General features: G+C 47.0%; 59 protein-coding genes and 1 other RNA gene. 53 read left to right on the top strand and 7 right to left on the bottom strand.

Annotated features, from left to right (window positions below; all coding sequences use genetic code 11):
• Positions 1 to 236 precede the first annotated feature (236 nt).
• The 21 genes from AC4E8B_RS16550 to AC4E8B_RS16450 all read left to right on the top strand — a co-directional run bounded on the left by AC4E8B_RS16550 (position 237) and on the right by AC4E8B_RS16450 (position 19318).
• On the top strand, positions 237 to 1067 hold the full coding sequence (locus tag AC4E8B_RS16550) for a heptaprenyl diphosphate synthase component 1 (RefSeq protein WP_490214439.1): 831 nt from the start codon (positions 237 to 239) through the stop codon (positions 1065 to 1067).
• Between the two features lie 5 nt (positions 1068 to 1072).
• Positions 1073 to 1777 carry a demethylmenaquinone methyltransferase gene (locus AC4E8B_RS16545; RefSeq protein ID WP_490214438.1) on the top strand — a complete coding sequence of 235 codons (705 nt, stop codon included), beginning with the start codon at positions 1073 to 1075 and terminating at the stop codon, positions 1775 to 1777.
• A gap of 127 nt (positions 1778 to 1904) precedes the next feature.
• Positions 1905 to 2867 carry a heptaprenyl diphosphate synthase component II gene (gene hepT / locus AC4E8B_RS16540; protein ID WP_490214437.1) on the top strand — a complete coding sequence of 321 codons (963 nt, stop codon included), beginning with the start codon at positions 1905 to 1907 and terminating at the stop codon, positions 2865 to 2867.
• A gap of 92 nt (positions 2868 to 2959) precedes the next feature.
• A complete protein-coding gene (gene ndk, locus AC4E8B_RS16535) occupies positions 2960 to 3406 on the top strand; it encodes a nucleoside-diphosphate kinase (protein ID WP_094767149.1) in 447 nt (148 codons plus the stop codon).
• Positions 3407 to 3545: 139 nt separating this feature from the next.
• On the top strand, positions 3546 to 4319 hold the full coding sequence (locus tag AC4E8B_RS16530) for a CheR family methyltransferase (RefSeq protein WP_490214436.1): 774 nt from the start codon (positions 3546 to 3548) through the stop codon (positions 4317 to 4319).
• Between the two features lie 349 nt (positions 4320 to 4668).
• Positions 4669 to 5841 carry a chorismate synthase gene (gene aroC / locus AC4E8B_RS16525; protein ID WP_490214435.1) on the top strand — a complete coding sequence of 391 codons (1173 nt, stop codon included), beginning with the start codon at positions 4669 to 4671 and terminating at the stop codon, positions 5839 to 5841.
• Entirely contained in the window at positions 5841 to 6932 is a 1092-nt protein-coding gene (gene aroB, locus AC4E8B_RS16520) for a 3-dehydroquinate synthase (RefSeq protein ID WP_490214434.1), read from the top strand. The genes aroC and aroB overlap by 1 nt, the downstream gene beginning before the upstream one ends.
• Positions 6929 to 7294, top strand: coding sequence for a chorismate mutase (gene aroH / locus AC4E8B_RS16515; RefSeq protein ID WP_490214433.1), 366 nt, complete (start codon positions 6929 to 6931; stop codon positions 7292 to 7294). The genes aroB and aroH overlap by 4 nt, the downstream gene beginning before the upstream one ends.
• Before the next feature lie 101 nt (positions 7295 to 7395).
• A complete protein-coding gene (hisC, locus tag AC4E8B_RS16510; protein ID WP_490214432.1) occupies positions 7396 to 8496 on the top strand; it encodes a histidinol-phosphate transaminase in 1101 nt (366 codons plus the stop codon).
• Positions 8497 to 8561: 65 nt separating this feature from the next.
• Positions 8562 to 9668: a prephenate dehydrogenase gene (locus AC4E8B_RS16505; RefSeq protein WP_490214431.1), complete on the top strand. Its 1107-nt coding sequence runs from the start codon at positions 8562 to 8564 to the stop codon at positions 9666 to 9668.
• Positions 9669 to 9694: 26 nt separating this feature from the next.
• Entirely contained in the window at positions 9695 to 10984 is a 1290-nt protein-coding gene (gene aroA, locus AC4E8B_RS16500) for a 3-phosphoshikimate 1-carboxyvinyltransferase (RefSeq protein ID WP_490214430.1), read from the top strand.
• A gap of 219 nt (positions 10985 to 11203) precedes the next feature.
• On the top strand, positions 11204 to 12103 hold the full coding sequence (locus AC4E8B_RS16495) for a hypothetical protein (RefSeq protein ID WP_490214429.1): 900 nt from the start codon (positions 11204 to 11206) through the stop codon (positions 12101 to 12103).
• A 125-nt stretch (positions 12104 to 12228) separates the two neighbouring features.
• A complete protein-coding gene (locus AC4E8B_RS16490; RefSeq protein ID WP_490214428.1) occupies positions 12229 to 13494 on the top strand; it encodes a tetratricopeptide repeat protein in 1266 nt (421 codons plus the stop codon).
• A gap of 49 nt (positions 13495 to 13543) precedes the next feature.
• A complete protein-coding gene (locus AC4E8B_RS16485; protein ID WP_490219737.1) occupies positions 13544 to 14092 on the top strand; it encodes a ReoY family proteolytic degradation factor in 549 nt (182 codons plus the stop codon).
• A gap of 119 nt (positions 14093 to 14211) precedes the next feature.
• On the top strand, positions 14212 to 14679 hold the full coding sequence (locus AC4E8B_RS16480) for a YpiF family protein (RefSeq protein ID WP_490219735.1): 468 nt from the start codon (positions 14212 to 14214) through the stop codon (positions 14677 to 14679).
• A gap of 147 nt (positions 14680 to 14826) precedes the next feature.
• Positions 14827 to 15333, top strand: a complete 507-nt coding sequence (locus AC4E8B_RS16475) for a Rieske (2Fe-2S) protein (RefSeq protein WP_490214427.1) — start codon at positions 14827 to 14829, stop codon at positions 15331 to 15333.
• A 3-nt stretch (positions 15334 to 15336) separates the two neighbouring features.
• Positions 15337 to 16011 carry a menaquinol-cytochrome c reductase cytochrome b subunit gene (gene qcrB, locus AC4E8B_RS16470; RefSeq protein ID WP_009791280.1) on the top strand — a complete coding sequence of 225 codons (675 nt, stop codon included), beginning with the start codon at positions 15337 to 15339 and terminating at the stop codon, positions 16009 to 16011.
• Positions 16012 to 16055: 44 nt separating this feature from the next.
• Positions 16056 to 16823 (top strand): c-type cytochrome, encoded by a 768-nt coding sequence (locus AC4E8B_RS16465; protein WP_490214426.1) that lies wholly within the window; start codon positions 16056 to 16058, stop codon positions 16821 to 16823.
• A gap of 244 nt (positions 16824 to 17067) precedes the next feature.
• Positions 17068 to 17661 carry a lipoprotein heptaprenylglyceryl N-acetyltransferase LhaT gene (gene lhaT / locus AC4E8B_RS16460; RefSeq protein WP_490214425.1) on the top strand — a complete coding sequence of 198 codons (594 nt, stop codon included), beginning with the start codon at positions 17068 to 17070 and terminating at the stop codon, positions 17659 to 17661.
• 117 nt (positions 17662 to 17778) lie between these two features.
• Positions 17779 to 18576: a sporulation protein YpjB gene (gene ypjB, locus AC4E8B_RS16455; RefSeq protein ID WP_490214424.1), complete on the top strand. Its 798-nt coding sequence runs from the start codon at positions 17779 to 17781 to the stop codon at positions 18574 to 18576.
• Between the two features lie 64 nt (positions 18577 to 18640).
• Entirely contained in the window at positions 18641 to 19318 is a 678-nt protein-coding gene (locus tag AC4E8B_RS16450; RefSeq protein WP_490214423.1) for a zinc metallopeptidase, read from the top strand.
• A 103-nt stretch (positions 19319 to 19421) separates the two neighbouring features.
• Here the strand turns inward: AC4E8B_RS16450 and AC4E8B_RS16445 are convergent, their stop codons facing one another.
• Complete coding sequence (locus tag AC4E8B_RS16445; protein WP_490214422.1) at positions 19422 to 20327, bottom strand: YitT family protein; 906 nt, start codon at positions 20325 to 20327, stop codon at positions 19422 to 19424.
• Between the two features lie 201 nt (positions 20328 to 20528).
• On the opposite strand from AC4E8B_RS16445, the gene AC4E8B_RS16440 reads away from it, so the two are divergent.
• The 18 genes from AC4E8B_RS16440 to AC4E8B_RS16355 all read left to right on the top strand — a co-directional run bounded on the left by AC4E8B_RS16440 (position 20529) and on the right by AC4E8B_RS16355 (position 36790).
• Positions 20529 to 20864 carry a nucleotide pyrophosphohydrolase gene (locus AC4E8B_RS16440; RefSeq protein ID WP_490214421.1) on the top strand — a complete coding sequence of 112 codons (336 nt, stop codon included), beginning with the start codon at positions 20529 to 20531 and terminating at the stop codon, positions 20862 to 20864.
• Between the two features lie 11 nt (positions 20865 to 20875).
• Positions 20876 to 21676, top strand: coding sequence for a 4-hydroxy-tetrahydrodipicolinate reductase (gene dapB / locus AC4E8B_RS16435; protein WP_490214420.1), 801 nt, complete (start codon positions 20876 to 20878; stop codon positions 21674 to 21676).
• Between the two features lie 14 nt (positions 21677 to 21690).
• The gene (mgsA, locus tag AC4E8B_RS16430; RefSeq protein ID WP_490214419.1) at positions 21691 to 22107 is read left to right on the top strand and encodes a methylglyoxal synthase; all 417 of its coding nucleotides are present in this window, start codon (positions 21691 to 21693) and stop codon (positions 22105 to 22107) included.
• Positions 22104 to 22820 (top strand): bacillithiol biosynthesis deacetylase BshB1, encoded by a 717-nt coding sequence (gene bshB1 / locus AC4E8B_RS16425; RefSeq protein ID WP_490214418.1) that lies wholly within the window; start codon positions 22104 to 22106, stop codon positions 22818 to 22820. Before mgsA ends, bshB1 begins: the two co-directional genes overlap by 4 nt.
• On the top strand, positions 22817 to 23953 hold the full coding sequence (gene bshA / locus AC4E8B_RS16420; protein WP_490214417.1) for an N-acetyl-alpha-D-glucosaminyl L-malate synthase BshA: 1137 nt from the start codon (positions 22817 to 22819) through the stop codon (positions 23951 to 23953). Before bshB1 ends, bshA begins: the two co-directional genes overlap by 4 nt.
• Before the next feature lies 1 nt (position 23954).
• On the top strand, positions 23955 to 25145 hold the full coding sequence (locus AC4E8B_RS16415; protein ID WP_490214416.1) for a CCA tRNA nucleotidyltransferase: 1191 nt from the start codon (positions 23955 to 23957) through the stop codon (positions 25143 to 25145).
• Positions 25130 to 26113: a biotin--[acetyl-CoA-carboxylase] ligase gene (locus tag AC4E8B_RS16410; protein WP_490214415.1), complete on the top strand. Its 984-nt coding sequence runs from the start codon at positions 25130 to 25132 to the stop codon at positions 26111 to 26113. The genes AC4E8B_RS16415 and AC4E8B_RS16410 overlap by 16 nt, the downstream gene beginning before the upstream one ends.
• Before the next feature lie 285 nt (positions 26114 to 26398).
• On the top strand, positions 26399 to 27235 hold the full coding sequence (panB, locus tag AC4E8B_RS16405; protein ID WP_490214414.1) for a 3-methyl-2-oxobutanoate hydroxymethyltransferase: 837 nt from the start codon (positions 26399 to 26401) through the stop codon (positions 27233 to 27235).
• Positions 27232 to 28080 (top strand): pantoate--beta-alanine ligase, encoded by an 849-nt coding sequence (panC, locus tag AC4E8B_RS16400; RefSeq protein WP_490214413.1) that lies wholly within the window; start codon positions 27232 to 27234, stop codon positions 28078 to 28080. The genes panB and panC overlap by 4 nt, the downstream gene beginning before the upstream one ends.
• Positions 28081 to 28101: 21 nt before the next feature.
• Positions 28102 to 28485, top strand: coding sequence for an aspartate 1-decarboxylase (panD, locus tag AC4E8B_RS16395; RefSeq protein WP_490214412.1), 384 nt, complete (start codon positions 28102 to 28104; stop codon positions 28483 to 28485).
• Positions 28486 to 28753: 268 nt separating this feature from the next.
• On the top strand, positions 28754 to 31558 hold the full coding sequence (dinG, locus tag AC4E8B_RS16390) for an ATP-dependent DNA helicase DinG (RefSeq protein ID WP_490214411.1): 2805 nt from the start codon (positions 28754 to 28756) through the stop codon (positions 31556 to 31558).
• A 76-nt stretch (positions 31559 to 31634) separates the two neighbouring features.
• Complete coding sequence (locus AC4E8B_RS16385) at positions 31635 to 32483, top strand: ComEC/Rec2 family competence protein (RefSeq protein WP_490214410.1); 849 nt, start codon at positions 31635 to 31637, stop codon at positions 32481 to 32483.
• A 241-nt stretch (positions 32484 to 32724) separates the two neighbouring features.
• The gene (locus AC4E8B_RS16380; RefSeq protein ID WP_224901011.1) at positions 32725 to 32895 is read left to right on the top strand and encodes a YpmA family protein; all 171 of its coding nucleotides are present in this window, start codon (positions 32725 to 32727) and stop codon (positions 32893 to 32895) included.
• Between the two features lie 14 nt (positions 32896 to 32909).
• Complete coding sequence (locus AC4E8B_RS16375) at positions 32910 to 33383, top strand: cell wall elongation regulator TseB-like domain-containing protein (protein WP_490214409.1); 474 nt, start codon at positions 32910 to 32912, stop codon at positions 33381 to 33383.
• 31 nt (positions 33384 to 33414) lie between these two features.
• Complete coding sequence (locus AC4E8B_RS16370) at positions 33415 to 34599, top strand: pyridoxal phosphate-dependent aminotransferase (RefSeq protein ID WP_490219734.1); 1185 nt, start codon at positions 33415 to 33417, stop codon at positions 34597 to 34599.
• A gap of 166 nt (positions 34600 to 34765) precedes the next feature.
• A complete protein-coding gene (locus AC4E8B_RS16365; protein ID WP_490214408.1) occupies positions 34766 to 35470 on the top strand; it encodes a DnaD domain-containing protein in 705 nt (234 codons plus the stop codon).
• A gap of 145 nt (positions 35471 to 35615) precedes the next feature.
• Entirely contained in the window at positions 35616 to 36263 is a 648-nt protein-coding gene (nth, locus tag AC4E8B_RS16360) for an endonuclease III (RefSeq protein ID WP_490214407.1), read from the top strand.
• Positions 36263 to 36790: a YpoC family protein gene (locus AC4E8B_RS16355; protein ID WP_490214406.1), complete on the top strand. Its 528-nt coding sequence runs from the start codon at positions 36263 to 36265 to the stop codon at positions 36788 to 36790. The genes nth and AC4E8B_RS16355 overlap by 1 nt, the downstream gene beginning before the upstream one ends.
• Positions 36791 to 36837: 47 nt before the next feature.
• On the opposite strand, the gene AC4E8B_RS16350 is transcribed toward AC4E8B_RS16355, so the two are convergent.
• Both AC4E8B_RS16350 and recU read right to left on the bottom strand, forming a co-directional pair.
• Positions 36838 to 39588, bottom strand: a complete 2751-nt coding sequence (locus AC4E8B_RS16350) for a PBP1A family penicillin-binding protein (protein ID WP_490214405.1) — start codon at positions 39586 to 39588, stop codon at positions 36838 to 36840.
• Between the two features lie 34 nt (positions 39589 to 39622).
• The gene (gene recU, locus AC4E8B_RS16345) at positions 39623 to 40234 is read right to left on the bottom strand and encodes a Holliday junction resolvase RecU (RefSeq protein ID WP_490219732.1); all 612 of its coding nucleotides are present in this window, start codon (positions 40232 to 40234) and stop codon (positions 39623 to 39625) included.
• Positions 40235 to 40372: 138 nt separating this feature from the next.
• On the opposite strand from recU, the gene AC4E8B_RS16340 reads away from it, so the two are divergent.
• From AC4E8B_RS16340 to AC4E8B_RS16330, 3 genes are all read left to right on the top strand, one after another.
• Positions 40373 to 41359 (top strand): DUF2515 domain-containing protein, encoded by a 987-nt coding sequence (locus AC4E8B_RS16340; RefSeq protein WP_490214404.1) that lies wholly within the window; start codon positions 40373 to 40375, stop codon positions 41357 to 41359.
• 660 nt (positions 41360 to 42019) lie between these two features.
• Positions 42020 to 42286, top strand: a complete 267-nt coding sequence (locus AC4E8B_RS16335) for a hypothetical protein (RefSeq protein WP_490214403.1) — start codon at positions 42020 to 42022, stop codon at positions 42284 to 42286.
• Between the two features lie 91 nt (positions 42287 to 42377).
• Positions 42378 to 42749, top strand: a complete 372-nt coding sequence (locus AC4E8B_RS16330) for a YppE family protein (RefSeq protein WP_490214402.1) — start codon at positions 42378 to 42380, stop codon at positions 42747 to 42749.
• Positions 42750 to 42838: 89 nt separating this feature from the next.
• Here the strand turns inward: AC4E8B_RS16330 and AC4E8B_RS16325 are convergent, their stop codons facing one another.
• The gene (locus AC4E8B_RS16325; protein WP_490214401.1) at positions 42839 to 43045 is read right to left on the bottom strand and encodes a YppF family protein; all 207 of its coding nucleotides are present in this window, start codon (positions 43043 to 43045) and stop codon (positions 42839 to 42841) included.
• 189 nt (positions 43046 to 43234) lie between these two features.
• Here AC4E8B_RS16325 and AC4E8B_RS16320 point away from each other — a divergent pair, with 189 nt between their 5' ends.
• The 3 genes from AC4E8B_RS16320 to AC4E8B_RS16310 all read left to right on the top strand — a co-directional run bounded on the left by AC4E8B_RS16320 (position 43235) and on the right by AC4E8B_RS16310 (position 47188).
• Positions 43235 to 43783, top strand: a complete 549-nt coding sequence (locus AC4E8B_RS16320; RefSeq protein ID WP_490214400.1) for a YppG family protein — start codon at positions 43235 to 43237, stop codon at positions 43781 to 43783.
• Between the two features lie 152 nt (positions 43784 to 43935).
• The gene (locus AC4E8B_RS16315; RefSeq protein WP_490214399.1) at positions 43936 to 44799 is read left to right on the top strand and encodes an ABC transporter permease subunit; all 864 of its coding nucleotides are present in this window, start codon (positions 43936 to 43938) and stop codon (positions 44797 to 44799) included.
• A 10-nt stretch (positions 44800 to 44809) separates the two neighbouring features.
• On the top strand, positions 44810 to 47188 hold the full coding sequence (locus tag AC4E8B_RS16310; protein WP_490214398.1) for an ABC transporter permease subunit: 2379 nt from the start codon (positions 44810 to 44812) through the stop codon (positions 47186 to 47188).
• A gap of 110 nt (positions 47189 to 47298) precedes the next feature.
• Here AC4E8B_RS16310 and AC4E8B_RS16305 read toward each other — a convergent pair whose 3' ends face one another.
• From AC4E8B_RS16305 to AC4E8B_RS16295, 3 genes are all read right to left on the bottom strand, one after another.
• Positions 47299 to 47778 (bottom strand): Hsp20/alpha crystallin family protein, encoded by a 480-nt coding sequence (locus AC4E8B_RS16305; protein ID WP_490214397.1) that lies wholly within the window; start codon positions 47776 to 47778, stop codon positions 47299 to 47301.
• A gap of 307 nt (positions 47779 to 48085) precedes the next feature.
• Positions 48086 to 49003 carry a peptide ABC transporter permease gene (locus tag AC4E8B_RS16300; protein WP_490214396.1) on the bottom strand — a complete coding sequence of 306 codons (918 nt, stop codon included), beginning with the start codon at positions 49001 to 49003 and terminating at the stop codon, positions 48086 to 48088.
• 1 nt (position 49004) lies between these two features.
• Positions 49005 to 49901 (bottom strand): ABC transporter permease subunit, encoded by an 897-nt coding sequence (locus AC4E8B_RS16295; protein WP_490214395.1) that lies wholly within the window; start codon positions 49899 to 49901, stop codon positions 49005 to 49007.
• Between the two features lie 250 nt (positions 49902 to 50151).
• On the opposite strand from AC4E8B_RS16295, the gene AC4E8B_RS16290 reads away from it, so the two are divergent.
• The 8 genes from AC4E8B_RS16290 to AC4E8B_RS16255 all read left to right on the top strand — a co-directional run bounded on the left by AC4E8B_RS16290 (position 50152) and on the right by AC4E8B_RS16255 (position 57649).
• Complete coding sequence (locus AC4E8B_RS16290; RefSeq protein ID WP_490214394.1) at positions 50152 to 52455, top strand: DEAD/DEAH box helicase; 2304 nt, start codon at positions 50152 to 50154, stop codon at positions 52453 to 52455.
• Positions 52439 to 53728, top strand: coding sequence for a ribonuclease H-like domain-containing protein (locus AC4E8B_RS16285; RefSeq protein WP_490214393.1), 1290 nt, complete (start codon positions 52439 to 52441; stop codon positions 53726 to 53728). Before AC4E8B_RS16290 ends, AC4E8B_RS16285 begins: the two co-directional genes overlap by 17 nt.
• A gap of 449 nt (positions 53729 to 54177) precedes the next feature.
• Positions 54178 to 54519: a CotD family spore coat protein gene (locus AC4E8B_RS16280; RefSeq protein WP_490214392.1), complete on the top strand. Its 342-nt coding sequence runs from the start codon at positions 54178 to 54180 to the stop codon at positions 54517 to 54519.
• Between the two features lie 115 nt (positions 54520 to 54634).
• Entirely contained in the window at positions 54635 to 55198 is a 564-nt protein-coding gene (locus AC4E8B_RS16275; protein WP_490219730.1) for an SLOG family protein, read from the top strand.
• Positions 55199 to 55283: 85 nt separating this feature from the next.
• Positions 55284 to 55586, top strand: coding sequence for a cell division regulator GpsB (gene gpsB / locus AC4E8B_RS16270; protein WP_009791232.1), 303 nt, complete (start codon positions 55284 to 55286; stop codon positions 55584 to 55586).
• An 80-nt stretch (positions 55587 to 55666) separates the two neighbouring features.
• An RNA gene (gene rnpB, locus AC4E8B_RS16265) (RNase P RNA component class B) lies at positions 55667 to 56057 on the top strand.
• Between the two features lie 187 nt (positions 56058 to 56244).
• Positions 56245 to 57399, top strand: a complete 1155-nt coding sequence (locus AC4E8B_RS16260; protein ID WP_490214391.1) for a THUMP domain-containing class I SAM-dependent RNA methyltransferase — start codon at positions 56245 to 56247, stop codon at positions 57397 to 57399.
• Positions 57400 to 57481: 82 nt separating this feature from the next.
• On the top strand, positions 57482 to 57649 hold the full coding sequence (locus tag AC4E8B_RS16255) for a hypothetical protein (RefSeq protein WP_490214390.1): 168 nt from the start codon (positions 57482 to 57484) through the stop codon (positions 57647 to 57649).
• The last annotated feature ends 22 nt before the right edge of the window (positions 57650 to 57671 follow it).

The raw sequence follows: 57671 nt of genomic DNA, 5'->3' as shown, positions 1-57671 counted from the left end.
GGTTCAGAAAGCTCTTTAAGCCTGGCATTTTTGCTTCCGGCGGAACATAAGTTTCAATATAATCTGCCACGGCAACCCCTTTTATGATATAATTGTCTCTGTTTCATTGTGGACAATATTAAAATGGCCCCTAATGGCAAATGCTATATGGGCAGCGCCCAGACCAGCACCGGCCTTATATAAAAAGAATGCACAAGCATCATAGGAAATACATAAATGACCTTCGGGGAACAAGGGTGATCAGATTGCAGGATATTAAAATAAATATGGAATATGTCCGGAAGCAGATTGAGGGGAAGGTCCTCCACCCCTACCTGCTTGAATATATTGATGAGCCGGTTATCGATCGTGATAAGCTGCTCCTTCTTGTCTCCATGCTCAATGAAGCTGATTTGACCCAGAAGCAGAAAAATGACTACTCAGTGACAGCCATGCTTATACAGGTCGCCCTTGATACCCATGAACAGGTCAGCAATACACAAATTGCCGGCGAAATGCAAAAAAACAGGCAGCTTACCGTCCTGGCCGGCATTTACTACAGCAGCTTATATTATAAGATTCTCTCGGAATCAAAGGATATCGGAATGATCCGGCTGCTGTCGGACGGCATCAAAGAAGTGAACGAGCACAAAATTTCTGTCTACCAGCATGAAACGGAAAATGTCGAAGGACTGATGGAAAGCGTCAGGCTGATAGAGTCCTCTCTGTTCTCTAAAATCGCAGGATGTTTTAATAAGCCTGCCTGGACCGAGCTGTCATCCTATCTTCTGCTGATGAAGAGGCTTATGGAAGAAAGGGGACGCTATTTGGATCACGGGACATCCTTTCTGTTTGAACGCCTCAAACGCCTTGTATTCCCGAAAAAGGAACAAGATCTTGCCGAATTGTCTGCTGAGCAGAAGAGATATCTTCTTCTGATATGCAACCGCTATATTGATCACTCTAAAGATATGATAGACAAAGGCATGAAAGCTGTCCCTTTCCTTAATAGCCTGCTGGAGGAACGGATCCATTCCATCCTTGACCAGCATCAGCCCATGACAAAATCCATTGCAGAAGAAGGGTGACTTTTATGGAACAACAATCCAAAGCAGAGCGCGTACACGGCGTATTCGAGAAGATATACGGAAACTATGACCAGATGAACTCTGTCATCAGCTTTCAGCAGCATAAGCGATGGCGCAGGGATACCATGAAAAAGATGAATGTCCAGAAAGGGCAGAAAGCTCTGGATCTCTGCTGCGGGACTGCAGACTGGACCATAGCGCTTGCAGACGCTGTTGGCCCGGAAGGCGAGGTCAAAGGCCTTGATTTCAGCAAGAACATGCTGAAAATTGGCGAGGAAAAGGTGAAAAGCAGAAATTTGTCCCAGGTGGAGCTCATACACGGCAATGCGATGGAGCTGCCGTTTGAAGACAATTCTTTTGATTATGTCACCATTGGCTTCGGCCTGAGGAATGTCCCGGATTATATGCAGGTCCTGAGGGAAATGAACAGGGTCCTTAAACCGGGGGGAATGGCAGTATGCCTGGAAACCTCGCAGCCTACGATGTTCGGCTATAAGCAGCTGTATTATGCTTACTTCCGCTACATCATGCCGCTGTTTGGAAGGGTATTTGCGAAAAGCTATAAAGAGTATTCCTGGCTCCAGGAGTCAGCAAGGGATTTTCCAGGCATGAAGGAGCTTGCTGCGATGTTCGGTAAGGCAGGCTTCAAGAATGTAGACTTCAAGCCGTACAGCGGGGGAGTCGCTGCTGTCCATACAGGCTTGAAGTAAGTTCTGCATCTGTTTGCAGCCGGAGAAAGATGGGGCTTTCCGAAACTGGCAGGCCCCGAGAAAATAAGTACTTGTTGCTCGTCGATTAACAGGCTTGCAAACATGATTAAAGCTGGGTGGATACAAGATGAAATTAAAGATGATGTATTCATTTTTAGATTCTGACATTAATATTATTGAACAGTCATTAGAGGAGACCGTGCAGGCAGAGTCTCCTTTATTGCGAAATGCATCGATGCATTTGCTGCAGGCAGGAGGAAAAAGAATCCGTCCTGTTTTTGTTTTGCTGTCTGCAAAGTTTGGTTCATATGATATCGGCGAGATCAAAAAAGTGGCCGTAGCCCTTGAACTGATCCATATGGCATCACTGGTGCATGATGATGTGATTGATGACGCAGAGCTGCGCAGGGGCAAGCCTACCATCAAAGCAAAATGGGACAATCGGACGGCCATGTATACAGGCGATTATATTTTTGCGAAATCCCTTGAAGTGATGACACAGATCGAGCGGCCTGAGGCCCATGAAATCCTGGCTAAGACGATTGTGGAAGTTTGTGTGGGGGAAATTGAGCAAATCAAGGACAAATACCGTTTTGACCAAAATCTGAGGGACTACCTTTTAAGGATCAAAAGAAAGACGGCACTTCTGATTGCGGCAAGCTGCCAGCTTGGGGCAGTCGCAGCCGGAGTCGATGAAAGCATTCATAAAAAGCTGTACAAATTTGGCTACTATGTTGGGATGTCCTTTCAGATTACCGATGATATCCTTGATTTCACGGGCACGGAGAAGGAGCTTGGAAAGCCTGCAGGGGGAGACCTGCTCCAGGGGAATATTACGCTGCCTGTCCTTTTTGCCATGGAGGATCAAGAAATCCGCAGGGAAATAGTTAAAGTGGATGAAACGATGGATAGATTAGAAATTGAAAAAGTGATATCACTGATTAAAAATTCCGGCGCAATCGAGCGGTCCTTCGCTGTCAGCAACCAATATTTATCCAAGGCGCTCGCCGTTTTGGATACCCTTCCGCATAACCGGGCAAAAAAATCGCTCCGTGACATTGCTAAATTTATTGGCAAGAGAAAGTTTTAAGCGGTTGCAGAATTGTCGAAAAAATGATACTATTCTCCATGGATGTCTCTATTATAGAGCTGTTCATACATAAGATTTTAGGAGTGGAGACAATGGAGAAAACATTTTTAATGGTCAAGCCTGACGGCGTCCAGCGCAACCTTGTAGGTGAAATTGTCAGCCGTTTTGAGAAAAAAGGCTTTCAGCTTGCCGGCGGTAAATTGATGGTTATTTCAAAGGAACTGGCTGAGCAGCATTACGGAGAGCATAAAGAGCGCCCATTCTTTGGCGAACTTGTTGATTTCATTACTTCCGGACCGGTATTTGCAATGGTTTGGGAAGGGGAAAATGTTATCGCGACAGCCCGCCAGATGATGGGATCCACAAATCCTAAGGATGCTGCCCCAGGGACAATCCGCGGAGATTTTGCCGTAACTGTAGGCAAGAATATTATTCACGGTTCAGACTCTCCTGAGAGTGCAGAACGTGAAATCGGCCTTTTCTTCAATGAATCCGAGCTTGCAGGCTATTCCAAACTGATTAATGACTGGGTTAACTAATCCATTAAAGACACTTGCCTGCAAGTGTCTTTTTTTGTAACCGCATACACTTATTTTGGCGAAATATAGCAAAAAAACCATTCTCCTTTCCCTTTTTTCAGCTATACTAGTGTTAAATATGCAATAAGGGAGAACAGAAATGCCGGGGGAATATCAGGATTTTATCAGACAGATTAAAGCTAAGACAGGAATCGATCTTTCACTTTATAAAGAAGCGCAGATGAAAAGGCGCCTTATTTCTCTCTACGAAAAAAAAGGATTCCATTCTTTCTCGGATTTCTACCAGGGATTAAGCAGGAACAAAGAGCTGCTGGATGAGTTCCTTGATCGCATGACCATTAATGTATCTGAGTTTTACAGAAATGCGAAAAGGTGGGAAATACTCGAAACTCAGCTGCTGCCTTCTTTGGCTGGCAGGGGAGGCAGGCTTAAGGTTTGGAGTGCAGCCTGCTCCACAGGCGAGGAGCCTTATACGATCGCCATGATCCTGGGGAAATTCATGCCTCTCTCACAAGTACAGGTGCTGGCAACAGATATCGACGAAAAAGTCCTGGCAAGAGCGCAGGCAGGCATTTATCAGGAAAGATCCCTGAATGAAATGCCGGATAGTATGAAAAGGAATTATTTTACGAAGGAAGGAAGCCTTTACAAAATATCCGATGAGATAAAAAAGGCTGTTGTCTTCCAAAAGCAGAACCTGCTGTCTGATCCCTTCGGCGGACCGTATGATTTAATCGTATGCCGGAATGTCCTCATTTATTTTACAGAAGAAGCAAAGGATGGGCTCTACCACAAGTTCAGCGGGGCCTTGAGGCCTGGGGGACTGTTTTTTGTAGGCAGTACAGAGCAGATTTTTAATCCTGGCCTGTATGGACTGGCGACCGAGGATACTTTTTTTTACAGAAAAAAATAGCGTAAAGATAAAACTGTGAAGCGGCAGACTTCATGGTTTTTTTCTATTGGCTGTGCTGATATGTGTGTGAAACAAAGTTACACTCGAATGAGCCTGAATCATCATTGAACACTAACAGACCTTTTCTATTATAAGAGGTGTTTGCTCATTGCACTTGTTTTTGTAGTGCTGCTGGGGACATGCTAAAATGGCATCATCGGCAAAACAGGAAGAGAGCTTGCTGGAAGAGGCGGAAATGTGATCTTTTTTCGGCAGCTGTCAGAAAAATTCTTAATTTTTGCTATGCTTATGATAGTGCGTGTGATATATTGGTACATAATCCTTTAATGAGTTGAAGGGGGAAAGAGTTTTGAGATACTTAACAGCAGGTGAATCACACGGTCCTCAGCTGACCGTTATTATTGAAGGGCTGCCGGCAGGAATGCCGCTGCTCGAAGAAGATATTAATGCCGAACTGGCCCGGAGGCAGAAAGGCCATGGCCGGGGACGGCGGATGCAGATTGAAAAGGATACCGTGCAAATCGCCGGGGGAATCCGCCATGGGTACACTTTAGGATCACCGGTCGCACTTGAAGTAGAAAATAACGACTGGAAGCACTGGACGAAAGTGATGGGCCAGGAGCCTGTTTCTCCTGAAGAAGAAAGCGAAATAAAAAGGAAAATCTCACGGCCGCGCCCAGGGCACGCTGATCTGAACGGTGCCATCAAGTACGGTCACCGTGACATGCGCAATGTATTGGAGCGTTCTTCTGCCAGGGAAACGACAGTCAGGGTTGCAGCCGGTGCTGCAGCTAAAAAGCTGCTTAGTTTGCTGGGAATTGAAATCGCCTCCCATGTAGTTGAAATCGGCGGCATCCAATCTGCCGCTGCTTCGTATGAAAGTCTGGCCGAGGTAAAGGAAAGAACAGAAAACTCTCCAGTCCGCTGCCTTGATCCGGAAGCAGAGCCAAGGATGATGCAGGCCATCGACGATGCAAAGGCCAATGGCGATTCTATCGGAGGGATTGTCGAAGTCATTGTTGAAGGAATGCCTGCCGGGGTTGGATCATATGTCCATTATGACAGGAAGCTGGATGCAAAGCTGGCTGCTGCCATCGTAAGCATCAATGCATTCAAAGGAGTCGAATTCGGACTGGGCTTTGAAGCGGCGCGCAAGCCTGGAAGCGAGGTCCATGACGAAATTGTCTGGAATAGCGAAGAAGGCTATACCAGGAAAACCAATCGCCTTGGAGGATTTGAAGGCGGTATGACTACAGGGATGCCGATTGTAGTAAGAGGGGTCATGAAGCCGATTCCTACCTTGTATAAGCCGCTGCAGAGTGTGGATATTGAAACGAAAGAGCCATTCACTGCAAGCATAGAGCGTTCAGACAGCTGCGCTGTCCCTGCTGCTGCCGTGGTCGCAGAAAATGTCGTTGCCTGGGAGCTTGCCTCCGCCATATGCAGCCAGTTTTATGCAGACAGAATGGATGCTCTGATTGAAAGTGTGAATGAACAGCGGAATTATGCGAGGGAATTTTAATGGAGGCCATCAGCATTAAAACCCTTTCAAAAGAATATCCGGTCCTGATCGGCGCCGGAGCTGCGGGGGAACTGGGCGGCTTGCTGAGAGAGAAGCTTCCCGGCCTGACCAGCCTGCTGATTATAACGGATGAGACAGTAGCATCCCTGCATCTTGGCAGGGTGAAAGAAGCCCTTGCTGAATTTAATCCTTCCATACATATTGTACCAAGCGGGGAAAAAGCAAAAACATTTGACGTCTATTATGCAGCTTTAACTTTTGCTCTTGAAAAGAAACTTGATAGAAAATCGGCTGTCATCGCTTTGGGGGGAGGAGCAGTCGGTGATCTCGCCGGCTTTGCTGCCGCTACATTTATGCGGGGCATCCCGTTCATCCAGGTTCCGACAACCATACTTGCGCACGACAGCGCAGTGGGAGGCAAGGTAGGCATCAACCACCCTGAAGGCAAAAATATGATCGGTGCTTTCCATCAGCCTGAAGCGGTTGTCTATGACCTGGATTTTTTAAAATCGCTTCCCGATAAGGAAGTAAGGTCAGGATTTGGCGAAGCGATCAAGCATGCACTCATCAAGGACCCTTCCTTTTACAGCTGGCTGCTGCTCAATATCCATTCGCTTAAGGATATTAAGGATGAGGAATGGCTGTTCATTCTATCGAAAGGCATACAAGTGAAAAATGCTTTTGTCACTGAGGATGAAAAGGAAGCTGGGGTCAGGGCCTTCTTGAATTTTGGCCACACACTCGGCCACGCGATCGAAGCAGAATCCGGTTATGGGAATATGACACACGGTGAAGCGGTGGTCATCGGGATGCTGTTTGCCCTGGAGCTCAGCATAGAAAGATGCGGGCTTGATTTCGGCATCGGGCAATTCAGAGACTGGCTGATGGGCCTGGGCTATAGCATCTCATTGCCGTCAGGACTTCAGCCGGCAGAACTTCTGACCAGGATGAAGCAGGATAAAAAGGCAATCGGGCAAAAAGTGAACTTTGTTCTTCTTGATAGTATCGGCATTCCAGTTCTCAGAGAGATTCCTGATGGGGAGCTTCTGGAATCGCTGGAGAAGTTTGCCGTTAAGGGGGCTGGAAAATGATCAGAGGTGTCAGGGGAGCTATCACAGTACAATCGAACACAGAAGAAGAAATTGCAGCATCAGCAGAACTTCTGTTAAAGAATATGATAGATGAAAACAGCATAGCCCCGGAAGAGGTTGCTTCTGTATTCATTTCAGCGACAGATGACATAGACCAGGGGTTCCCTGCCAAAGCAATGCGGACGCTTGAAGGCTGGAAGCATGTACCTGTGATGTGCATGCGTGAAATGTCTGTACAGGATGCTCTGCCGCTATGTATCCGCGTTATGATCCATCTAAATACAGGAAAAAGCCAGCAGGAGATCAGCCATGTATATCTTGGGGGAGCGGCTGTCCTCAGGCCTGACCTGGAAAAGAAATGATTCTGCCTCTCACCGGACAGGCGCACTTATGATAAAATAAAAGCAGTTCTTTATTACTTTAATTAGGTAGCGAAAAGAAGAGTCGGAGGGGCGGTTATACAATGAAGTGGAAAAAACAATTGCTGGATTTAACACCATACCAGCCAGGCAAATCTATTGAAGATGTAAAAAAGCAATATGGACTTGAAAAGATTGTGAAGCTTGCATCAAATGAGAACCCTTTCGGATGCTCTGAAGAAGCAGCCAAAGCCCTTCAGAAAAGCTCAGGCATCTTTGCAAAATATCCAGATGGATATGCAGGAGAGCTTAGAAGCACATTGGCATCCCATCTGGGAACTGAACCAGGGCAGCTTATATTCGGGAATGGTTCGGATGAAGTGATCCAGATCATTTCGCGTGCCCTGCTGGGGCCAGGCAGGAATACGGTCATGGCTGCACCGACTTTTCCCCAGTACAAGCACAATGCGGTGATAGAAGGTGCTGAAGTAAGGGAAATACCCCTCACTGATGGTGCCCATGATCTAGAAGCGATGCTTGGAGCCGTTGATGCACATACATCTGTCATTTGGCTTTGCAGCCCGAACAATCCGACTGGCATCTATATAAACGAGAACAAGCTTGTTTCGTTCATGGAAAAGGTGCCGGAAGATATCCTTGTGGTACTTGATGAAGCCTACTGCGAATATGCAGTTGCCGATGACTATTATCATGCAGTGAGCCTCCTGGAAAAGTTCAGCAATCTGATTGTACTCAGGACCTTCTCGAAAATCTACGGACTTGCCAGCCTCCGGATCGGATATGGCATTGCAGGGGAGGAAGTCATCAGGGCGCTGGAGCCTGCGAGGGAGCCGTTCAATGTGAATACATTCGCCCAGATGGCTGCAGCAGAAGCGATTAGGGATCAGAAATATGTAGAAGAATGCCGGAACAGGAACAGGGAAGGCCTGGAGCAGTTTTATGCCTTCTGCGATGGTGCAGGGCTGGAGTATTATCCTTCCCAGGGGAACTTCATTCTGATTGACTTCAAGCGCGATGCCAATGAAGTTTTTCAATATCTGCTGGAAAAAGGCTATATCGTCCGGTCTGGCGCGGGTCTTGGCTGCCCGCAGTCCATAAGGGTCACGATTGGCTCGAAGGAGCAGAATGAAGAAATCATGGAACTGATCGGCCAATTTTTGGAGGAAACAGCGGCAGCCTTATAAAGAGCAGCACACAAAAGGCACAGGCCGGATAAGAATAGAGCAGCACGGCAAAGGCGGTGATTTTTATGAAAGGCCGCGTATTCATTATCGGCCTCGGGCTGATAGGCGGTTCCCTGGCTCTCGGCATAAAGCGGCAGCATAAAGAAGCATCCATTGCCGGTTTTGATATTAATGAAGAGCAATGCAGGCTCGCAAGGATGCTGGGAGTGATTGATGAAGCGGAGGACAGCATTGAAGAAGGCGCAGCAAAGGCCGATTTGATCCTGCTGGCCGCGCCTGTGAAGGTGACTGGCGATATACTTGCCAGACTCGGCAGAATGCAGCTGAAAAAAGGTGTGATCATTTCTGATGCAGGAAGTACAAAGGCGGAAGTCGTTAAAAGTGCTGCAGGCCTTAAAGAAAAGGGAATCATGTTCATCGGAGGCCATCCTATGGCAGGGTCCCATAAAAGCGGTGTGATCGCAGCGAAGGAAATCTTATTCGAGAACGCATTTTATCTGCTTACGCCAGAGCCCCATGTTAAGGAAAAGGACATTATGGAGCTAAAAGAATGGCTTGCGGGGACAAAAGCAAAATTCATTCAGGTGTCACCAGAAGAGCATGATTATCTTACAGGCATCATCAGCCATTTTCCCCATATTATTGCAGCCTCGCTTGTTCACCAGGCAGAAAAGGAAAGCCGCTCCCATGAACTGGTTCCCCGCCTCGCAGCAGGGGGATTCCGTGACATTACAAGGATCGCTTCAAGCAGTCCTGAAATGTGGAGGGATATCCTTCTTGCTAACAAGGAGGTTCTCCTGAAGCTTTTGGGAAGCTGGAAGGCGGAAATGGAACGGGTGGCAGCGATGCTGGAAAGTCAAAGTGCCGGGGATATCCAGCAGTATTTTGCGGGCGCAAAGCAATTCAGGGATGACTTGCCGCAGAAGCAGAAAGGCGCCATTCCTGCATTTTACGATCTATTCGTAGATGTCCCCGATTATCCCGGGGTCATTTCTGAAATCACCGGCTATCTGGCAAAAGCGGAAATCAGCATAACCAATATCAGGATCCTTGAGACGAGGGAAGAGATTTACGGTGTGCTTGTGATCAGTTTCCAGACGGAAGAGGACAGGGACCGGGCAGCAGCATGCATTCATCATTATACCGCCTATGAAACCTCCACCGGGCCTTAATATGCAAATACGAAGGGTGATGAAGGATGGAAGCAGTCACATTGAAAACGAACACAGGCAGCCTCAGGGGCGAAATTGATATTCCGGGAGATAAATCTGTTTCCCACCGATCCATCATGTTTGGCGCGATAGCGGAAGGCAGGACCGAGGTGTCGAACTTCCTAATGGGAGAAGATTGCCTGAGCACGGTATCATGTTTCCGCAAGCTTGGTGTTTCGATTACAAACGAGGAAGACAAAATGATTATTGACGGTAAGGGCTTTGAAGGGCTTAGGGAGCCCAGCGGAATTCTGGATGTCGGGAATTCAGGCACCACTATAAGGCTTTTGCTTGGCATTCTTGCCGGACTTCCCTTCCATAGCGTTTTGGCGGGCGACGAGTCGATTGCCAAGAGGCCGATGACACGCGTCTCTAATCCCTTAGCGGAAATGGGGGCACAAATCAGGGGAAGAAAAGGCGGGGAATATACTCCGCTTTCCATCCAGGGAGGCGAAGTCAAAGGCATCCGGTACGAGCTGCCCGTAGCCAGCGCCCAGGTGAAATCCGCCCTTTTGTTTGCCGGTCTCCAGGCCAGCGGGGAAACCGTTCTTATTGAACCTGCAAAGACGCGCGACCATACTGAAAGGATGATCCGCCAGTTTGGCGGAGAGGTTGTTTCAGAAGGGATGGAAGTCCGCCTGCAGGGCGGGCAGAAGCTGAAAGCCGCTAAGGTGCATGTTCCTGGGGATATTTCTTCTGCAGCCTTTTTCCTGGCTGCAGGCGCCATCATTCCCGGCAGTGAAATAGTCCTTAGAAATGTCGGCCTGAATCCGACAAGGACAGGCATAATTGAGGTTCTCCAAGGGATGGGGGCTGATATGGACATTCTTCCCTACCATAATGAGAGTGCAGAACCTGCCGGAGATATCACCATCCGATTCTCGCAATTAAAGGGAACGGTCATTGAAGGTGATATCATTCCAAGGCTTATTGACGAGATTCCGGTAATTGCGCTTCTGGCAACCCAGGCACAAGGGCAAACGGTCATTAAAGATGCTGAAGAATTGAAAGTCAAGGAAACCAATCGCATAGATACGGTCGTCAATGAGCTGAAAAAGCTTGGAGCGGATATTGAAGCAACAGCTGACGGGATGATCATCAATGGAAGGACTCAGCTGAAAGGCGGGGAGGTCTCCAGCCATGGCGATCACAGGATCGGCATGATGCTCGCCGTCGGAGCCGCCATCTGCAGCGAGGATGTTTCTCTTTCTGGTGCTGAAGCCATTTCAGTTTCCTATCCGGCATTTTTTGACCATCTGGAGTCACTGATAAGCTAAAGTCAGGATAGGAGGGGTCCGGGATGACCGGGCCTTTCTTGTTTTATACCTTGAGGGGATGGCTGCGCTGATTCTCCTCACCGGTCCAGCCGGCCTAACGCCCCGTTTCCCACTCATTTCTGCAGTTTCACGATCCTCACTTTCAAGCTCCAAAACTTTCAAACATAAATTCATGAAAATTTCATAGCTTGTCATAAGACCATTTAAGAGGGTGGTATTATGGCGTATATTATCGAGAATGCCAATATTCTCAAACAGCAAACACTTCAGAAGGCTTCGCTCCTGGTGGAAAAAGGGAAAATAACCAGCATCAGGGACTCATTCCCCCGCTATTCGTTCATGAAAATGAATGCCGAAGATTATATTATGGCGCCTGCTCAGGTCATGTATGATCCTGCTCCTCCATTAGACAGGCCCTTTTCAGAGCAGAAAAGCTATTTTATTAACGAAATGCTTATGAAGGGGATGACTTCTTTTTTAACTTTTGCGGAAGTGCGGCAGGAATCCCGGCTGTTTTCCCGAATAAAAACCGTAAAGTCAAGTTTGATCAGCTCTCCAGCCGATTATGTGATAGCGGTCAAAGTTCCTGCCAGGCTCTTGTCGCCTTCTTTCATCAGAAAATGCCGGAAAGAAAAAATACCGGCCGTCTTCGTGGAAGCTGAAAGCAAAGAAGAGCTGTCGGCGGTTCCCTGGGGATGGATAAGGGAAGCTGTTTTCCCATACAATTGCCCGCTTGTGCCTGTTTTTAAAACAGCAGATGAAAAAGCAAAGAAAGCGCTTCAGCACTTCTGGAAGCAGCTGATGGCAAAAGAAAGACTGGCCCACCTCGGGGAAGAACTGCGGGAAAGAGCGCCGATCGCCAGAGAGCATCTGGCCCTGATGGGCATCTGCCCCCATAAAGGGGACATCAGGCAAGGAGGGGAAGTAAGCTATAATTTATATGTTAAGGATGGAGGAGACAGAAACATTGAAGAATCGGGGCTCTTTCATTATTATAGTCATAGACTTGCCATAACGGCCCACAAAGGAACGATCATCAGGGCAGGCGGATATTTCAGATTCTGTCCGGGCTATGGAGAGCGTGTTATAATAAAGATTCCGGCTTTTTTTACAGTATAACGGACTGGGTCAGCCTGTCAGCCTGGCTGCACCATTATGATTTCAAGCGGGATCCCCGGCAATCTGAACCCAGACTGTTTTCAAATGATATCTGCAACCATCTTTAGTCATGAAAGGAAATAACAATGGACAAAGTTAATAAAATCATTTCGCTATTAGAAAATGGACAGCATGAAGAAGCACTGAGGGACTATGCACAGATTCTGGACAGCGGTTCTCATGAGGAGAGATTTGTGCTGGGGGAGGAACTGTTCCAGCTGGGATTGCTCGAGGAATCAAAGGCCCTGATTGAAAGGCTGCTTGAATCTTATCCGGACGAAGGCGAACTGCTTGTCCTCCTGGCTGAGCTTCATATTGACCTCGCCAATGAAGAGGAAGCTATGCTCGTCCTTGAAAGGATTTCGGAGAAAGATCCAAGCTATCCGCAGGCATTGCTTCTTTTAGCGGATCTGTACCAGATGGAAGGCTTATATGAGGTGAGCGAGCAGAAACTTTTAAAAGCTAAATCTATTCTGGATGAAGAGGTCATCATCGATTTTGCCCTTGGTGAATTATTTTTGGAGCAAGGTAAATTCATAGAGGCGATCAAAGCCTATGAAAAAGTCCTTGAAACAAGCCAGGAACTCGCCGGAACAAATGTGAATCAGAGAATGGCCGAGGCACTCAGTGCCGGCGGGGCATTCGAGGAAGCGATCCCGTTTTATGAAAAGGCGCTCGAAGCCCGGCTGGAGATCAATACCCTTTTCAGCTATGCATTCACCGCCCTGCAGGCAGGGATCAACAGGACTGCCATTGAAAAATTCAATGAGGTGAAAGAGCTTGATCCTGAATACCATTCCCTGTATCTGCACCTTGCACGCGCCTATGAGCGAGAAGAAGAGCTGGAAAACAGCTTTGAGGCAGTCCAGGAAGGCATAAAGCATGATGAGTTCAATAAAGATCTGTTTTTCTATGGCGGAAGGCTTGCATTAAAGCTTGCGCGCGAAAACGATGCAGAGGACATGCTCCGTATGGCTCTCGTCCTGGATCCTGAGTTCACTGAAGCGGCTTTGACACTGAACAAGCTTTTCTTCAAGCAGGACCGCTTTGGGGATGTCCTTGACATTGTGGACACGATGGAAGCACAGGAAGAGGAAGAGCCTCAATTCCTTTGGGATGCGGCTTCTGCCCTTCAGCAGCTTGAAGAATATTCCCTGGCATTAAACAAATACCAGCAAGCATATACTTACTTTAAAGAACAGTCAGACTTTCTGTCAGACTATGGATATTTTCTGATGGAGGAAGGAAAATGGGCAGAGGCTGCCGAAATTTTTAAGAAACTGCTTGAGCAGGATCCGAGCAACGAAGAATATCTCGATATTGTCCAGAGGCTTAGCGGCGATCTGTTGTAAGAAAAGGCACGAACAAAAATTCAGTTGCAAGCAGAGGAGGGAACAAATGGTGGCGACCCCTGTATCTGTCAGCGAGAAAAAAGATTTTATCCGCTGGTTCTTAAACCATTATCAATTGAAACGGCGCGAATGCGTTTGGATTTTAAATTATTTAATGAGTCATGACCAGCTGATGGAACGGGTGCATTTTGTGGAACAGGCACAATATTGTCCAAGAGGCCTGGTGATGTCAACACATTGCGTTGATGAAGTTCCTTTCCGTTTTTACAAAGAGAATGTCATGACAACTGATGCCGAGAAATCATTCCATGATATCAGGCTGAACAGGGAAGAAGACATCTTCATCCAGCTCAATTTCCATGCATCCAACAAGGCCCATCAATATGCGGCTGTCCTGGAGGAAAATCCTTTCATGCCAAAGACCCTCCAGGTTAGCGAGAAGGACCGTCTGATTGCAGAGCGCTTCCTTTCGGAAAGCCTCGCTAAGTTTCAAAGAGAGAAATTGATGCAGCTGATCGATGAATCACTGGATAAAGGCGATAAAGAAACATTCAAGCGGCTCACTGAAAAGCTGAAGATGATTATGGTGAAAGCATAGAAAAATAGTTTGGCTGGATAAGGGGCATCCGTGCGGGTGTCCCTTTAGCGATGCTTTCGGCAGCTGCTGTAAGTTATGGTAAAATAATGAGGCAAGCTATACGATTTGGAGTGGTAATGATGAAGTGGATTCCGCAGGATATTGAAATGTATTTAAAATCAAAAGAGTATGTCGACACAGCTGTCCTCCCCCTTTTGCCCGTTACATTCACAGGGGATATGAAGCAGGCCGCTTCAATGGCTGAATTTGTCACAATGCTTTCTTATCAGATGGAAAGGCAGTTTAAAGGAAGGCTAATGATGCTGCCTGGCTTTTCCTACCTTAAGTCCGGCTCTGCCCTTGATGAGCATCTCGAAGAGCTGAAGAAATGGGAATCCGCCATCCTGGAGAGCGGCTTCAAGCATGTGTTCTATCTGACTTCAGACAGTGAGTGGAAAATGGCTGAAAGGGAGCTTGGGGGATCTCTGCTCTGGCTGCCATCCCTGCCTCTGGAGCATATGGATGATACGTACAGGAACTCAGTCCTTGAAGACCAGGTCAAGCAGCTGCTGAATTTATTTGTACAAAAATGGCAGGCTGGTGAATAATTCCTGAAAAACCGCTGTGAACAGCCGGTTTGCCTACAGATTTTATTGACCTTGCCTAAAGATTGATATATCATTGTTATGTCCTAGTTTTATATTGTGTTGAATTTTGTCCGTTGGACTTGATTTCATGATAGAGGGGGGAAATGTATGAGCAAACATCGTGTTTCAAGACGTCAATTCCTGAACTATACACTTACTGGTGTAGGCGGTTTCATGGCGGCCGGGATGCTGATGCCTATGGTCCGTTTTGCAGTGGATCCTATACTGCAGGCCAGCGAGGCAGGAGATTTCATTCCGACACCGCAAAAAGTAAGCGAAATCACTGCTGAGCCTACTCGGGTCGACTTTAAATTCGAACAGCAGGATGCCTGGTATACTTCAGAGGTATCGAACACCGCGTGGGTTTATAAGGATGAAAACGGGGAGATCGTTGCCTTATCTCCTATCTGTAAGCATTTAGGCTGCGTTGTTGACTGGAACAAAGACAAGGCGAATCCAGACCACTTCTATTGCCCATGCCATGGCGGGCTTTATACGAAGGATGGGACAAACGTGCCTGGAACACCGCCGGCAGCACCGCTGGACGTGTATCCAACAAAAGAAAAAGATGGTTTCCTATTATTAGGGAAAGCAGAACCGCGAAAGGGGGCGTAATAAGTGTTAAACAAAATTTATGACTGGGTCGACGAGCGTTTGGATATTACGCCTTTGTGGCGGGATATTGCAGACCATGAAGTACCTGAGCACGTAAACCCTGCCCATCACTTTTCGGCTTTCGTTTACTGCTTTGGCGGATTGACCTTCTTCATCACAGTGATCCAGATTTTATCCGGTATGTTCCTGACAATGTATTATGTGCCGGATATTAAGAATGCCTGGGAATCTGTCTATTATCTGCAAAATCAGGTTGCTTTCGGGCAGATTGTCCGCGGGATGCACCACTGGGGTGCGAGCCTGGTCATCGTAATGATGTTCCTACATACGTTACGTGTTTTCTTCCAAGGGGCCTACAAGAAGCCCCGTGAGCTGAACTGGGTTGTCGGAGTGCTGATTTTCTTCGTCATGCTGGCGCTCGGCCTGACAGGCTATCTTCTTCCTTGGGATATGAAAGCGTTATTTGCAACAAAAGTTACGATCCAAATCGTTGAATCCACACCGTTGATCGGTCAGCAGCTGAAAGCGCTGATGGCTGGAAGCACTGACATAGTCGGAGCCCAGACGATCACAAGATTCTTTGCGATCCATGTATTCTTCCTGCCTGGAGCTCTCCTGGGATTGATGGGTGCCCACTTCCTGATGATCCGTAAGCAGGGTATTTCTGGACCGTTGTAAAATTCAACTTCAATACTGCTAACTGAAAAGGAGGGGAATGCTCAATGCATCGTGGAAAAGGTATGAAGTTTGTAGGCGACTCCCGTGTCCCTGTAAACCGTAATCCGAATATTCCGAAAGACTACTCTGAGTACCCTGGCAAAACGGAAGCATTCTGGCCTAACTTCCTATTGAAGGAATGGATGGTCGGCGCCGTTTTCCTGATCGGATATCTATGTTTGACCATCGCTCACCCGTCTCCGCTTGAAAAAATAGCAGATCCGAGCGATACAGCATATATTCCGCTTCCAGACTGGTATTTCTTGTTCTTATACCAACTATTAAAGTACACATATGCTTCAGGCCCATATAACGTCATCGGGGCGTTTATCATTCCCGGGCTTGCTTTTGGAGCGCTGATGCTTGCTCCATTCATCGACCGCGGCCCTGAGAGGCGCCCATCTAAGCGCCCTCTGGCAACCGGTTTTATGCTGCTTGCCATTGCAGGCATTTTCTATCTTACTTGGGAGTCTGTAGCGAACCATGACTGGGAAGCTGCAGAACAGCAGGGTAAAATCGTTGCTGAAGCGGAAATCGATAAAGAAGCAGAAGGCTACAAAATTTATGAAGCGCAAGGCTGCATCAGCTGCCACGGCGGTGAATTGGCAGGCGGAGCCGGTGCTCCGGCCCTGATCGATACAGGACTTTCTCCTGAAGAAGTCGCGAAAATCGCCAAAGAAGGTAAAGGCGCCATGCCTGCCGGAATCTTCAAGGGCACTGATGAAGAGCTTCAAAAGCTTTCTGAATTCATTTCAAGCATTGAGAGTAAATAATAGAGAAGAAGCCGGCAGGGTGCCGGCTTCTTTTTTTCTTCAGAAAACTGCAGCCTCGTCATCTCCCCAATACAAATCTGTCTATGATTCTGTATTCATCGGCTGATATGGCATTTACATGTATCCGGAATGCTCCGGCTTACTTCATTAATGGCAAGCTTCAGCAAATTCTATCGGAAAGTTCCCCCTTTAATTTCCTCTATGATAAAATATAGCCATAATGATAGAGAGAAGAGGGTATGGTATGAAGTGGATTTATCCTATTTTAGGTAACCGCTCGGTATTATGGCTGCTCCTTGTGGTCAATATTGCCGGAACGGTGTATGGATATTACTGGTACGGGTGGCAGCTGAAGGATACACCGCCGCATTTTCTGGCGTTTGTTCCTGACAGTCCGACGGCCAGCCTGTTTTTTTGTTTTGTTCTTGCTGCCTTCCTTATGCGAAGGAACTGGCCCCTTTTAGAGGCTTTGGCGGCCGTGACGCTTTTTAAATACGGTGTCTGGGCAGTCGTTATGAACCTGCTTGTTTATAGAGTGACAGGCGAACTGGATCCTATAGCCTTAATGCTGATCGGATCGCATGCTGCGATGGCCATCCAGGGATTGCTGTACTCTCCCTTTTACCGGATCAAATGGATTCATCTGATCATCGCTGCTGTATGGACGCTCCACAATGATGTCATTGACTATGTGTTCTTTATGCTTCCGCGCTATCCTGTGCTGAATTTATATACACCTGAGATCGGCTATTTTACTTTTTGGCTGAGTATGGTATCTCTGTTCCTGGTGTACTGGTTCTCTATCAGGCCCGGCCGCACAAAATTGACGATAGAGTAGGCTTCCTTATGGAGCCTTTTCTTTTTCCCTAAATTGATTCCTGAGAGGACTAACTTTTGGTCTAACCTTGTCCAACCCTTCATACATTTTTAATAGTAATTGCAGGGGGGGACAATATTGAAAGCAAAAATTGCCATATCCATATTTCTGGTCTATCTTTTAATGCCTTTTTCCATATATGCAGAGCAGCCTTCTTCTTCGATGGACAAACTTGACATGCTTTCTGACGAAGCGCTTCAAATGGTCAAAATTCAAAAATACGAAGAGGCAAAAAAGATTTTGGATTACTTTTCAGATCAGTTCCTGTCCGGGGAAGTACAGGCAAGGCCGTTCAATATGGATGAGCTGAGGATCGTTTCCAATGCTCATGATGAAGCAGTGGAAGCGGCTGCCAGCATCGATATGAACCATAATGAGCGGATGAACAGGGTAACAAGATTCAGGCTGGTCATTGATGCAATCACTTCGAACAGGCAGCCATTGTGGGCGGAGATGGAAGACCCGATTATGGATGTGTTCGGGGGGATGAAGGAGGCAGCCTATGCAGGTGACAGCAAGGCCTTCCATTCCAGCCTTAATACCTTTTTAACCTTATATGGCATCATTTATCCTGCCCTGAAAGTGGATCTTCAGGCAGACAGGCTCCAGCAGCTGGATACCCGGGTCAGCTTCATAGACCATTACAGGCCGCAGGTGGTGAGTGAAACCTCGAGCCAGCAGGAGCTGGATGCTCTTGAAGCAGATTTATCCTCACTTTTTGATGAAATGACTGACGATGAAGCCGATCCTTCGCTTTGGTGGGTGATTATATCTACAGGGAGTATAATAATCCTTACATTATCTTATGTTGGCTGGAGAAAATATAAGGGTGACCAGGACAAAGAGAAGAGCAGAAAAAGAGAGCTGAAAAATTGACACCATTCAACAGAAAAAATACAATAGATTAAATTACAGCAGAGAGATGAATGGGAGGAATAACATGGATTTCCTAATATACTTTGCGATCATCATCCTCGTGCCGATCTGGGCGCAGTTCAAGGTGAAAGGCACCTATAGCAAATATTCCCGGGTACCGGCTTCTTCCCATATGAGAGGTGCAGAGGTTGCCAGAAGGATCCTGGATTCCAACGGATTATATAATGTCAATGTTGAGGAAACGAGGGGACATCTGACAGACCATTATGATCCCCGTTCAAAAACGGTAAGGCTGTCCTCGCAGAATTACCATGGCCATTCCGTCGCTGCAGCAGCAATAGCTGCCCATGAGGTCGGCCATGCCATGCAGGATCAGCAGGATTATGCATTCCTCCGGGTCCGCCATTCGCTGGTGCCGATCGCGAGCATAGGTTCAAATTTTTCCTGGGTGCTGATCATGGTAGGGATTTTTGCTGAGCTGAGCGGCCTTCTCCTTTTGGGGATCATTTTCATGGCCATAGCCGTCCTCTTCCAGGTAGTTACCCTCCCGGTCGAGTTCAATGCTTCAAACAGGGCAATGGACCAGGTCGTCTCACTGGGTGTCATCCGGAATGATGAGGAAAGGGAAACGAAGAAGGTTCTCAACGCTGCTGCCCTGACCTATGTTGCAGCTGCAGCGGTAGCGGTTCTGGAGTTATTGCGATTGATCATGATCTTTACAGGCATGCAGAGGCAGGATTAAGCTCAAAAGAAAAACCAGCCATCGGGCTGGTTTTTCTTTTTGTCTAATAGGAATTGGATCTCTTAGCCTTTGTTCCTTAATTGAACAAGCGCCTTCCGCATTTCTAGTGCTCAATTGGCTTCTTATTTTCATCCAGTGTGAATCCTTCGCCCAGGACATCGTGCACGACGCTGACTGTGACAAAGGCATGCGGATCGACGGAGGTGATGACGCTTTTCAGCCGGACGATTTCATTTTTGCCGACTACGCAGTAAAGGACTTCCCGGTCCTGTTTGGTGAAGGAGCCGTGCCCCTTCAGCACCGTTACCCCGCGGTCCATTTCCTTCAAAATCCTGCTGGCGATAGCTTCGTTTTGATCGGAAATGATCATCGCACCCCTAGCGGCGTAGGCGCCTTCCTGCATAAAATCGATGACCCGGGCGCCGACGAACACGGCAACAAGTGTGTACATGGCTTCCTGGTACGTCAGATAGAAAATAAGCGACAAAGTGATGACACAGGCATCGAAAAGAAACATTGTTTTTCCCATGCTCCAGCCGATGTATTTATGGGCCAGCCTCGCTATGATATCGACTCCGCCGGTTGTTCCGCCGAAACGGAAAATGATCCCGAGGCCTATGCCGATGAAAACGCCGGCAAAAAGAGCCGCTAGAGTAAGATCTTCCTTCAGCGGCATGTCAATCTGATAGCGCTGAAAAATCCACAGAAACAGGGAAACACTGAAGGTGCCGATCATGGTGTAATAAAAGGAATTCCTGCCGAGCAATTTCCAGCCTATAAAGAATAATGGTATATTTAACAATAAGTTCGTATAGGAGGGATCCCACTTAAATAGGAAAAAAAGGAGCAGGGTAATGCCGGTGAAACCGCCTTCGGCCAAGTTGTTCTGCATATTGAAATGAACAATTCCGAAAGAAAAGATTGCTGAACCGAGCAGGATGAATAATATATTCTTGATTTTTAATCCGTTTTGCACGTTTTTCCCCTCTTTTCCTGTTTTTATCACCATAAGATTATATAAAATAAAAGAGTACAGAGCAATAATGAGCAGGGCAGAATAGCAGCTGCCGGGCGGTCAAAAATATTTGTAAAAAGCTGTTCCATTAGGCTAACATGATAAAGAAAAAGCATCCATTCTCTATAAGATAAGCCTAATTTGCTGCTTTATGCAAAAGGCTCAGGAAGGCGGAAGTTGAGGTGGCTAACCAAGATGGAATCTAATCTTAAAACGATGAAAGACCTCCAGGCTGAGGTTGATCAATACATAAGCCAATTTAAAGAAGGATATTTCAGTCCGCTCGCAATGCTTGCACGGATGACGGAAGAGCTGGGAGAACTGTCCAGGGAAGTGAATCATCATTTCGGTGAAAAGCCGAAGAAATCGACCGAAGAAGACAATACCATTGAAAATGAGCTGGGGGACATGCTTTTTGTCCTGATCTGCTTTGCTAACTCACTGAATATTGATCTGCAGGAAGCCCATGACAGAGTAATGGATAAATTTAATACGCGGGATAAAGACCGCTGGACAAGAATTGAAGAGTAGGAGAGATTCTGATGGATAAGATAAAGATTGTTATTGCGGGGCCGCGCGGCCGGATGGGAAGGGAAGCGGTTCAGCTTGTGCTGAATACCGGCCATTTTGCCCTTCAGGCGGTGGTTGACCATAAATATGAGGGGAAAATGCTCAGTGATCTCGAAGGTTTTGCAGGGGCCGATGTCCCGATTTTTACAGAATTGGCCAATTGCCTGGAGCAGACAGAAGCTGATGTGCTGATCGACCTTACGACACCGGAGGCAGGCATGCACCATGCAAGGACTGCCCTCTCATATGGAGTAAGGCCGGTAGTCGGGACAACTGGCTTTAGCAAAGAGGACCTGAGGGAACTGGAAGAAACCTGCCGGGAAAAAGAATTGGGATGCATCATCGCGCCAAACTTCGCCCTGGGCGCTGTCCTTATGATGAAGTTTTCACAAATGGCAGCCCGCTATTTCAATGATGCAGAGATTATTGAGCTCCATCATGACCAGAAGCTTGACGCCCCATCGGGAACAGCGGTTAAAACAGCTGAAATGATGGCAGAAGCAAGAGAAGCAAAGCAGCAGGGCCACCCGAATGAAAAGGAAACGATGACAGGAGCGAGGGGAGCAGATTATGAAGGGATGCGCATCCATTCAGTCCGCCTTCCCGGGCTGATTGCCCATCAGCAGGTGATGTTCGGCTCAGATGGGCAGACATTGTCGATCAGGCATGATTCTTATAACCGGGCCTCCTTCATGTCCGGTGTGAAGCTTGCTGTCGAGACGGTCATGAAAGCAGATTTGTTTGTCTACGGACTTGAGAATATCATGGAATAAAGGGAGGGGATATTATGAACATTGCTTTGATTGCACACGATAAAAAGAAAGACGATATCATCCGCTTTGCGACCGCCTACAAAGATATTTTGGCGGGACACGCCCTTTTTGCTACAGGGACGACCGGCTCGAGGATCATGGATTCGACTGGCCTCACAGTCACTCGCTTTCAATCTGGCCCGCTCGGCGGTGACCAGGAAATAGGCGCGCTCATTGCCAATAAGAAAATGGATCTGGTCTTCTTCTTCAGAGATCCGCTGACAGTGCAGCCGCATGAACCGGACGTTTCTGCTCTGGTCCGGCTCTGCGATGTGTATTCTGTCCCGCTTGCCACCAATATGGGTACAGCGGAGCTGCTGGTAAAGGGCCTGGAAAGGGGCGACCTCGACTGGCGGTTGATCGTGAAGGGCGAAGACGGTGAGGTTTTATGATAGAAGAAAGATTGGATATCCTGGCCTTTGGCGCCCATTCCGATGATGTTGAAATCGGGATGGGAGGGGCGCTTGCCAAGTATGCAGCTGAGGGAAAAAAGATTGGGATCTGTGACCTCACTGGTGCGGAGCTTTCCTCCAACGGAACTGTAGAAACGAGGAAAAAAGAGGCGGAGAAGGCAGCAGGCATTCTTGGCGTGGCGGTCAGGGAAAATCTTGGGCTGCCTGACCGGGGGCTGCTGCTGAATGAGCAGGCGATCACTGCTGCGGCAAGAATCATCAGGACTTACAAACCTGCTGTCATTTTCGCCCCATATTATGAAGACAGGCATCCTGATCATGGGAACTGCGCAAAAATCGTGGAAGAAGCCGCATTTTCAGCAGGCATCCGCAGGGCGGACCCTGAAAGCGGATTGCCGCCCCATAAAGTGAATGGGCTGTATTTTTATATGATAAACGGTTTTCATCAGCCTGATTTCGCCATTGATGTATCAGATTATATGGACCAGAAGCTTGCGAGCCTGAGGGCGTATGAGAGCCAGTTTATCAGGAATGCTGATTCAGCAGATACTCCGCTTGTAAATGGCTATATAGAAAATGTAGAAGCAAGGGAAAGGCTTTATGGGAAAGAAATGGGAGTCGTATACGCGGAAGGCTTCCTGTCTAAAAAGCCGATACTAATACATAAAGATTTATTGGGTGGAGAAGCATGACAAGAAAATTAAAAATCGGGATTACCTGCTATCCGACAGTCGGTGGTTCAGGGGTTGTGGCTACAGAGCTAGGAAAGCTCCTTGCCGAAAGAGGGCATGAAATACATTTTATTTCTTCCAGCCTCCCTTTCAGGCTGAATCGGATGTATCATAATATTTTTTATCACCAGGTGGAAGTGAGCCAGTATTCTGTTTTCCAATATCCTCCTTATGATATAGCCCTGGCCAGCAAGATGGCTGAGGTGATCAACAGGGAACAGCTTGATCTGATGCATGTCCACTATGCGGTTCCCCATGCCGTATGTGCAATCCTTGCCAAGCAGATGAGCGGGCGCGATGTGAAGATTGCCACTACTCTTCATGGCACAGATATAACCGTCCTTGGATATGAACCGTCCCTTAAAGACAGCATCCGCTTTGGTATCGAGAAGTCTGACCGGGTGACAGCTGTTTCCAAATCTCTTATATCGCAAACATATGATTTGATACATCCTGAAAAGGAAATTCAGGCTGTCTATAATTTTATAGACCATAGAGTGTATCAGAAAACTGACAGTGATCATCTGAAAAAAGAATACGGGATAGCTGAAAATGAAAAAACAATCATACATGTTTCCAATTTCCGTGCGGTCAAAAGGGTGCAGGATGTTGTAAAGGTGTTTGCCAGGATTGCGTCAGAAATCCCAGCCAAGCTTCTCCTCGTCGGCGACGGCCCGGAAATGTCAACTGTGTGCAAGCTTGTCAAGGAGCTTGGCATAAAGGGGAAGGTACTGTTTCTCGGGAAGCAGGATAAAGTGGAAGAGCTTTATTCAATCAGCGACCTGATGCTGCTGCTTTCTGAAAAAGAAAGCTTCGGCCTGGTGGCGCTGGAAGCCATGGCGTGCGGCGTTCCCTGCATAGGGACGGATATCGGAGGAATCCCGGAAGTAATATCAGACGGTGAGACGGGATATATTTGCAAACTTGGCGACATAGAGAGCATGGCGGAAAAAGCAGCCAATCTGCTGGCAGATGCCGATAAGCACGCAAGTTTCTCGCACCGGGCTGTAGAGGCCGCGAGGGAAAAATTCAGCGCCGAACAAATAGTCAGCGAGTATGAGAGGCTTTATTTTGATATGTTAAATGAGGGATAATATGAATCCGTTTTTTTTAAAGGCGGCACCTGTACTGGAAAAGATTGAAGATGCCGGGTATGAAGCCTATTTTGTAGGGGGTTCTGTCAGGGATTATCTGCTCGGCAAGGATATTTCCGACGTGGATATAGCTACTTCGGCCACCCCTATGGAGATCAAAGACATTTTTCCCAGAACGGCGGATGTCGGCATAGAGCATGGCACGGTCGTAGTGCTGCATGCAGGGGAAAGCTATGAAGTCACCACTTTCAGGTCTGAGTCGGATTATGAAGATTTCCGCAGGCCGTCTAAAGTGGACTTTATCCGTTCCCTGGATGAAGATCTCAAACGCAGGGATTTCAGGATGAACAGTATGGCGATGTCAAAGGACGGCCAAATCATCGATCCTTTCGGGGGCCGGGAGGATATCCAAGGCAAAAGGATTGCAACCGTGGGAAATCCGCTGGAGCGATTTTACGAAGATGCTTTAAGGATGATGAGAGCCGTGCGTTTTGCCAGCCAGCTTTCATTCCAGATAGATGGAGAGACTTATGAGGCGCTGGTTTCTGAAGCTTATCTTCTTGAGAAGATTGCGATTGAAAGAAAGCTGGCAGAATTTGAAAAACTGCTTGCGGGCGAAAACAGCTTTATGGCGCTTAAAATCATGGCAGACACAGGCCTTTCACAGCATCTCCCGGGCCTGGCAGGGAAACAGCAAGAGTTGATATCATTTGCCGGGAAGCTGGGCAGCGGGCTTTTATCCGAGGAAAGCTGGGCTCTCCTGTCTGCAGGACTTGGCTATGATAGCAGGACCGCGGAATCTTTTTTGAGAAGCTGGAAAATGCCAGTCAAAAAGATCAGGCATGTATGCAAGATCCTTTATTGGATTCAGTACCGCTCAGAACGCAGCTGGACACTTGCATCGGTTTATAAGGCGGGGGCAGAGGCTGCCCGGAATGCAGAGAAGGTTCTGGCGGCGGCAGGGGATGACAGCGCAGATGCAGAGGTTCCTGCCCGTTTGTATGCTTCACTTCCGATACGGAGTATAAAGGAACTGGATGTTACCGGGAATGACTTGATTTTATGGTTTGAAAAGCCAGGCGGACCCTGGGTGAAGGAATTGCTGGGCCAGGTTGAAAATAGCATCATCTCCGGCCATCTGGCAAATAAAAAAGAGGAAATAAGGGGGTGGCTGGAGTGCAATCAGAGCTGAGGAAAAAATTGCTTGCCGCCTTTACGGAGAGCAATGGGGAATATTTATCCGGCCAGTATCTGGCAGACCTGATCGGCTGTTCCAGGACGGCTGTATGGAAGCATATCGAAGAACTGAGGCGCGACGGATTCGAGCTTGAAGCCGTAAGAAGGAAAGGCTACCGGATTGTGAAGACAACAGAGAAGGTGACCGCCGATGAAATCCGCCTGGGCATGAAAACCAGCTTGCTCGGTACAGAAATCCACTATGAAGAAAGTGTGGATTCGACGCAGAAAATCGCCCACAGGCTCGCATACGATGACGCTCCGGAAGGCACGATCGTAGTGGCGGAAGAACAGCTTAACGGCAGGGGGAGGATGGACAGGAAATGGCATTCCCCCAAATATACAGGGATCTGGATGAGCGTCATCCTGCGGCCGGAAATCCCGCTCCCGCGCGCACCGCAGCTGACGCTCCTTGCAGCGGTTGCCGTCGTCCAGTCCATTGAGGAATGCACGGCACTTTCACCGCAGATCAAATGGCCGAATGATATTCTCATAGGAGGCAAGAAGGTCACTGGCATCCTGACAGAATTGCAGGCGGAAGCCGACCGCATCTTTTCGATCATTATCGGGATCGGCATCAATGTGAACCAGCAGCTTGAAGATTATCCGGAAGAGCTGAGGGGGACAGCCACTTCCCTGGCAATCGAAAAGGGAGGAAACCTCTCGAGGGCAGAGCTGATCAGGGTCGTCCTGCAGAAATTGGAGAATTTGTACAAGCTTTATATGGAAAAAGGCTTCTATCCGATCCGGCTTCTTTGGGAAAGCTATGCTGTCAGCATTGGAAAGCAGATCACTGCAAGGACGATTTCAGGAAGCATCAGCGGGAAGGCATTAGGTATCACGGAGGAAGGAGTCCTGAGAATAGAAGATGAAGCCGGGGAAATTCACCATGTTTACTCTGCTGATATTGAACTGGACTCATAATTTTATTAGCTAACTATTTTCATTTTTGATATAATTCAACTGGGCAGTATCTTAACGAACTGCACCTATTTATCAATTTATATTATATAGTTTCTGCCTAGATCCAGAATATGGACCGGGACAGAGGGATGAAACGAATAATGAAGCCAAGACGCGACGGGATCCTTCTGCACTTTTTTGAAGGATCCCTTTTTTATATGCCGGCTTTTTGTTCACTTGTTTTGTCTCCTCTGACTCTTGAGGCAGGTCTTTCGCGGCCTGTACTTATGAATGGGAGGAAGAAGGATGAAGCAAACTACAGATTTCTTAAAGATGAAGGAAAAAAACGAAAAAATCGCGATGCTGACTGCCTATGATTATCCGGCAGCCAGGCAGGCAGAAAAAGCCGGAATGGATATGATCCTTGTTGGTGATTCACTTGGCATGACGGTATTGGGCTACGAATCGACCATCCCGGTGACGATGGAAGATATGATCCATCATGGTAAAGCGGTAAAAAGAGGGGCTGCCAATACTTTTATTGTCATTGATATGCCCTTCATGAGCTATCATCTCCCTGAACGTGATACCCTGCTGAATGCAGCCAGGCTGATTCAGGAAACAGGGGCAATGGCAGTGAAGCTTGAAGGCGGGGAAAAAGTCGCTGATAAAATAAGAAGCATTACGAAAGCAGGCATCCCGGTATGCGCCCATCTGGGACTCACTCCCCAGTCAGCCGGTGTACTTGGAGGTTATAAAGTCCAGGGGAAAAATGCTGAATCAGCCAGGAAGCTGATCAGCGAAGCGAAAAGATGTGAAGAGGCCGGTGCTTTTGCACTTGTTCTTGAATGCGTGCCAAAGCAGCTTGCTGAAGATATATCCTCAATTCTGGCAATCCCGGTCATCGGCATCGGGGCCGGTGCTGGAACGGATGGGCAGGTCCTTGTCTATCATGATTTGCTGTCGTACGGGACAGAAAGAATTGCGAAGTTCGTCAAACGGTATGCAAACATGGATGAAGAAGCGGATAAGGGCTTGAAAGCCTATATCAGTGAAGTGAAGGCAGGAGTATTTCCAGGCGGGGAGCACAGCTATACGATGAAAGAGGAAGAACTGGCAGGACTCTATGGAGGAAGATCATGAAAATCATAACATCACCAAGAGAGATGCAGCAGATCATGCTGGATGAAAAAAAGTCCGGCCGTACAATCGGGTTTGTGCCTACGATGGGATATCTGCATGAAGGGCACCTCTCCCTGCTTAAGCGGGCAAGAGAAGAAAATGATGTGATGGTTCTGAGCATCTTTGTGAATCCGCTCCAGTTTGGCCCGACAGAGGATCTGGAGTCTTATCCGCGGGACTTGGAACGGGATTCTCATCTTGCAGAAAGTGAAGGGGCAGATTATCTGTTCCATCCGGCACCTGAAGACATGTATCCCGGGGGCAATCCTTCCGTTTCAGTCGCAGTAAGCCGGAAAACCGATGTTTTGTGCGGAAAATCCAGGCCGGGCCATTTTGATGGTGTAGCGACGGTTGTTTCCAAGTTATTTCATATCGTTATACCGGATAAAGCTTATTTCGGCAAAAAAGATGCACAGCAGCTGGCAGTGATCGAGAGCCTTGCACAGGATTTGAATTTCGCTGTCAAAGTAATAGGGGGAGAAACGGTAAGGGAGCCGGACGGCCTTGCCAAAAGCTCCCGGAATGTCAGACTGCTTCCGGAAGAGCGGAAGGAAGCACCTGTTTTATATGAAAGCCTGTCAGAAGCAGCCCGCTTGATTGCGGAAGGAACAAAGGACACAGAGCAGCTTAAAGCGTTCATCCGCAGCAGGATAACGGGAGAGAGCTCCGGGAGCATCGATTATGCTGAGATTCTTTCTTATCCGGATTTAAAAGAGATAGACAGAGCAGAAGGTACGATCATCCTTGCTCTTGCCGTGAAATTCAAACATGCACGCCTGATAGATAATATAATCATTGCAGTTTAACAACTGATCGGAGGAAAAGACATGTTCCGCACCATGATGAATGGAAAGATCCACCGTGCAAAGGTGACAGAAGCTAATCTTAATTATGTGGGCAGCATTACTATTGATAAAGACCTGCTGGATGCGGCCGGAATGGCTGATAATGAGAAAGTCCAAATCGTCAATAACAATAACGGGGCAAGATTCGAAACCTATATCATCCCGGGAGAACGGGGAAGCGGGGTGGTTTGCCTGAACGGGGCGGCAGCAAGGCTTGTCCAGGTCGGAGATACAGTCATCATCATTTCTTATGCCCTCGTCCCTGACGAAAAAGCAGATTCCCATAAGCCAAAGGTAGTCATTATAGGAGAAGGCAACACCATTTCAGAGCTGCTCCATGCTGAGCCTGCTTCAACCATACTTTGAGAATGATCATTACTATAAAGTAAAAGGCTGCATGGCAAAATGGCAATGCAGCCTTTTTGCAGGCGGCATTTTCTTTTTTCTATCATAGAACCTTGATTGAACTGCCCCCACTTATCCTTATACCAGGCTTGAAGTGGGGGTCTTCTCGTCAGAAATGATAAACACTGCACTGATGGGAAGAAAAATAACGACGGGCAGGGCTGTTTATCTTTTTTATTTTCCGCTTTTGTGATACCGTTTGAATGACTGAATGTTTGAGGTGTAGCCGATGAGTAATAAATATGTAGTAGTTGATTTGGAAACTACTGGCAATAGTGCCAAAAAGGGCGATAAAATCATTCAATTCGCTGCCGTTGTCATGGAAGGCGGAAAAATAATTGATCAGTACTCCAGCCTGCTCGATCCAGGGAAAGAGATTCCGGCCTTCATTGAGGAGCTTACCGGGCTGAATGACAGCATGGTCAGTGATGCACCGGTATTCGCAGATATAGCCCCTAAAGTGATGGAGCTATTGGAGGATGCCTATTTTGTGGCGCACAATGTCCTGTTCGACCTGTCCTTTTTGCAGGAGGAGCTTCTGAATGCAGGATGCCCGGGCTTTTATGGGCCGGTCATTGATACGGTTGAGCTGGCCAGGACCATTCTTCCCTGCTCTGACAGCTATAAATTGTCGGATCTGTCTGCAAAAGAAGGGATTGTCCATGACAGGCCGCACCAGGCGGACAGCGATGCTTATGCCACTGCAAAGCTGCTCCATATTTTCCTGGAACGTCTAGAGAAACTGCCCCAGACGACAATCAGACAGCTCCTGAAGCTTTCAGGGGGGCTAAAGAGCGATCTTGATCTTATTTTGGAAGATATCCTCCTTGAAAAGCAGCGGACGGCGGAGACCCTCCCTGAAGGGATTGTCATACATAATGGAATTGCCATAAAGTCAGGCGAGATTCTGGAAGCATCTTCAAGCCGCCAGACGGCACCTGTTTATCCGGCTGGAAGCAAGGAAAAAGAAGATATGCTGAAAAGGGCATTTCCGGACTATGAACTGCGCCCCGGCCAGCTTGCCATGATGGATGCCGTTTACCAATCTTTTCTAAATAACGAGCATACCCTGGTCGAAGCAGGCACCGGCACAGGGAAAACGCTTGGCTATCTGCTGCCGGCTTCCATTTTTGCCAGGCAGGAAGGAGCCAGGGTGCTGATCAGCACTTATACTGTCCAGCTTCAGGAACAGCTGCTTTCGAAGGACCTGCCTTTGCTAGAAAAAATTCTGGGCTTCCCGGTCAGTGCGGTGCTTCTAAAAGGCAGGAATCATTATTTAAGCCTTGCCCGATTTGAGCAGTCATTAAAGGAAGCGGATGATAATTATGATACTACGCTAACGAAAATGCAAATACTGGTCTGGCTGACTGAAACAGCCACTGGTGATGTGGATGAACTGAATCTTTCCAGCGGCGGCAGTGTTTTCTGGAATAAGATCCAAAACGGGGACAGCGTATTCATGGACGAATCAGGCTGGAAGTCTAAGGACTTTTATAATAGAGCAAGAAAAAGCGCTGAAAATGCTGATCTGATCATTACCAATCATGCTATGCTTTTAAGCAGCCTGTCAGGGGAAAACCGGATCTTCCCGCCTTATGATTATGCGGTAATCGATGAAGGTCATCAGTTCAGCAAGGCGGCCGGGAAGCATTTTGGCTTTTCGGTCGATTATTTATCATTGCGCCTTCTGCTCGGAAAAATTGGCCTTTTTGACCAGAAGCAGCTCCTTTATAATCTTGAGCGGCTGCTTGAAGGCAGGGCGGCAACAAATGGCACAGCTCATCCTTTCGAGCTCAACAGCCTGATGGCTGATCTTCAATATGAGATGGATGAGTTTTTCAAACTGATAGGAATATATGGAAAGAGGAAATTGAAAGCAAGGAAATATGCATCCAGCAAAATAAGCTTCCGGCTCACCGACATAAGCCCGCGGGACTTAAAAGCGGTGGAGGCTTCAGCAGAGCGTTTATCTTTCTTGGTCATGGACCTTGCCGCAGCGATGGACGAAAGGATTCAACTGCTATTGCCTTCAGCCGGCGAACTTGCCCCGGGCGATCAGGCGCTGCTGGAGGAGGTCTCTGCCTCCATTGGCGAGCTGAAAGATGTCCGCGAAAGCATCAGGAAGACTATATTTGCTGAACATACTGCCTGTGCAATCTGGGTCGAGATGGACGGCAGAGCAATGCAGAATGCGACGAGTGTCTACTCTCAGCCGATTACTGTCGCGGAAAATTTGAGGGACGGCTTCTTTAACCAGAAGAAAAGCGCCATTATTACATCTGCCACTCTTTCTGTCGGCCAGTCGTTCGATTATATTATGGACGAACTGGGCCTTGACCGGTTCAGCTGCCAGACGGAACAGATAGAGTCCCCATTTGACTATGCCGCACAAGTCAGGCTGGCCGTACCATCGGATTTGCCTGAAATCAATACCGTGTCACAGGAGGAATATATTTCGGCGATCACAGAGCATATCATCTCACTGGCGGAAGCGGCGAAGGGGAGAATGCTGATTCTGTTCACTTCCCATGATATGCTCCGCAAAACCTATGAGCTTGTGAAGGAAAGCGGCTTTCTCGAAGAATATGTCCTTATAGCCCAGGGAATTACGTCTGGAAGCAGGACAAGGCTCACACGGAACTTTCAGCGGTTTGACAAGAGCATCCTTTTTGGGACAAGCAGCTTTTGGGAAGGTGTGGACATACCCGGTGAAGATCTTTCCTGCCTTGTGATGGTCCGGCTGCCTTTTTCTCCTCCGGATGAGCCATTGGCAGAAGCGAGGAAGGAAGCAATCCAGAACAGGGGCGGCCGGCCTTTTTCGGAGCATGCCCTACCCGAAGCTGTCCTTCGCTTCAAACAGGGAGTCGGAAGGCTGATCAGAACAGGGAGTGACCGCGGAATCATCGTCGTGTTTGACCGGAGGATCGTCACAGCGTCATATGGGAGGGCATTCCTTGAATCCATCCCGAGCATCCCAGTTAAGGTCAGCCCCCTGGATGCTATAGTTGACCTTGTGGAAGATTGGCTGCAATAAGGAAAAATATACCGGGATATAAGGATAAAATCCCTCGAATGACACACTCTAATGGATAGCATTGGAGGAATTCGAGATGAATCTGCTATTCGCCTTTCTTATATTGTTTACCAACTGGTATTATGTCCCTGTTGAATCTCCATCCCTGCCTGCAGAAGTAAAAAGCATTGATTTAAAGCTTAAACGGAATGAACTGGCAATCACGTTTTTTTCCCTGCAGGAAGGAGAATCTGCTCTGGTCCAGCATCCGGATGGAGAAAATATTCTTATTAATACAGGCGGTGAAGGCTCTGGAGAAGAGCTTTCAAGGCTTCTTGAACTATATAATGTAAAACAAATATCGACTATCATCATGACTGAAGAAGATGCCAGCTCCATGGTGAATGCCGGAAGCATCATAAGGGAATTCGGTGTTAAGCAGCTCGTTGCCGGCGAGGGGCTGGCCCGGAAACGGATGGAGGAGCTTGAAGAGTTTGAAGAGGTGAATATCCATATATGGAGCGCTGGCACAAGGCAGCAGCTTTTCCATAACTTAAAAGCTGAGGTCCTCTTCGAAAACGAAACCCCGAAAGAAGGAATGGACCTTGAGCTTACACTTATGAAGCATAAGGTGCTGCTGCTCAATTCCAGCAGCCTTGATGCAGAAAAGGCCCTTCTCAAAAAAAATCTTTCAGATGTAAATATAGTGAAAATGCCAGGCTTCGGGCAGGGCAATTCAGTTTCAGGGCAGCTGATCAAACATCTTGATCCTCAAATAGCTGTCATCTTCCAGTCCAGGAAAGTAAAGCCTGATGAAGATCTTTTTAAAATGCTGCATGAAGCATGGATCGATGTGTATTATACCGGGGTCCATGGTACGGTAACAATAAAGTTCACTGATTTGAATTATGAAGTGATCACAATCTCCCCTGGAGAAGCGGGGTAGCCTGCATGGCATTAAGGAAGTGCAGGGACCCCTTACTATACAAAAAAAGCTGCGCATGATTGCGCAGCTAAAAGACGTTGTGGACTAGAAGAAAATTTTTGGTGAATCATGCATCTTTGGTTAACGGATCTTAACATCACCTGTTATAATATTGGCAAAGACCTGTAAGGATAGTATAAGCTGTCCGGGCTGTATTATCAGCTGCAATATTTGTCAAAGGTCCGGAGAGAGGAGAAAAACAATGGAAAGCAAAATAGAAGTGCTGTCGACTGTAAAAATCAGCAACAGCCCCGATTTGTATAAAATCGTCGATTCCTTAAATAGGACATTAAAGGAGAAAGATTTAATGTTCGGGCTGGCACTTGACCAGGAAGATCAAAATAAAGCGGTATTCACCATTTATCGTACATAAAGCAGAGTGATAATATGAAAAAATGGATCATCATCAGCATCATTGCGGCCGCCATCATGATCGGGATAGCCGCTAAAGTTTATATTGACTCAACAGAGCCGGTCAAAGCTGCATCTGAAAAAGCGCTTGAACGGGCAAAAGAAGAGACTGCACTTGAGGAAATGGACAGCTTTACCCTATATCACGGACAGGAAACCTTTTACGTGCTTCAGGGAAAGGATAAAGCAGGAAAAGAACTCATTGTCTGGGTTCCTGAGAAAAAAGGGAAGCCGGTTGTCAAAAATGCAAAAGACGGCATATCTAAACAAGAAGCCATTGATATAGTTAAAAGGGAAAAGCAGCCAAAAGAGATTGTTTCTGCGAAGCTGGGGATGGAAAAGGGCTTTCCTCTATGGGAAGTGTATTACCGTTCTGATGGCGGCCTGATCAATTATTATTATATTCATTTTGAAACTGGGGAAATGCTCAAGCGGATTGAAAATTTATGATGAGGATGAAATGGAGGCGCAAGCTATGAAAATAAAGCTAGCAGGCAGGGTGGAGGCGCTGACGCCTTCTTCCACGCTGGCGATAACAGCTAAAGCAAAAGAACTTAAAGCCCAGGGCCATGATGTAATCGGGCTGGGGGCGGGAGAGCCGGACTTCAACACGCCGCAGCATATCATAGATGCCGCTTTGGCTTCAATGAATGAGGGGCACACGAAATATACTCCGTCTGCAGGACTTCCCGCGCTGAGAGCCGAAATAGCTGCAAAGCTCAAAAAAGACCAGGGGCTTGACTACAAAATCAATGAGACCTTTGTCGGAAGCGGGGCAAAGCATGTGCTTTATACCCTGTTCCAGGTACTTCTTGATGAAGGGGATGAAGTAATCATCCCTACTCCTTACTGGGTCAGCTACCCTGAGCAGGTGAAGCTGGCAGGAGGGGTTCCTGTATACGCAGAGGGTTCAGAGGAGAACGGGTTTAAAATCACTCCGCAGCAGTTGAGGGAGGCTGCTGCAGAGAAAACCAAAGCAGTCATCATCAACTCCCCCAGCAATCCGACCGGAATGCTTTATACCGAAGAAGAGCTGATGGCCCTTGGGGAAGTATGCCTCGAAAAGGGCATCCTGATTGTATCGGATGAAATATACGAGAAACTCGTCTATGCTAGCAGCCGGCATGTATCCATTGCACAGCTGTCCCCTGAATTAAAAGAGCAGACCATCATTGTCAATGGTGTATCTAAATCACATTCGATGACAGGATGGAGGATTGGCTATGCAGCAGGCAGCAGCATGCTAATCAAAGCAATGACCGACCTTGCGAGCCACAGTACTTCAAATCCGGCCACTGCTTCCCAGTACGGCGCCATTGCAGCCTATGCCGGCACACAGGAGCCGGTTGAGGAAATGAGGCAGGCATTTGAAGGCAGGCTCGAAAAGATCTTCGGCAAGCTGGTATCGATCCCAGGCTTCACCTGCCTCAAGCCGCAGGGTGCATTTTATTTATTCCCGAATGCCAGGCAGGCAGCCGAAATGACCGGCTATAAAGATGTGGACAGCTTCGCCGAAGCGCTTCTTGAGGAAGCATTGGTCGCGGTCATCCCAGGCTCCGGTTTCGGGGCTCCAGACAACATCCGCCTTTCCTACGCAACCTCTCTTGATTCATTGGAAGAAGCCGTTGAACGGATCCGCAGGTTTGTGGAAGAGAAGTCCCGGTGATTGTAATGGCGTCAATGGGAAAATAAAAAGATCCGCTTATGCGGATTTTTTTATTCATACGCACTCAGTGATGTTCTGTTTTCAGACCTAATTTCTGGCAGTACTGCCTGTTATTCTCCTTACTGGCCCTGAAGGTTCATGATATACTCTAAAGGAGGTGTCCAGGATGAAAGACAAAATTATCAAGTGGCTCCAGGAAGGGAGCCTGTCCATACCAGGTGCCCTCTTGGCCCGCTATCATAAAATGAATATAACTGAACAGGAACTCGTTCTTCTTTTGCATATATCTGCCTTTATAGAAAAAGGCAGCGACTTTCCGACCCCGAATGAAATATCGTCCAGAATGACGATTTCTGATACAGCTTGCACTGATATGATCCGGAAACTGATCCAGAAGGGCTTCATTGAAATACTAGACTGCTTTTCGGATAATGGAATCCGCTATGAAAAGTATTCTCTTGATCCTCTTTGGGAAAGGGTGGTTGACCAATTCCTCCTCGAAGACAAACAAAAGGATGCCAAATCCCATCAGCAGGAAGAGATGGATCTGTATACATGCTTCGAAAAAGAATTCGGAAGGCCGCTTTCACCTTTTGAATGTGAAACGCTGGCAATGTGGATGGATGATGACCACCATGATCCTGTCATCATTAAAGCGGCATTGAGGGAGGCAGTTATATCCGGAAAGCTGAATTTCCGCTATATCGACCGTATTTTATTTGAGTGGAAGAAGAAAGGGATCAAGACCATCGAACAGGCGAAGAGCTTTGGGCGCAAATTCCGCCAAAATCAGCCGCAGGCAAGGCAAAAAGCGGATGAACGACCTGTTCAGCAAAAATCGATTCCTTTTTACAACTGGCTTGAGCAATAATGTTAATGGCGGGAGATATCTCCCGCCCTTTTTATATGACCTTTTCCTGGATTCCTCCTCTGAGCTTCAGTAAAGCGTTTCGGAGGACAGGATATAGAGAAAAGGTTAAGATAAGTGAAACATAAAAAATAGAGTGGTGATACAAATGCTGAATAAAACACAAATCAGGCATTGCCTGGATGTTATGGGTGAAATGTTTCCGGAGGCCCATTGCGAGCTTAATCATGAGAACCCGTTTGAACTTGTCATTGCAGTTGCACTATCTGCTCAATGTACAGATGCATTGGTCAACAAGGTAACCAAAAACCTTTTCCAGAAATATAAAACGCCAGAGGATTATTTAGCTGTTTCCCTTGAAGAGCTTCAGAACGATATCAGGTCAATCGGCCTGTTCCGGAACAAGGCAAAGAACATCCATAATCTCTGCAGGCTGCTGATCGATGATTATAATGGCGTTGTCCCGCACGACAGGGACGAACTGACAAAGCTGCCCGGGGTTGGGAGGAAAACGGCAAATGTCGTCGTTTCTGTGGCTTATGATGTTCCTGCAATCGCTGTAGATACCCATGTGGAGAGGGTCAGCAAGCGGCTCGGGTTCTGCAGGTGGAAGGATTCTGTTCTTGAAGTGGAGAAGACACTGATGAAAAAAGTGCCTGAGGACGAATGGTCAGTTACGCACCATAGGATGATTTTCTTCGGCCGCTATCACTGCAAGGCGCAAAACCCGCAGTGTGAAATCTGCCCGCTCCTTGACACTTGCAGGGAAGGCAAGAAAAGGATGAACAGGAAATAATGGCAGGGAGTGAGAAAATCCTGCTGCGGGTGCCTCCTGAAATATCCCATCCCTTCCTGATGAGTGAAGGGGAGGAAGCCTGGGAGCCGGCTTGGGCAGATCAGTTTCAGGGTGATCCTATGTTCATCTATGAAATTGCCTTTTATCTTGGAATTGAAGCCCTCAGGCCATGGGAGAAGGCGGAAGAGTTCCTGCCTATCAGAATCGGGCAGTGGGAGAAGGATAAGTCCGCAATACGTGCTTTGCATGAGAAGCGGGAGCGGACGGGATTGGCCGGAACAATGAGGCATGCCACGGGCCTTTTCCTTCAGATGTTATTCTGGACGAATGGACAGCCGGTCAGGCTGGGACCTGCTGATGAATTATTCAAATTAGCTGTTAAGCCTCCTAATCTTAAGGAAAGGCTGGAATTTGTTTTTTCCAGCCCGCTCCTTTATCATTCGTTCATTCAATTATGTGAGCTGCAGGCTGAATTAGAAAAGCAGCGGCAAAAGAAAATAGCTATACAAAAAGCGTTTAAGCAATGAGCTTAAACGCTTTTTTTCATTATTCATTTTTGATGATGGCCACTGGATTAATTGCTGCCGTCAGACCCGGATCCGCTGCCGGAGCCGGAACCAGAGCCAGAACCAGAGCCAGATCCACCAGATCCGGAACCAGAGCCAGTTCCACCAGATCCGGAACCACTTCCTGTCCCGGTACCTCCAGAGCCGGAGCCGGTACCGCTGCCAGATCCTGTTCCGGAACCGGACTGTCCTCCGGTCTGGCCGGTTTCGCCTGAACCGCCGCCGGAGCCATCCTCGCCGCCGGAGCCGTCTTCGCCGTCATCTTCATCGTTTTCTCCGTTTCCATTGCCGCTGCCAGGATTCTGATTGTCTTCCTCATTTTCATCTTCATTCTGATCAGCATCGTCATCCTGGCTTCCGTCTTCTCCATCTTCAGGTTCTTCCTGTCCATCGTCTTCAGGAACTCCTGGGACGGTGACAGATACAGAAGCAGGATCGCTGCGCATTTCCTCTCTGAACGCTGTTACACTGAATGTGTATGTGCTTCCAGGTGCGGGAGCAGTGAACCTCAGGCCTTTTTCAGCAGTTACTGTAGGCTGCTGGCCGCTGCCGTCAACCGAAGCATTCACTTCGAATTGTACGCCGTCTTCTGAACCGTACTCCCAGCCAACCACGATTTCATTGGTTTCAGGATCAAATACGGCAGATAAGCCTTGCGGCGCATCAAGCTTGTCATATTTCTTTGAAACCTGTGTAGGCGCTTCTCCTTTAACTGCATACTCAGTAAGGATCTGGTCGCTTGGCGTATACGCGCTTGCGAGCTTTGAAGTGCCTTTTTCAATTTTCACGACCTCTACACTTTTCGGCATTTTGAAGTCAGGTGTTTCTTTTCCTTCTGATACATGTGCCATTAGGTTTTTAAATAGATTTTGAGCTATTTTCTGATCTCTTCCGTTTGAAGGAAGGTAATTCTTCCTTTCTTTATAGCCAGTCCATACTGCCGCTGTATAATTCGTTGTATAGCCGGCAAACCAGGCATCAGGTACGGCTCCATCTGGGACATTGTATTTGGATATTTCATCACTGCTGTAATTTGTCGTTCCTGTCTTTCCTGCGATCGGCAGGCCTTGAACGTTGGCCTGCTGGCCGGTGCCATATGAATCCTTTACAACACTCTTAAGCATGTCAGTGATCATAAAGGCAGTATAGTCTTTCATTACAGCCTTGGATTCTGGTGTCAGGTCAAGCTTTGTTCCATCCCGCAGTTCAACACTCTTTACAGTATGGGGGGCGTTGTAAATGCCGTTGTTCCCAAACGCGCTGTATGCGCCCGCCATTTCCATTGAGGAGACACCGTTTTTAAGACCGCCAATAGCGTAGGATTCCTGGATATCTTCCAAAGGAATACCTAAGTTGACGGCAAAATCCTTAGCTCTTTCCAGACCGACCTCCTGAAGTGCCATGACTGCAGGAACGTTCCGCGACCGGGCGAGGGCTTCCCTCATGCTCATCGGGCCCATGTGGCGGCCATCCCAGTTATTGAATTCAGTGCCATTGGAGTAAGCATAAGGCTTATCATCCAATGTATAATAAGTTCCCCACCGTTTATATTCAATCGCTGGACCATAATCCAAAATCGGTTTAATAGTCGAACCTGGCTGGCGCTTCTGGCCAGTGGCATAGTTGAAGCCAAACTCTACTTCAGGATTGCGGTTTCCGCCAAGGGCCCGGATTTCTCCGGTTTTCGTGTCAAGGAGTGTGATGCCCGCCTGGAATTCCTCATTCGGGAATTCAACAATTTCATTGCCGTTGAGCATCGTCTCAACATATTCCTGTGCATCTTTGTCCAGTGTAGTGTATATCTTCAGTCCATCTGTAAAGACATTAATTGTTCCATACTTTTCATTAATTTCAGCAATGGCCTGCCCGATGAAAGAATCATAAGGAATGTCTCCATTGATTTTTCGATTCTCTTCGGCGACCAGGGAGGATGTGACCGGAATCTTCCTGGCAGCTTCCATTTCTTCCTGGGTGATATAACCGTGCTTATTCATCAGTGTCAAAACAATATTCCGCCTTTTTTCCGCCTTATCCGGGTGGTTGAAAGGGTTGTAATTGTTCGGGCTTTGCGGAAGTCCTGCAAGCAGGGCTGCTTCATGAAGCTCGAGGTCCTTCAGCGGTTTGCCGAAATACGTTTCTGAAGCAGTCGCGAAACCGTAGGAGTATTGCGACATATTCACTTTGTTCATATAAAGCTCTAAAATTTCATGCTTCGTATATTTGCGTTCCAGCTGGATGGCAAGCCATGCTTCCTGAGCTTTACGGGAAAGCTTTTTGTCAAACTCGAGGAAGTAGTTTTTGGCTACCTGCTGGGTGATCGTGCTGGCTCCTTCTGCGCCAAAGCCTTCTGTGATGTTGGCAAGGATTGCACCGCCGAGGCGGATCGGATCTATCCCATGATGCTTATAAAAGCGGGAGTCTTCTGTAGCGATTACCGCTTCCTCTACGATCTTCGGTATGTCCTCATACTCGACATAATCCCGGTTTTCGGAACCGATGGTCGCAATCTGCTCCCCGTTCATATCATAAATTTCAGATGCGATAGCGGATTTCAACTTCTCTTCATCAAGTTTTGGCGTATCTTTGACCATGAATGCAAATGCACCGGCCCCGATGATGATTCCGGCAAGCCCGAGGGCGATCAGCACCAGGAATATCTTTTTGAAGATACCGCCTGTTTTCTTTTTGGGAGCTTTCTTTTTAGTGCCGGCGGACTGCTGCTTCCGGCGCTCCTCCCTTGAGTTGTAGTTTTCTGCCATATATATATTCATCCTTTCTTACATCTGCATAAAATCATGTAAGATTATAAAGATAATCTATTACTTTAATATAGTCAATCCTGGGCTGGAAGCCAAGCTGGATCTTATGGCCATTATCTTCTATTTCCGTTTTGGCAATGGATTTGCGCCCGCCATTCTCCATCCTCTCCCAAAAAGGGAAAAGTGAGCCGGCTTCAAGGAGGAAGATTTCTTCGCTCTCTGAGAACCGGAGCAGCACAAAGCATATTCCCCCTTGTGCAACTACCCTCCGCATATGGGATATTTGGTGGGCATGGAAGTTCTTAAGGGGAAAAGAAGTGCTGTTCTTTGTTTCCTTCGCTTCAAAATCAATATATCTTCCTTTATAAAGGCCGTTATAATCTGTTGTTGAAGCTTGCTTGAAATAAGCCTCCTTGATTACTGCAGCACTCCTTTTCGGATAGTCCACATTTACGATCTGCACTGGAGTTGGCTTTTTATGGATTACAGCCATCCCTCTTTCCAGGTAAAAATCATTCGTTTCATTTATATCGTCCTCTAATGTCATCCCCCTGTTGGAATATGTCCATTTTTTCTCCTTTTTCACAGGCGCAGCAGCCGCCTTTTGCGGCAAATACTTTCGTCCGTTTGGATAGTGGAAATTCACTTGAATCACCTGCCTGTTTTCATTGTGCCGGCATGCCGGCAATCGCACACTACTCATCATACCAAAAGTGCCGCCCTGAATGTTGAATAAAAAGCACCAAAAAGTGAACGATAACAACAGTGGGCAAGGAGGTTTGCTTTGAGAAAGACTGCCAATTACACACTTGACAGCTCCGAACGGATGCTCGCCGAGGAAATCCGTTCAGCCGTGGATCATTATAATAAAGACAATATCAGCAGGACCAACGCATACTTCGAATATTACCAGTCCCACCCGGACATCCAATGGTCTTTCCTGGCGAGTATGGTTTCACGAAATGCAGGCTGGAATATGTGCGATCTGGAAGAGGATTCTTTTGCCTGCCTCCTGGGACCGGAAATCAGGGAGCGGCTTTTCCTTACATATGAGCGTGCCAATTGGCTCATCTTCTCAGATGCATTTCCCCAGCTGCTTCTCTATGAATATTCGACGAAAAAAAACTTGCCAATGTTTCATCTACTGCCATTCTTTCATGTTTCTTCATTTATGGAAGAAGAATGGACCCGGTACTGGCAGGAGGGGGACCGGGCAAGGTTGATGACAGCCCTCATTATAAATGAACAAAATCTGATCCAGCGCCCTGTGATTGATCACCCGGTCTATAAAAGGAGGGTGTTCCATTCCCTGTTTTTTTCTATCCAGGACTGGCTGCATTTCAGCTCGGTCCTGTTTCCAACCTGCAGCGGCCAGATTTATGGAGCAAGTGTAAGTAAATTCAGGAAAACGGACGAAAGAATCAGGCTCGGTAAAAGGCTTGCAGAGATCCTGTTCTCACCCGTGCTGTATCCGGAGTTCCTGGAGTTCGCAGAACGAGTGCCCCACACAGGATCAAGGGTGGATTATGAACAATTCCTTGATGGCGGAACAAGGCGGGCCATGCAAACCTTAAAAGACACTTACCCTGTTATCAGCCATCACATACATGAAAACCTTGATTGGTCAAAGGATAAAAAAGCAAACCCGGATTGGTTTTCCGAAAAAGGGGAAATGAAAGAGCCTGTCTTGATGACAAAGTGGTTCTTGAATAAGCAAGAGCAGCTGGAGCGGGCAGCGGGAATAAAGAAGTTTATCGGTTTTAAAAGGTAGACCCAGCGTTGGCATCTGATTAATTGGCGGACCAGCTGTAGACTGAGGGTTTGGTTTGGTAAAAGAGCCGGATATAGTTCACCAGCTGACGCCGCTATTTCAGCAAAACCGAAAAATAGCGGTTGTGGAAACCAGACTGGAACCACTATTCTGACTCTAACCGAAAAATAGTGGTTCTAGAAGACCAGACTGGAACCACGATTCTAAAACCCAGAACTCCAATCTCCCCGCAACCTTATTGAATGAAGTTCCTTGATTCCAGAACCTTAATGTTACCGGTGTCAATTGATAAGCAGTACAGCCAGCCCACGAAAAAAAGCAAGGGATCCCCCTTGCTTTCATCAGGTGGAAGGCCTGTCCGGGCCTTCCAGCTTTTTGCTGCCGTATCCAGCTTTCGTTTCTTCCTGCTTTTTAGGCTGAACTTTATTTTGTTTTTCCTTGTTTGCCATCTTCAACACCTCCATCCTTTAGTGTGTTCAATCACCAGCATTTCATCCATCCAAGATGTCGAAACTATCTTTAATGGACTGAAAAATATAACTTTCTTTGGCGAATCGCTTCTAGTTTTGTCAAGGGTGAAGGGAAGTGCAGAGAGAAGGCGAATACAGTGAATAGCAATAAGCCGCACAGTCGGGAAGGCATATGCAAAGGGGAGGTTATATGATGAAACACACTTCGCAGAAAGAAGAATTGCTTTATATGCTGAATGAGATATACGGCCAGCTGGAAGAATTGGATGCAGCACTTGAGACAAGCCTTTCAAAATTCAGGGGAGAAATAGCCGAAGACCATCAGCAAAAGATGATATACTGTGAATCAAGGATGGCCAAAGCTGAAAAAGAGCTGCAGGAGATCGTGAAAAAGGACGGCAGGGACCTTAAAGTGACAGGTGGGAATGACAGCATTAAGCTTGAATTGGGCTATTAGGTTGTCTAAAATAAAGAATGATGTTTAGTAGCTGGATACCCAAGCTACTTTTATTTTTTTTCTGAACAAATAAGCAACAGGAGATGAATATATGAATGAAGCGGAAAATAATTTAGAGCTGCTTACTAAAGAATTGCTTGCCTGTACAGAAGAAGCGGCAGTCCATTACCGCCAGGCACGGGAGAGGGGAACGAAGCCTGATTTCTATGCAGAGGTAAAACCCTTTGCCGATCATGCCAAGCACCTTCTTGATAACTGGTTACCTGCGGCAGCCGGCTGGATCATTGACAACAGGCCCAAGAACCTGCATGAAAATCAGATTGCTTCGGCAGCGGAGCATATAGAGCTCATTACTGTACAATGCTTCTTCCCGGAAACAAGCCGGACCCGTTTCATTAATTATTATAATTCTACTAAGTATGTCCTCAATGTGCTCCTTGGTCATTTGGACGGGAAAAAATAAAGCCTGACGGACAAATTGTCCGCAGGCCCGTGAATTTTAACTAATTGGCTGTGCCTTTTCAGCACGCTGCCCATTCTGAAATGAAGGGTTCAATTCTGCAGGTTTGGCGCCGGGATAAAGGAACTGTCAGCTTCAGCTCCCTGTGCTTCAAGCTCACGAATAAGGTTGCGGTATTCATTAATGGTGATTTCATTGTGGATATAGGCTTTTTTGGCGAAATCCAATAATTCATTGACGCTCTCGGGACTATAATCTTTCAGCTGCAGAAATTTGGCTCTCAGTTCGTGAATGTTCATTAATGTTCCTCCTCCGCCGTTTTAAATATCGTATCATGAAATAAAATAGTTCTCCGTTTTTAAAAAATTGAAACTTCCGACAAAATTCATCATGAGCAGACAAAAAAGGATAATCATTCCTCGGATGCACAAATTGGGCAGAAGCATCATAATTTAAAGTAGTGATCAGTATTAGGAGGATGTCTGCCCATGTTACGAAAAAACAGAAGTTTTCCGGCAAGATTGCAGCAGCCTGGGGGCAGCGGCATATACGGCCGGCAGAGCTACTACCCTGCATTCCCGATGCAAGGAAGCCCCCAGGCACATTATCCGCCCTTTGCCGGCAATCAATCAGCCTACTTCAATCCCTTCCAGCAGGCACATAATCCGCATTCTTATTTCCAGGGCTATCAGCCGCAGATGCAGCCGCAAATGCAGCAAATGCAGCCGCAAATGCAGCCGCAGGCCCAGCATCCTGCAAACCAGGGGCTTTTTCAGAATCCGCTGCAGCAGGAGGAAGCGTACCAGCAGCCTTCCAGCCAGCAGCCTAACAATCCATATCCTTACATGAATCCATACCCGAAGCAGTCTTTCATGGCAAAGCAGCCTTCAGGTGTGCAGTCGATCATGAACTCATTCAAAGGCCAGGATGGATCAGTTGATTTCAATAAAATGATGAATACAGCCGGCCAGATGATGAGCGCAGTCAATCAGGTGTCATCTATGGTGAAAGGACTGGGGGGAATATTTAAAGTTTAAGAACAGCTGCTGCAGGCTGTTCTTTTCCTATGTGAAAAAAACTCTTTTTAAGCTGTAAAATATTCCGAATTCATGGAATATTATTGACAAAATTGTGAAGGGAATGGAAAATGGAAACATTGACTAGAGGTCATTTATAAAGGGGGGTCAATATGCTTAGGCAATTTCAGCAGCTTATCATTGTGGTGCTGCTTATCCTGCTCATTGCCTCGCTGCCAATGATGGTAGTTGCAGATCCGGAAACACAATCGCTGAACTTTGATCCGGGTGCGCTGCCGCGGGTATACGGCGAATTTTTCACACAAATAGCAGATGGAGACTTAGGTACATATCAGCAGGGGACAAGGACACGTTCCATCGGAGAGGATATCGGGCGGTTTTTTATGACAAGCCTGAAGATCATGGAGGCGGGGATCCTCGCTGCAATTGTGCTGAGCCTTATTTTCGGTGTATTTATCAGCAGATTCCGGGCTGCCAGGGGGTTTAATTATATCCTGAACATTTTGGCATCCATTCCGGATTTCATCATTATCGTTGCTTCCATGATCCTTGCAGTTAAATTTTATAAAATGACGGGGATCAGGATCATTTCCCTAAGGCCGGATTCCGGTGCGCTGAATACGTGGTTTCCGACAGTGCTTGTGGCAATTGCCCCAACATTGTATTTATTTAAGCTGGTAGCTGTGAAATACTATCAGCTGAGCGGTGAGGATTACATCAGGACTGCTGTAGCCAAAGGGATGGTGCTGGATTATATCAATCTTCAGCATGTATATAAAAATATCGAGCCTTTTATCCTGGCGGAAATGACAAAGGTGATTTCGCTTGGGATAGGAAATTTATTTATCGTTGAATACATAATGAACGTTTCAGGTATTACGAAATTCATTTTCCAGGCTAATGGATTCCAGCCTATTGCAATCGGGCTGTTCGCGATGCTGCTTATGTCGCTCATCGTGTATCTTTCAATCAGAATATTATTCTATCTATTTAAGCGGGTGCTGATCCATGAATAAGCTTCTCAGGGTGAATTATTCGTTATATATTGGCGTATTCCTTGTAAGCGTTTTGCTTTTCTTTGCTGTTTTCGGACCATATCTGGCTCCTCATCAATTGTCCGAAGCGCTGGAGACCCAGTATAGGGATGGAAAGGTGCTCGCACCGCCGATCCAGCCGTTTGAGTCTGATGAATATCCATTGGGGACTGACAGATGGGGCTATGACATCGCATCCCTGATTCTCAATGGATTGAAATATACTGTTTTCATCGCAATTGCAGTAACTTTTATCAAAATGGCGGTAGGGACGATTGCCGGCTTGTATGTGGGAACATGGAAGCGGACTCCGGGATGGATGCTGGCCTTTGAAAATGCCTGGAGCTTTGTACCGCTGTTCCTTATTGTGTATTTTTTCTTCAGGGGAATCAATGCTTTGCCGTATATTCCGACTTGGAAGCTTGTCTTTCTGTTCATCCTGATCACTTCCATTGTCAGCATTCCCAGCATCGTCTCTTCTGTCCGGCAGAAAACGGCAGAGCTGAACAAGTCTGTGTACATAGAAGCGGCCAGGGCTTTGGGAGCAGGGAGGCACAGGCTGATCTGGAAACATATTTTCCCTCAGCTTAAGGAAACATTCCTTGTCATGTTCATTCTTGAAATTGTCTATGTGATTACAATCATGGGGCAGCTTGGTTTGCTGGAGATATTTGTCGGAGGTACAAGGGTCACCTATGATCCGCTGCTATTCCACTCTATAACGAAAGAGCTGGCAGGACTGGTCGGCCAGGCGAGGGGAAATATTTATGGGAACCTTCATATTTTAATGGTGCCCCTTACGGTCTTATTGATTACGACCATTTCTTTCAGCCTGCTCGCCAATGGCATGAAGAACCGCTTTCAGTCCAATTATCAAAGGACACCTTGGATCAAAACCGGACAGGAGCCTAAACTGAAGCCAGTAAGAAAAAATTACGGCCCCGGTAAAGCAAACAGGTTTCTGTCACCTGAGCCGCTGGCGCTTCTGATCCTTGTGATCATGTTTATAGGTGCCGGCACCTATGTGTATGCAACAAAAGATAATGACATAGGGGTAAAAAATTTCAGCCAGGCTGAATATGACTTGAGCATTAAGATGAACAAGCAAGGAGAATTCTCATCAGAGGCTGAAATTGAAGTGAAAAATAAATCAGAGGACGAATGGGAAAAGCTGGTGTTCTATTTTATCCCGAATGTATTCCAGGAAGGGCATACTTTCAAATCAGTAAAAGGAAATGCCTCCGTCTCTATGAAGTCAATTGAGGTGGACGGGAAGGAAGCAAACTATGAATTGAAGGGCGATACCTTGACAGTCCTGCTATCAGAAAAGCTGGGAGAAGGCGATAAAGGCAGAGTCAAGATAAACTATGAATTCACCCTTCCTGAAAAAGGGAACCGTTTTTCAAAAGTGGAGGAAAATTATTATCTTGCACAATGGTATCCGATGCTGGCAACCTTCCGTGAGCATAAATGGAATAAGGAAGACTATTCAGAAGGACTGGAAACCTATCATACCGATTTTTCAGATTATAAGGTTTCCTATGATATACCTAAAGGCTATACGATTGCTTCGACAGCAGATGAAGACCCGCCAGCTTCTGAATCCAAAGGGACATTGAAGGCCCAAAAAGCCAGGGACTTTTTCATCAGTATTCTTAAAGATACAAGCATGTATGAAGCTGAAGCAGAGGATGGTGTGAAGGTAAGGCTGTTTACGAAGGATGATCATAATAAAGAACCTGAACAGTCGCTCGAGCTTGCCAAAAAAGCACTGTCTTTCTATCAGGATAAAGTTGGTGAATATCCGCATAAGACGCTCGATATCGTCCTTGATGAAGGCCAGTTCATGGAGTATCCGGGCATTGTCACGATCAATCCGTATATAGAGGACGCCTACTTTTACCAGGTATCCATCGTTCATGAGATCGCCCATCAGTATTTTTATGGAACCGTTTCAAATGACCCTTATTACGAAGCCTGGGTGGATGAGGGGATCACTGAGTTTGCCACTAGCATGTATTTCTATGCTGGAGAAGACCAGGGGGAAATGCGGGCATTTTCTCTTCCATTTAACCGCATGAAGAGCATTGAAGAGGAAAATGTCAAAAGGCAGCATTCAAATGTGCCTCTGGATGAAGTGGCGCATAACGGGTATGTTTACGGCCAGCCGGCTGTAAAGATGCTTGAACTGGTCAATAACCGGTACATGGTCAAAGGCAATGATCCGCGCACTGTCGGAATGGACTTCCTCTCAGCATATTATGAAAAATTTAAATATAAAGAAGTGAATTCCGAAATGTTTGCCGATTTTGCTGCAGATTACTTCCTTGTGCCGAAAGGCTATTTTACAGATTGGCTGATGCTCGAATAACACTTGAAAAACAGTTGCAAAAAAGCTCCCTTGACATAGTTCAAGGGAGCTTTTTCAGCTTGTAAAGAGGAAGCCGTGCTCTCCCGGGCAGGGGAGTTTCTCAAACGGCGTCAATTGTTTTCATCAATGATGATTTTCTTGCCTGACTGCTTGGGAATCCGGATGATCAGCAGACCATCCTGGTAAGAAGCTCTTACCTTTTTTTCATTGATAGGCTGCGGAAGCGGGATGGTCCTGGATGATTGCTGCACCGTCTGCTTCCGGCTGAAAGCCCTGTGTTTATCATCCTCCTGGATGACGGTTTCAGCCTGGCTGACTGAAACGGTTATATAATTATCCAGTACATCAATATGGATCTGCTCCCTTTTTATTCCGGGCAGCTCTGCTGTAATATGATGTTCTTTATCGGTTTCGGAAACCCGGACAGAAAAGGAATTCTGCGGAAACGGGGTCTTAAAGAAATCATCAATGCTCTGCAAGAATCCTTTGACGGGTTTCTCCTGAAAGAATGTGTTCATAGATTTCATGATATCGCTGAATGGCTCATTTTTCTCTTTCTTTTTTGGGCCATCAGGCAGCTGTGAAGACATTCATGCATCTCCTCCCAAAACAGAATCTTGGGTTATGATATGCAAACGGCGCCCGATTGGTCCCTGGAAAAAGGGCTTCTCCGTTCTTCTTACAAGATAAGAAGGTATACTTTTTTAACTTCGATTACTGTCTAGCTGCAGCGCCTGCCCGCTCGAGGTCACAAGCCAGTCCTGCCCAAAAGGCATAGAACGCCTTTCGGCAGGATCGTCTTGAGGCCCCCAGGAAGCTGGTCATGCAGACGTTGCCACAGGACGTGGCGTTCTTAGTCTGCGTTCCTTAATGGTGAGCAAGGCGCTTCCGCTTTTCTTACAGATATCTTATTTTTCTCGCAAAAATATGCTTGATCCCCTGGGAAAGGAGATTGAAGGTGAAAATGGAAAAGGTCATAAACAAGGCTGCAAAGAATGGAATCCAGATAGGGCCGCGGACGTCAATGAACGCGTCCTGAAGAAGCATCGGCCAGGAAATGGATGTATTGACAAACTCCCACATTCCTGTCGGCATTTGGACGAACTGCTGTGAAATGAAAATGCCGACGAAGCCGAGCTGGCCCAGGAGGAACATCACTTTCCCCAGATCGGAGATCATATACACCAGGATTTTTCCATACAGAAATGGCATGTAATATCGTTTGAACATGGCAAAAGGTGCGGTTCCTGCTGCTATTCCCCCTGAGATGAACTCTTTTGATGAAACTTCATCGAACTCAAGCTTGATCATATCTGCAGCCCTGGCAGCTTCAGAAAGGGCTATTACCAGAATCAGCCAGAAAGGCCTGTCTTTGGCAAACAATAAAGGCGGCAGATTAACGACCAAAATGACAATAATGATGGTCGGTATATAAGATAGGAACCCATTCAGCCATCTCAGGACAGAATCGGCCGCAAACACCTTTCTGTGCGCAAGGAACGCAAAGGGTATCGCCAATGCATATCTGAGGGCCGTAATGACTATCACAAGGAGAAGGGTCTCCCTGGCACCCAGTACTATGATGCTGAGCAGGTCCCTGCCTTTTTTGTCCGTTCCGAGCGGGAAGTCCTCATTAGGCCCATAGGGCGGGATGACAGGCTTGCGGTTTTCATCCATGATATAGGTGACCGTAGACAGTTCCCGGTCAATAAAAGGCAGGATCGGGCCAATAAATGCTATAAAGGCGAGAATGCCAAGACAAATCAGGCTTATGAGAAATACGCTGTATTTTTTCCATTCAAATTTTCTTTTCATATCAATTCACTTCCCTTGACCTTTTAGGAATTAGAAGGTATTTAGCAGATTGAGAGGCGACGATGGTTAAAAACATGAGCATCAGGAATGGGAGCATCAGCGAAAAAGAAGACACATCATTATAATTCAGGATGCTTCTAAGCAGATTGTTCCCGGCGCCTTCGTAACCAGATAACTTCTCCACGATCGGCAGGCTTGATAATATGTACAGCATGATGAACTGTGCCTGATTGAGAAGAGTTCCGGCACAGTTAAAAAGGATATGCAGATAAATCCTTTTCTTTCCCAGCCCTTTTGAGTAGGCTGTGCGGATATAATCTTCCCCGCTTTCTTTGTCCATCGCCGCTGCAGTGAAATTGACCATATGAATGAAAGGGAAAAGTGTCAGCGAGATCATCGGGAGCAGAAAACTGTACCAATGTTCATGGCCGTAAAGCGTGATCTGCGGAAATCCCCATTGAATCAGTTTGATCAATATATACTGCATGCTGATATAAAGAAAAAAATCCGGAACCGATGAAAACATCCAGGATAAAGCTTCCTGAATTTTGCCGCGCATGCGCAGGCGAAGTGAAAACTTTGCGATTCCGGCCAGTATTCCGGCTGCCATGCTGATAAAGAAAGCAGGAAGGATGATTTCCAGGCTTCTCTTCATATAAAGGATGGTTTCTTCGGATACTTTCCTTCCGGTCCGGCTCTCGCCAAATCCGTTTTCCTTCTGGATGAATTGAAAGAAAGATTCAATTTTATTTTTGTACGCCTCTGCACTGAAAGGATATTCCATCTCAATGTGAAATGCGGAAGGCTGATGGATGACGGGTTCTCTTGGCAGCAGCAGAATCAACAGAAAGCTCGCCAGCACAAGGAGAAAGATGAACAGCTTTTTAAGTAACACCATAAAACGATTGACCCCCATTCTTCTATATATCTGTTAAAATAGGTTATCTGCAGCTAAAAGAACCGCAGGAAAAAATATATCTGAATTGTCGCAAATTTTATACCAACAGTCAATTTGTTTTTGGAAAAATATGATAATTGATAAAGTTGAATGTTCAAATTTATCCCCATAAAAATCCAGCAGCAAAACAAGAGAAATTTCTTTTTGAACGAACGTTTATTCGGTAGAATGAGTGTATGAGGTGAAAGAAATGAAGCTCAGGAAAAATCTCCAGGAGATATTGAAAGACTTAAAAGTGACCGAAGAATTCAAGGACAATATTGTCCATTGGCATACAATTGAAGAAAAAGAGGCAAAAACAGAGGATTTGCCGGAGGATATACATCCGTCCTTGAGACATGCTTTGGAAAGGCGGGGCATCAGCCGTCTTTATACACACCAGAAATCTGCCTATGCTGCCGCTTCTGAAGGAAAAAGCCTTGTGGCTGTCACTCCCACTGCATCAGGGAAAACATTATGCTATAATCTCCCCGTCCTGCAGACGGCCGTCAGCGACCCGAAGGCAAGGGCATTGTATATATTCCCGACCAAAGCACTGGCCCAGGACCAGAAGAGTGAAATAAATGAATTGATCCAGGAAGCTGAGCTCCCTGTCAACAGCTACACGTATGATGGTGACACTCCGGCAAATATAAGGGAAAAAGTAAGGAAAGCGGGCCATGTTGTCATAACAAATCCTGATATGCTGCATTCAGCGATCCTTCCCCATCACACCAAATGGGTTTCTCTTTTTGAAAATCTTAAGTACGTTGTTATTGATGAGGTTCATATATACAGAGGCGTATTCGGCAGCCATGTGGCGAACGTAATCCGCCGGCTCAGGCGCATCTGCCGGTTCTATGGAAGCGACCCGCTCTTCATCTGCACATCCGCTACCATTGCCAATCCGCTTGAGCTTGCTGAAAACCTGACAGAAAAGAAAATGGAGCTGATAGACAATAATGGAGCGCCGAGCGGAAGGAAGCACTTCCTCTTCTATAACCCGCCAATCGTCAATAAGCCGATGAATATACGGCGCAGTGCTACTCTTGAAGCAAGAAAGCTTGCAGGGAGACTGCTGAAAAACCGAATCCAGACGATCGTATTTGCCAGGAGCCGGGTAAGAGTAGAAATCCTCCTCACCTACCTCCAGGAGCTGGTCAAGCATCAGCTGGGGCCGAAAGCAATCAGAGGCTATCGCGGAGGCTATCTGCCGACAGAGAGAAGAGCGATCGAAAAAGGATTGAGAGCGGGCGAAATATACGGCGTCGTCAGCACAAATGCCCTGGAGCTCGGCGTCGATATCGGCCAGCTGCAGGTATGCATCATGACGGGTTATCCGGGATCGATTGCAAGCTCCTGGCAGCAGGCGGGACGGGCAGGGCGGAGGCATGGAGAGTCTCTTGTCATCCTTGTTGCAAGCTCCAGCCCCCTCGACCAGTACGTCATTCAGAACCCGGACTACTTTTTCAATAAAAGCCCTGAAACGGCCAGGATCAATCCTGATAATCTCATCATTTTAATCGATCATATGAAGTGTGCCGCCTATGAGCTGCCCTTCAAATATGGAGAGAAATTCGGAACTGCCGATACGGAGGAACTTCTTGAGTATCTTACAGAAGAAAGGGTGCTGTTCCAAAATGGGGATAAATGGCATTGGATGAACGATTCTTTTCCTGCCCATAATATCAGCCTCCGTTCCGCATCACAGGAAAATGTCATCATCATTGACCAGTCCGATATTGCAAACGTGAAGGTGATAGGGGAAATGGACCGTTTCTCTGCGATGACACTTCTTCATGATGAAGCCATTTACCTTCATCAGGGCACACAGTTCCAAGTTGAGTATCTTGATTGGGATGAAAAGAAAGCGTATGTGAGGGAGGTTGATGTGGATTATTTCACAGATGCCAATCTTGCCGTTGAGCTGAAAGTGCTTGAAGAAGATAAAAACAGGTCACGCGGTGAAATGGAAATCGGTTATGGCGATGTGAGCGTGCTGGCCATGGCAACGATATTCAAGAAGATCAAGTTTGAAACACATGAAAACATTGGTTCCGGGCCCATCCACCTGCCTCAGGAAGAGCTGCATACAAGCTCGGCGTGGATATCCATCGGCAAGGAGCAGATCCAATTTGATGAGGACCGGATTGAAGAAGGTTTGATCGGAACCGCCCATGCACTCAAACATATTGCCCCGCTGTTTGTCATGTGCGATCCGCAGGATATTTTCGTCGTACCGCAGGTAAAGGCTGCGCATAATGAGAAGCCGACCATCTTCTTTTATGACCGCTACCCGGGAGGCATAGGTCTTAGCGAAAAGCTCTATGATGGGATTGAAACGGTCATACAGAAGGCTGAAGGCATGGTAGCAGGCTGTTCCTGTGAGAACGGCTGCCCATCGTGCATTGGCACTGATTCAGCTATGAATACGGCTAAAAGCGATGTTCTGAGGCTTTTGGCTTTATTCAGAAGAACAGCTATGGAGGGGGAGCGGTATGAGCCTCAAAAATAAGCTGAACCGATTGAAGCCCCATCTTTCAAAAGAACAGGGGAGTGAACCGGCTAAGCCTGCAGGGGCAACAGAAGCCACAAAGGATTTTATGCTGCATGACCTCTGGAAGGAAAACGGGGTTTCTCCATTTTATTTTGAAGACAGCTTCTGCCTTGTCAGGGAAAAGGAATATCCACTTGACTATAAGCATGGGAATTACCGGTTCTCCGAATTTGCGGCGGCTGTAAATGCATGGAACAGCAGGGATGTATCACATCCGCTTTCTTCCGCCGGGCATCTGCCTGAGGAACTGTTTTTCTTCGATACGGAAACAACAGGTCTTGGCGGCGGCACAGGCAACACTATTTTCCTGCTGGGGCATGCCAGTGTAACGCCTGATGGTGTGAAGCTCAAACAGCATATCCTTCCCCATCCCGGTGCAGAGGTGCCGCTGTATAAGAGCTTCCTGGACAGTGTGGACTTTACCACCATGGTTACCTATAATGGCAAAGCTTTTGACTGGCCGCAGGTAAAGACAAGGCATACCCTTATAAGGGAACAGGTGCCGAAGCTCCCGCCTTTCGGGCACTTCGATCTTTATCACGCATCCCGAAGGATCTGGAAGCACAGGCTGGAAAGGCTGAAGCTTTCCATCGTCGAGAAGGAGGTGCTTGGCATTGAGCGGAAAGATGATATACCAGGCTTCCTTGCGCCAATGATTTATTTTGATTTTGTCCAGACGAAGAACCCCGAAGGCATGCTCGGCATCCTGAAGCATAATGAAATTGATATCCTTTCGCTCATTACGCTTTACACACATCTTTCCTATCAGCTCCTGGGGCTGGACAGCAGACAGACCGCTGCAGAAACCTATGAAGTAGGGCGGTGGTTTTCTTCTCTCGGCAACACTTCTTCTGCAAAAGCAGCCTTTGTACAGGCAGGACAGGCAGGCAGTGAAGAGTCAGTAAAAGCCAGGAATGCACTTGCATTTGAGCACAAAAAACTGAAGGACTGGGAACAAGCGGCTGCTCTTTGGCAGGAATGCGCCAATTCGGGGGAAGATCCCAGGATTGCGGCTGAATCATCCATTGAACTGGCAAAATACTATGAGCATCGCAGCAAAGACCTTGGGCGGGCAGTCCATTATGCTGAAAAAGCGCGAGAGGCGCTGGCAGCCGTTCCTGCACCAAGTACTTCTGATAGGCTTAAGCCTGAAACAGATAAACGGATCCGGAGGCTGTATGCTAAGCTGGAAAAAGAACAGCCAGAGAATAAGGGCCGCTTCAGCCGGTAAAAAACGCAGCATCAGGAACATCCCCTGGCTGCGCTTTTTTGTTGCTGTAGTCATGTGCGGGCCAGCTTTTGAAGAATCCGATTACCGGCCAACCTGTTCATTGCTGCCTACCTTTATTGGATTGCTTTTATCTCTGTAACAAAACTTTAATATTTCTACGTGCAAAAACCATTATTTATTAGTTGTCTGTACATCATGGAAGCTGTAAAATTGTATGTTGTATGCTGCATACAGTGAATAAAAAGAGTGAGGCTGGTTTGGATGTATAAAGCAATATTGTTCCTGTTTTTTGTTGTCATCTGTCTGACTGTCATTATCTTTTCAAGCATGAAGGACAGTTTTTATGTTATGCTGTAGCGAAAAAATCCCGGAAAATGCATGAAATTAGGTGTTTTCATTAGTACAAGATTACCCCTTTCATCATAACTTGTTAGTGTAAATATAACAGAATGAAGGGAGATCTTAATATGCATTGCGGACCAAGACCGAATATTTGCCCGGCAGTTGTGCATCCGACAAAATGCTGTGTAAATCATACTTTCCAGAATAATGTGGTGCCTCATATCCATCCTACACACACTACGACAGTCAACCACATTAATTTTCAGCATCAGCATTATTTCCCACAAACACAATCAGTTGTGAATGAAGTGACAAATCAACAGTTTGTCGCAGGCCCTGGACCAGCTCCAGGCTTTGGAGGCCCAGGTTTCGGAGGCCCGGGAGCAGGCGGCTTCGGCGGACCTGGCTTCGGAGGCCCAGGATTTGGCGGCCCAGGCTTCGGCAGATAATTAACAGCCCCATCAGGGCAGACTATCAAGGCAGGGGCTTGCGAACAGGCCCCTGCTCCTTTTTTTACCCTTCTTTATACGGGTATTTTTTACAACATAGAAAGGAGAGGCCTCTATTATGAAAACAGCGGTTATCTCAGGCTATAAGCCACACGAATTGGGGATATTTAAACGAAATGACCCTGCCGCAGCCTTCATAAAGGCAGCATTCAGGAAAAGCCTGCTCAGTATGCTGGATGAGGGGCTCGAATGGGTGATCATAAGCGGACAGCCCGGCGCAGAGCTTTGGGCGGCCGAAGAGGTTTTCCAGCTTCAGCTTGAAGAGCACCCTGAGTTAAAACTGGCAGTGATCACTCCTTTCCTCGATCAGGAGCAGAATTGGAGCGACAGCAATAAAGAATGGTACGAATCAGTCCTTGCCCAGGCTGATTTCGTTGACTCGGTGACGAGGAAGCCTTATGAAAAGCCATGGCAGTTCAGGCTGAAAAATCAATTTCTTATCGAAAAAAGCGATGTGCTCCTTCTGTTTTATGATACGGAACAGGAGGGAACGCCAAAGTTCATCTATGAAACAGCCAAAAGCTATCAGGAAAAGAATCCATATGAAATCAGGATGATTTCTTTTTATGATCTTCAGCTGATCGTCGAAGAAGAACAGATGAAGAATCAGGATTTTTAATTTAGTTCCAAAGATAAATTGACAAAAGTACATATTTTTGAAAAAATATATTAAGATTATTCAGCGATAGACTGAGGTGAATGTGATGCTATCCGATAAAGTTAAGTTAACAGCAAAAGACATTTTGGAAAAAGAATTCAAGGCTGGGATGAGGGGATACAAGCCTGAAGACGTCGATAAGTTCCTGGATCTGATCATCAAGGATTATGAAACCTTCCACCAGGAAATCGAAGATCTGCAGCAGGAAAACCTTCGCCTGAAGAAACAGCTTGATGAAGCCTCAAGAAGGCCTGCAAGCACCCAGACTGCCGGAACAACGAACTTTGATATATTAAAGCGCCTTTCTAATCTGGAAAAGCACGTTTTTGGCAGCAAACTGTATGAATGACAGCTTTTAACTGATTTTCCTTTTTAAAACCATTGCTATTGGAAGCCAGATTGAATATAATATCATTTGTAGCATTAATAACGTTCGGGTAATCGCTGCGGCAGCTTGCTGCTGCAGAGGAAAGTCCATGCTCGCACGGACTGAGATGTCCGTAGTGTTCGTGCCTGGCGAAGTCATAAGCCAGGGCAGCCGGGCGATTGCGCGGCTGACGGCAGGGAAAATGCCTAAGTCCTTCGGGATATGGCATGAATACCTTGAAAGTGCCACAGTGACGGAGCCTTCCTGGAAATGGGAAGGGTGGAACGAGGTAAACCCCGCGAGCGAGAAACCCAAATAATGGTAGGGGCACTTTCTCTGAGGAAATGAACAAGGAGAAGGACAGATGTTTCACATCTGTAGATAGATGATTGCCGCCTTAGTACGAGACGCAGGTCGATTGCAGTACAAAGGAACAAAACATGGCTTACAGAACGTTATTAGTGAGATGATTTTTGAAATGGTAAAGCTCTCCTTTTGCAGGAGGGCTTTTTTATTACATACTATATTGCCATCACACAAGACAACACTTGCACGCAGAAACTTCTTCAGGCTATTATGGATGAAGTGGACCGCCGGCCGGCAATAATTAAGGGAAGAGCTATTGGAAAGGATGTCTTACATGGGAAAGTATCAGATAATCGCAACAGCGGCAATGGGGCTTGAAGCACTTGTTGCGAAGGAAGTGCGCGCACTTGGCTATGAATGCCAGGTGGAAAACGGAAGAGTTGAATACACAGGGGATGAGACAGCTATAGCAAGAAGCAACTTATGGCTGAGAACGGCAGACCGGATCAAAATCAAAATCGGCGAATTTAAAGCCTATACGTTCGATGAGCTGTTTGAAAAAACAAAAAGCCTGCCATGGGACCAGTATATTGCAGAAGATGCTGAGTTCCCGGTAATCGGCAAGTCTGTCAAATCAAAGCTGTTCAGTGTTTCCGACTGCCAGGCAATCGTCAAAAAGGCGATTGTTGAAAAGCTGAGGATAAAATATAAGAAAACAGGCTGGTTTGAAGAAACAGGCCCATTATGCCGCATAGAAATCTCTATGCTGAAAGATACAGCAACCCTGACTCTGGATGCCAGCGGAAGCGGTCTCCATAAACGTGGATACCGGGCAGGACAGGGGGAAGCGCCGCTGAAGGAAACGCTGGCTGCTGCGCTCGTGCAGCTGACGAACTGGACACCGGACAAGCCGTTCGTGGACCCTTTCTGCGGGTCCGGGACCATTCCGATCGAGGCGGCATTGATCGGGCAGAATATCGCTCCAGGCTTCAACCGGGAATTCACCTCCGAAAAGTGGGGCTGGATGCCGGAAAAAGTGTGGGATGATGCGAGGGATGAGGCGGAAGATCTGGCTGACTATGATCAGCCATTAGATATAACCGGATCGGATATAGACCACAGGATGGTGAAGATTTCCCAGGAAAATGCTTTTGAAGCCGGGCTTGGTGACATGATCCAATTCAAGCAGATGCAGGTCCGGGACTTTACCGCCAATAAAGAGTATGGCGTGATTGTCGGCAACCCTCCATATGGCGAGAGGCTTGGGGAAAAAGGGGCTGTACAGAAAATGTACCGTGAAATGGGAGAGGCCCTCTCAGGACTTGATACATGGTCCATCTATATACTCACTTCCGATGAAGACTTTGAACAGCACTTCGGGCGCCAGGCAACGAAGAAAAGGAAGCTGTTCAACGGATTCATCCGGACAGACCTCTATCAGTACTGGGGCAAGCGCCCGCCAAGAGAAAACAGGCAGAAAGAGGAATAAAGGGTTCTCTTTTGGAATAAACTAGCAATACTCTATCGGTTATGGAATAGATAGGCTAGTTTTATTCACAGGAGGAGAGCCAATGGATTACAGGACTCTTGATTTTAATAGAATTTCTCAGGCGCTTGATTACTCGATGGAAATGCTGGTAAAAGAAACGCCTGCCGATCAGGCTCTGGATGAACTGAAAAGCGCCCAGCATGAGCTCCGGCAGGCTCTGTCCTTTTCCCTTTCCGGAAGGCAGCAGTAAACCCTGCCTGATGTTCGGCAAT

Source organism: Bacillus sp. SRL543 (genome assembly GCF_984799205.1).
The sequence above is the reverse complement of the archived record's forward strand: the minus strand, read 5'-3'. Positions and strand labels throughout refer to the sequence as shown.

Bases quoted from the DNA above. Each gene is read 5' to 3' on its own strand.
- AC4E8B_RS16545 (WP_490214438.1), top strand. From the start codon at position 1,073: ATGGAACAACAATCCAAAGCAGAGCGCGTACACGGCGTATTCGAGAAG.
- hepT (WP_490214437.1), top strand. From the start codon at position 1,905: ATGAAATTAAAGATGATGTATTCATTTTTAGATTCTGACATTAATATT.
- ndk (WP_094767149.1), top strand. From the start codon at position 2,960: ATGGAGAAAACATTTTTAATGGTCAAGCCTGACGGCGTCCAGCGCAAC.
- AC4E8B_RS16530 (WP_490214436.1), top strand. From the start codon at position 3,546: ATGCCGGGGGAATATCAGGATTTTATCAGACAGATTAAAGCTAAGACA.
- aroB (WP_490214434.1), top strand. From the start codon at position 5,841: ATGGAGGCCATCAGCATTAAAACCCTTTCAAAAGAATATCCGGTCCTG.
- aroH (WP_490214433.1), top strand. From the start codon at position 6,929: ATGATCAGAGGTGTCAGGGGAGCTATCACAGTACAATCGAACACAGAA.
- hisC (WP_490214432.1), top strand. From the start codon at position 7,396: ATGAAGTGGAAAAAACAATTGCTGGATTTAACACCATACCAGCCAGGC.
- AC4E8B_RS16505 (WP_490214431.1), top strand. From the start codon at position 8,562: ATGAAAGGCCGCGTATTCATTATCGGCCTCGGGCTGATAGGCGGTTCC.
- aroA (WP_490214430.1), top strand. From the start codon at position 9,695: ATGGAAGCAGTCACATTGAAAACGAACACAGGCAGCCTCAGGGGCGAA.
- AC4E8B_RS16495 (WP_490214429.1), top strand. From the start codon at position 11,204: ATGGCGTATATTATCGAGAATGCCAATATTCTCAAACAGCAAACACTT.
- AC4E8B_RS16490 (WP_490214428.1), top strand. From the start codon at position 12,229: ATGGACAAAGTTAATAAAATCATTTCGCTATTAGAAAATGGACAGCAT.
- AC4E8B_RS16480 (WP_490219735.1), top strand. From the start codon at position 14,212: ATGAAGTGGATTCCGCAGGATATTGAAATGTATTTAAAATCAAAAGAG.
- AC4E8B_RS16475 (WP_490214427.1), top strand. From the start codon at position 14,827: ATGAGCAAACATCGTGTTTCAAGACGTCAATTCCTGAACTATACACTT.
- AC4E8B_RS16465 (WP_490214426.1), top strand. From the start codon at position 16,056: ATGCATCGTGGAAAAGGTATGAAGTTTGTAGGCGACTCCCGTGTCCCT.
- lhaT (WP_490214425.1), top strand. From the start codon at position 17,068: ATGAAGTGGATTTATCCTATTTTAGGTAACCGCTCGGTATTATGGCTG.
- AC4E8B_RS16450 (WP_490214423.1), top strand. From the start codon at position 18,641: ATGGATTTCCTAATATACTTTGCGATCATCATCCTCGTGCCGATCTGG.
- AC4E8B_RS16445 (WP_490214422.1), bottom strand. From the start codon at position 20,327: ATGGTGATAAAAACAGGAAAAGAGGGGAAAAACGTGCAAAACGGATTA.
- AC4E8B_RS16440 (WP_490214421.1), top strand. From the start codon at position 20,529: ATGGAATCTAATCTTAAAACGATGAAAGACCTCCAGGCTGAGGTTGAT.
- dapB (WP_490214420.1), top strand. From the start codon at position 20,876: ATGGATAAGATAAAGATTGTTATTGCGGGGCCGCGCGGCCGGATGGGA.
- mgsA (WP_490214419.1), top strand. From the start codon at position 21,691: ATGAACATTGCTTTGATTGCACACGATAAAAAGAAAGACGATATCATC.
- bshB1 (WP_490214418.1), top strand. From the start codon at position 22,104: ATGATAGAAGAAAGATTGGATATCCTGGCCTTTGGCGCCCATTCCGAT.
- bshA (WP_490214417.1), top strand. From the start codon at position 22,817: ATGACAAGAAAATTAAAAATCGGGATTACCTGCTATCCGACAGTCGGT.
- AC4E8B_RS16415 (WP_490214416.1), top strand. From the start codon at position 23,955: ATGAATCCGTTTTTTTTAAAGGCGGCACCTGTACTGGAAAAGATTGAA.
- panB (WP_490214414.1), top strand. From the start codon at position 26,399: ATGAAGCAAACTACAGATTTCTTAAAGATGAAGGAAAAAAACGAAAAA.
- panC (WP_490214413.1), top strand. From the start codon at position 27,232: ATGAAAATCATAACATCACCAAGAGAGATGCAGCAGATCATGCTGGAT.
- panD (WP_490214412.1), top strand. From the start codon at position 28,102: ATGTTCCGCACCATGATGAATGGAAAGATCCACCGTGCAAAGGTGACA.
- dinG (WP_490214411.1), top strand. From the start codon at position 28,754: ATGAGTAATAAATATGTAGTAGTTGATTTGGAAACTACTGGCAATAGT.
- AC4E8B_RS16385 (WP_490214410.1), top strand. From the start codon at position 31,635: ATGAATCTGCTATTCGCCTTTCTTATATTGTTTACCAACTGGTATTAT.
- AC4E8B_RS16380 (WP_224901011.1), top strand. From the start codon at position 32,725: ATGGAAAGCAAAATAGAAGTGCTGTCGACTGTAAAAATCAGCAACAGC.
- AC4E8B_RS16375 (WP_490214409.1), top strand. From the start codon at position 32,910: ATGAAAAAATGGATCATCATCAGCATCATTGCGGCCGCCATCATGATC.
- AC4E8B_RS16365 (WP_490214408.1), top strand. From the start codon at position 34,766: ATGAAAGACAAAATTATCAAGTGGCTCCAGGAAGGGAGCCTGTCCATA.
- nth (WP_490214407.1), top strand. From the start codon at position 35,616: ATGCTGAATAAAACACAAATCAGGCATTGCCTGGATGTTATGGGTGAA.
- AC4E8B_RS16355 (WP_490214406.1), top strand. From the start codon at position 36,263: ATGGCAGGGAGTGAGAAAATCCTGCTGCGGGTGCCTCCTGAAATATCC.
- AC4E8B_RS16350 (WP_490214405.1), bottom strand. From the start codon at position 39,588: ATGGCAGAAAACTACAACTCAAGGGAGGAGCGCCGGAAGCAGCAGTCC.
- AC4E8B_RS16335 (WP_490214403.1), top strand. From the start codon at position 42,020: ATGATGAAACACACTTCGCAGAAAGAAGAATTGCTTTATATGCTGAAT.
- AC4E8B_RS16330 (WP_490214402.1), top strand. From the start codon at position 42,378: ATGAATGAAGCGGAAAATAATTTAGAGCTGCTTACTAAAGAATTGCTT.
- AC4E8B_RS16325 (WP_490214401.1), bottom strand. From the start codon at position 43,045: ATGAACATTCACGAACTGAGAGCCAAATTTCTGCAGCTGAAAGATTAT.
- AC4E8B_RS16320 (WP_490214400.1), top strand. From the start codon at position 43,235: ATGTTACGAAAAAACAGAAGTTTTCCGGCAAGATTGCAGCAGCCTGGG.
- AC4E8B_RS16315 (WP_490214399.1), top strand. From the start codon at position 43,936: ATGCTTAGGCAATTTCAGCAGCTTATCATTGTGGTGCTGCTTATCCTG.
- AC4E8B_RS16305 (WP_490214397.1), bottom strand. From the start codon at position 47,778: ATGTCTTCACAGCTGCCTGATGGCCCAAAAAAGAAAGAGAAAAATGAG.
- AC4E8B_RS16300 (WP_490214396.1), bottom strand. From the start codon at position 49,003: ATGAAAAGAAAATTTGAATGGAAAAAATACAGCGTATTTCTCATAAGC.
- AC4E8B_RS16295 (WP_490214395.1), bottom strand. From the start codon at position 49,901: ATGGTGTTACTTAAAAAGCTGTTCATCTTTCTCCTTGTGCTGGCGAGC.
- AC4E8B_RS16290 (WP_490214394.1), top strand. From the start codon at position 50,152: ATGAAGCTCAGGAAAAATCTCCAGGAGATATTGAAAGACTTAAAAGTG.
- AC4E8B_RS16285 (WP_490214393.1), top strand. From the start codon at position 52,439: ATGAGCCTCAAAAATAAGCTGAACCGATTGAAGCCCCATCTTTCAAAA.
- AC4E8B_RS16280 (WP_490214392.1), top strand. From the start codon at position 54,178: ATGAAGGGAGATCTTAATATGCATTGCGGACCAAGACCGAATATTTGC.
- gpsB (WP_009791232.1), top strand. From the start codon at position 55,284: ATGCTATCCGATAAAGTTAAGTTAACAGCAAAAGACATTTTGGAAAAA.
- AC4E8B_RS16260 (WP_490214391.1), top strand. From the start codon at position 56,245: ATGGGAAAGTATCAGATAATCGCAACAGCGGCAATGGGGCTTGAAGCA.
- AC4E8B_RS16255 (WP_490214390.1), top strand. From the start codon at position 57,482: ATGGATTACAGGACTCTTGATTTTAATAGAATTTCTCAGGCGCTTGAT.